The 57671-nt window shown below is 40.9% G+C and carries 53 protein-coding genes (1 of these 53 running past the window's edge); 18 read left to right on the plus strand and 35 right to left on the minus strand.

Features of this window, described 5'->3' with window-relative positions; all coding sequences use genetic code 11:
• Positions 1-412: 412 nt before the first annotated feature.
• From ACK4HU_RS16695 to ACK4HU_RS16705, 3 genes are all read right to left on the minus strand, one after another.
• Positions 413-853, minus strand: a complete 441-nt coding sequence (locus ACK4HU_RS16695) for a DUF1569 domain-containing protein (protein ID WP_409808670.1) — start codon at positions 851-853, stop codon at positions 413-415.
• Between the two features lie 78 nt (positions 854-931).
• Positions 932-3328: a ribonucleoside-diphosphate reductase subunit alpha gene (locus tag ACK4HU_RS16700; RefSeq protein WP_409808672.1), complete on the minus strand. Its 2397-nt coding sequence runs from the start codon at positions 3326-3328 to the stop codon at positions 932-934.
• A gap of 37 nt (positions 3329-3365) precedes the next feature.
• Positions 3366-4346, minus strand: a complete 981-nt coding sequence (locus ACK4HU_RS16705; protein WP_409808674.1) for a ribonucleotide-diphosphate reductase subunit beta — start codon at positions 4344-4346, stop codon at positions 3366-3368.
• Positions 4347-4933: 587 nt separating this feature from the next.
• Here ACK4HU_RS16705 and rplU point away from each other — a divergent pair.
• The 5 genes from rplU (at position 4934) to ACK4HU_RS16730 (ending at position 9793) form a co-directional block, all read left to right on the plus strand.
• Complete coding sequence (gene rplU / locus ACK4HU_RS16710) at positions 4934-5245, plus strand: 50S ribosomal protein L21 (protein WP_409808675.1); 312 nt, start codon at positions 4934-4936, stop codon at positions 5243-5245.
• A gap of 34 nt (positions 5246-5279) precedes the next feature.
• On the plus strand, positions 5280-5540 hold the full coding sequence (gene rpmA, locus ACK4HU_RS16715) for a 50S ribosomal protein L27 (RefSeq protein WP_409808677.1): 261 nt from the start codon (positions 5280-5282) through the stop codon (positions 5538-5540).
• 254 nt (positions 5541-5794) lie between these two features.
• Positions 5795-8857, plus strand: a complete 3063-nt coding sequence (locus tag ACK4HU_RS16720) for a VPS10 domain-containing protein (protein ID WP_409808678.1) — start codon at positions 5795-5797, stop codon at positions 8855-8857.
• A 410-nt stretch (positions 8858-9267) separates the two neighbouring features.
• Positions 9268-9474, plus strand: coding sequence for a hypothetical protein (locus tag ACK4HU_RS16725; protein ID WP_409808680.1), 207 nt, complete (start codon positions 9268-9270; stop codon positions 9472-9474).
• The gene (locus ACK4HU_RS16730) at positions 9464-9793 is read left to right on the plus strand and encodes a type II toxin-antitoxin system RelE family toxin (protein ID WP_409808681.1); all 330 of its coding nucleotides are present in this window, start codon (positions 9464-9466) and stop codon (positions 9791-9793) included. The genes ACK4HU_RS16725 and ACK4HU_RS16730 overlap by 11 nt, the downstream gene beginning before the upstream one ends.
• A gap of 557 nt (positions 9794-10350) precedes the next feature.
• Here the strand turns inward: ACK4HU_RS16730 and ACK4HU_RS16735 are convergent.
• From ACK4HU_RS16735 to ACK4HU_RS16775, 9 genes are all read right to left on the minus strand, one after another.
• The gene (locus ACK4HU_RS16735) at positions 10351-11565 is read right to left on the minus strand and encodes a hypothetical protein (protein WP_409808683.1); all 1215 of its coding nucleotides are present in this window, start codon (positions 11563-11565) and stop codon (positions 10351-10353) included.
• The gene (locus ACK4HU_RS16740) at positions 11562-11816 is read right to left on the minus strand and encodes a hypothetical protein (RefSeq protein ID WP_409808684.1); all 255 of its coding nucleotides are present in this window, start codon (positions 11814-11816) and stop codon (positions 11562-11564) included. The genes ACK4HU_RS16735 and ACK4HU_RS16740 overlap by 4 nt, the downstream gene beginning before the upstream one ends.
• A 121-nt stretch (positions 11817-11937) precedes the next feature.
• Positions 11938-13578 carry a DUF6734 family protein gene (locus ACK4HU_RS16745; RefSeq protein WP_409808685.1) on the minus strand — a complete coding sequence of 547 codons (1641 nt, stop codon included), beginning with the start codon at positions 13576-13578 and terminating at the stop codon, positions 11938-11940.
• Positions 13579-14208, minus strand: coding sequence for an HlyD family efflux transporter periplasmic adaptor subunit (locus ACK4HU_RS16750; protein WP_409808686.1), 630 nt, complete (start codon positions 14206-14208; stop codon positions 13579-13581).
• A 108-nt stretch (positions 14209-14316) separates the two neighbouring features.
• Complete coding sequence (locus ACK4HU_RS16755) at positions 14317-14883, minus strand: biotin/lipoyl-binding protein (protein ID WP_409808687.1); 567 nt, start codon at positions 14881-14883, stop codon at positions 14317-14319.
• Positions 14884-14885: 2 nt separating this feature from the next.
• On the minus strand, positions 14886-15095 hold the full coding sequence (locus ACK4HU_RS16760) for a hypothetical protein (protein ID WP_409808688.1): 210 nt from the start codon (positions 15093-15095) through the stop codon (positions 14886-14888).
• Positions 15096-15104: 9 nt separating this feature from the next.
• Positions 15105-17153, minus strand: a complete 2049-nt coding sequence (locus tag ACK4HU_RS16765) for a peptidase domain-containing ABC transporter (RefSeq protein ID WP_409808796.1) — start codon at positions 17151-17153, stop codon at positions 15105-15107.
• Entirely contained in the window at positions 17154-19922 is a 2769-nt protein-coding gene (locus ACK4HU_RS16770) for a carboxypeptidase-like regulatory domain-containing protein (RefSeq protein ID WP_409808689.1), read from the minus strand.
• A gap of 43 nt (positions 19923-19965) precedes the next feature.
• Positions 19966-20274 (minus strand): hypothetical protein, encoded by a 309-nt coding sequence (locus ACK4HU_RS16775; protein WP_409808691.1) that lies wholly within the window; start codon positions 20272-20274, stop codon positions 19966-19968.
• A 138-nt stretch (positions 20275-20412) separates the two neighbouring features.
• Between ACK4HU_RS16775 and ACK4HU_RS16780 the strand changes: the two genes are divergently transcribed.
• Positions 20413-20661 carry a helix-turn-helix domain-containing protein gene (locus ACK4HU_RS16780; protein WP_409808693.1) on the plus strand — a complete coding sequence of 83 codons (249 nt, stop codon included), beginning with the start codon at positions 20413-20415 and terminating at the stop codon, positions 20659-20661.
• Positions 20662-20827: 166 nt separating this feature from the next.
• On the opposite strand, the gene ACK4HU_RS16785 is transcribed toward ACK4HU_RS16780, so the two are convergent.
• On the minus strand, positions 20828-21958 hold the full coding sequence (locus ACK4HU_RS16785; RefSeq protein WP_409808695.1) for an ATP-binding protein: 1131 nt from the start codon (positions 21956-21958) through the stop codon (positions 20828-20830).
• Positions 21959-22427: 469 nt separating this feature from the next.
• On the opposite strand from ACK4HU_RS16785, the gene ACK4HU_RS16790 reads away from it, so the two are divergent.
• Complete coding sequence (locus tag ACK4HU_RS16790; RefSeq protein ID WP_409808697.1) at positions 22428-23561, plus strand: ATP-binding protein; 1134 nt, start codon at positions 22428-22430, stop codon at positions 23559-23561.
• A gap of 46 nt (positions 23562-23607) precedes the next feature.
• Here ACK4HU_RS16790 and ACK4HU_RS16795 read toward each other — a convergent pair whose 3' ends face one another.
• The 6 genes from ACK4HU_RS16795 to lipB all read right to left on the minus strand — a co-directional run bounded on the left by ACK4HU_RS16795 (position 23608) and on the right by lipB (position 29472).
• Entirely contained in the window at positions 23608-24237 is a 630-nt protein-coding gene (locus ACK4HU_RS16795; RefSeq protein ID WP_409808699.1) for a rhomboid family intramembrane serine protease, read from the minus strand.
• A 3-nt stretch (positions 24238-24240) separates the two neighbouring features.
• Positions 24241-25227, minus strand: a complete 987-nt coding sequence (locus ACK4HU_RS16800) for a polyprenyl synthetase family protein (protein ID WP_409808701.1) — start codon at positions 25225-25227, stop codon at positions 24241-24243.
• The gene (rnr, locus tag ACK4HU_RS16805) at positions 25190-27391 is read right to left on the minus strand and encodes a ribonuclease R (RefSeq protein WP_409808703.1); all 2202 of its coding nucleotides are present in this window, start codon (positions 27389-27391) and stop codon (positions 25190-25192) included. Before rnr ends, ACK4HU_RS16800 begins: the two co-directional genes overlap by 38 nt.
• Positions 27392-27440: 49 nt before the next feature.
• A complete protein-coding gene (locus ACK4HU_RS16810; protein ID WP_409808705.1) occupies positions 27441-28193 on the minus strand; it encodes a 3'-5' exonuclease in 753 nt (250 codons plus the stop codon).
• 11 nt (positions 28194-28204) lie between these two features.
• Positions 28205-28606, minus strand: a complete 402-nt coding sequence (locus ACK4HU_RS16815) for a hypothetical protein (protein ID WP_409808707.1) — start codon at positions 28604-28606, stop codon at positions 28205-28207.
• 149 nt (positions 28607-28755) lie between these two features.
• Positions 28756-29472, minus strand: coding sequence for a lipoyl(octanoyl) transferase LipB (gene lipB / locus ACK4HU_RS16820; protein ID WP_409808709.1), 717 nt, complete (start codon positions 29470-29472; stop codon positions 28756-28758).
• 81 nt (positions 29473-29553) lie between these two features.
• On the opposite strand from lipB, the gene ACK4HU_RS16825 reads away from it, so the two are divergent.
• Entirely contained in the window at positions 29554-29910 is a 357-nt protein-coding gene (locus ACK4HU_RS16825) for a YraN family protein (RefSeq protein WP_409808711.1), read from the plus strand.
• Here ACK4HU_RS16825 and ACK4HU_RS16830 read toward each other — a convergent pair.
• A complete protein-coding gene (locus tag ACK4HU_RS16830; RefSeq protein ID WP_409808713.1) occupies positions 29907-30815 on the minus strand; it encodes a toxin-antitoxin system YwqK family antitoxin in 909 nt (302 codons plus the stop codon). The two genes, ACK4HU_RS16825 and ACK4HU_RS16830, sit on opposite strands and share 4 nt — an antisense overlap.
• Before the next feature lie 191 nt (positions 30816-31006).
• On the opposite strand from ACK4HU_RS16830, the gene ACK4HU_RS16835 reads away from it, so the two are divergent.
• The 4 genes from ACK4HU_RS16835 (at position 31007) to ACK4HU_RS16850 (ending at position 36124) form a co-directional block, all read left to right on the plus strand.
• Positions 31007-32209, plus strand: coding sequence for a pyridoxal phosphate-dependent aminotransferase (locus tag ACK4HU_RS16835; RefSeq protein ID WP_409808715.1), 1203 nt, complete (start codon positions 31007-31009; stop codon positions 32207-32209).
• 225 nt (positions 32210-32434) lie between these two features.
• Positions 32435-33145: a glycosyltransferase family 2 protein gene (locus ACK4HU_RS16840; RefSeq protein ID WP_409808717.1), complete on the plus strand. Its 711-nt coding sequence runs from the start codon at positions 32435-32437 to the stop codon at positions 33143-33145.
• Between the two features lie 366 nt (positions 33146-33511).
• Positions 33512-34519 (plus strand): DUF4421 family protein, encoded by a 1008-nt coding sequence (locus ACK4HU_RS16845; protein WP_409808720.1) that lies wholly within the window; start codon positions 33512-33514, stop codon positions 34517-34519.
• Positions 34520-34579: 60 nt separating this feature from the next.
• Positions 34580-36124, plus strand: a complete 1545-nt coding sequence (locus ACK4HU_RS16850; RefSeq protein ID WP_409808721.1) for an aldehyde dehydrogenase family protein — start codon at positions 34580-34582, stop codon at positions 36122-36124.
• A gap of 145 nt (positions 36125-36269) precedes the next feature.
• Here ACK4HU_RS16850 and ACK4HU_RS16855 read toward each other — a convergent pair whose 3' ends face one another.
• Complete coding sequence (locus ACK4HU_RS16855; protein ID WP_409808723.1) at positions 36270-37220, minus strand: polyphosphate kinase 2 family protein; 951 nt, start codon at positions 37218-37220, stop codon at positions 36270-36272.
• Between the two features lie 204 nt (positions 37221-37424).
• Here ACK4HU_RS16855 and ACK4HU_RS16860 point away from each other — a divergent pair, with 204 nt between their 5' ends.
• Together ACK4HU_RS16860 and ACK4HU_RS16865 are read left to right on the plus strand one after the other, a co-directional pair.
• Positions 37425-38516, plus strand: coding sequence for a 6-phosphofructokinase (locus tag ACK4HU_RS16860; protein WP_409808725.1), 1092 nt, complete (start codon positions 37425-37427; stop codon positions 38514-38516).
• A 174-nt stretch (positions 38517-38690) separates the two neighbouring features.
• Positions 38691-40010 carry an acetylxylan esterase gene (locus ACK4HU_RS16865; RefSeq protein WP_409808727.1) on the plus strand — a complete coding sequence of 440 codons (1320 nt, stop codon included), beginning with the start codon at positions 38691-38693 and terminating at the stop codon, positions 40008-40010.
• Positions 40011-40024: 14 nt separating this feature from the next.
• Here the strand turns inward: ACK4HU_RS16865 and ACK4HU_RS16870 are convergent, their stop codons facing one another.
• From ACK4HU_RS16870 to ACK4HU_RS16880, 3 genes are all read right to left on the minus strand, one after another.
• Positions 40025-40432, minus strand: coding sequence for a hypothetical protein (locus ACK4HU_RS16870; protein WP_409808729.1), 408 nt, complete (start codon positions 40430-40432; stop codon positions 40025-40027).
• The gene (locus ACK4HU_RS16875) at positions 40429-40854 is read right to left on the minus strand and encodes a hypothetical protein (RefSeq protein WP_409808731.1); all 426 of its coding nucleotides are present in this window, start codon (positions 40852-40854) and stop codon (positions 40429-40431) included. Before ACK4HU_RS16875 ends, ACK4HU_RS16870 begins: the two co-directional genes overlap by 4 nt.
• 115 nt (positions 40855-40969) lie before the next feature.
• A complete protein-coding gene (locus ACK4HU_RS16880) occupies positions 40970-41410 on the minus strand; it encodes a DUF2214 family protein (RefSeq protein ID WP_409808733.1) in 441 nt (146 codons plus the stop codon).
• Positions 41411-41545: 135 nt separating this feature from the next.
• On the opposite strand from ACK4HU_RS16880, the gene ACK4HU_RS16885 reads away from it, so the two are divergent.
• Positions 41546-41941, plus strand: a complete 396-nt coding sequence (locus ACK4HU_RS16885) for a PAS domain-containing protein (protein WP_409808735.1) — start codon at positions 41546-41548, stop codon at positions 41939-41941.
• Complete coding sequence (locus ACK4HU_RS16890; protein WP_409808736.1) at positions 41938-42771, plus strand: MBL fold metallo-hydrolase; 834 nt, start codon at positions 41938-41940, stop codon at positions 42769-42771. Before ACK4HU_RS16885 ends, ACK4HU_RS16890 begins: the two co-directional genes overlap by 4 nt.
• Positions 42772-42794: 23 nt before the next feature.
• Here the strand turns inward: ACK4HU_RS16890 and ACK4HU_RS16895 are convergent, their stop codons facing one another.
• The 9 genes from ACK4HU_RS16895 to ACK4HU_RS16935 form a co-directional block, all read right to left on the minus strand.
• Positions 42795-44216 carry a PQQ-dependent sugar dehydrogenase gene (locus tag ACK4HU_RS16895; protein WP_409808738.1) on the minus strand — a complete coding sequence of 474 codons (1422 nt, stop codon included), beginning with the start codon at positions 44214-44216 and terminating at the stop codon, positions 42795-42797.
• Positions 44217-44412: 196 nt separating this feature from the next.
• On the minus strand, positions 44413-44616 hold the full coding sequence (locus ACK4HU_RS16900) for a hypothetical protein (protein WP_409808739.1): 204 nt from the start codon (positions 44614-44616) through the stop codon (positions 44413-44415).
• A gap of 227 nt (positions 44617-44843) precedes the next feature.
• A complete protein-coding gene (locus tag ACK4HU_RS16905; protein WP_409808798.1) occupies positions 44844-45341 on the minus strand; it encodes an ATP-binding protein in 498 nt (165 codons plus the stop codon).
• A gap of 39 nt (positions 45342-45380) precedes the next feature.
• Positions 45381-46289: an ORF6N domain-containing protein gene (locus ACK4HU_RS16910; RefSeq protein ID WP_409808741.1), complete on the minus strand. Its 909-nt coding sequence runs from the start codon at positions 46287-46289 to the stop codon at positions 45381-45383.
• A 29-nt stretch (positions 46290-46318) separates the two neighbouring features.
• A complete protein-coding gene (locus ACK4HU_RS16915; RefSeq protein WP_409808742.1) occupies positions 46319-47857 on the minus strand; it encodes a YifB family Mg chelatase-like AAA ATPase in 1539 nt (512 codons plus the stop codon).
• 63 nt (positions 47858-47920) lie between these two features.
• The gene (locus ACK4HU_RS16920) at positions 47921-48289 is read right to left on the minus strand and encodes a hypothetical protein (protein WP_409808744.1); all 369 of its coding nucleotides are present in this window, start codon (positions 48287-48289) and stop codon (positions 47921-47923) included.
• 257 nt (positions 48290-48546) lie between these two features.
• Positions 48547-50379 (minus strand): ABC transporter ATP-binding protein, encoded by a 1833-nt coding sequence (locus ACK4HU_RS16925; protein ID WP_409808745.1) that lies wholly within the window; start codon positions 50377-50379, stop codon positions 48547-48549.
• A gap of 59 nt (positions 50380-50438) precedes the next feature.
• A complete protein-coding gene (locus tag ACK4HU_RS16930; RefSeq protein ID WP_409808747.1) occupies positions 50439-52142 on the minus strand; it encodes a hypothetical protein in 1704 nt (567 codons plus the stop codon).
• Between the two features lie 108 nt (positions 52143-52250).
• On the minus strand, positions 52251-53852 hold the full coding sequence (locus ACK4HU_RS16935; protein ID WP_409808749.1) for an aminopeptidase P N-terminal domain-containing protein: 1602 nt from the start codon (positions 53850-53852) through the stop codon (positions 52251-52253).
• Between the two features lie 107 nt (positions 53853-53959).
• Here ACK4HU_RS16935 and pafA point away from each other — a divergent pair, with 107 nt between their 5' ends.
• On the plus strand, positions 53960-55597 hold the full coding sequence (gene pafA / locus ACK4HU_RS16940) for an alkaline phosphatase PafA (protein ID WP_409808751.1): 1638 nt from the start codon (positions 53960-53962) through the stop codon (positions 55595-55597).
• A 102-nt stretch (positions 55598-55699) separates the two neighbouring features.
• Here the strand turns inward: pafA and ACK4HU_RS16945 are convergent, their stop codons facing one another.
• Both ACK4HU_RS16945 and ACK4HU_RS16950 read right to left on the minus strand, forming a co-directional pair.
• A complete protein-coding gene (locus tag ACK4HU_RS16945; protein WP_409808753.1) occupies positions 55700-56863 on the minus strand; it encodes a homogentisate 1,2-dioxygenase in 1164 nt (387 codons plus the stop codon).
• 111 nt (positions 56864-56974) lie between these two features.
• Entirely contained in the window at positions 56975-57166 is a 192-nt protein-coding gene (locus tag ACK4HU_RS16950; RefSeq protein WP_409808755.1) for a CsbD family protein, read from the minus strand.
• An 83-nt stretch (positions 57167-57249) separates the two neighbouring features.
• Between ACK4HU_RS16950 and ACK4HU_RS16955 the strand changes: the two genes are divergently transcribed.
• Positions 57250-57671, plus strand: partial view of a family 16 glycosylhydrolase gene (locus ACK4HU_RS16955; protein ID WP_409808756.1) — the 5' portion only. It continues 376 nt past the right edge of the window; only the first 422 of its 798 coding nucleotides appear in the window; the start codon lies at positions 57250-57252; its stop codon lies off the right edge, out of view.

Below are 57671 nucleotides of genomic sequence, written 5' to 3' on the forward strand. Positions count from 1 at the left end.
CGTAAGTATCAAGACAGAAGCAAGAGGCTAGAAACAAGAAACAAGAGACAAAGATGATCGAAACCAACTTCCTAACCTCCTAACTTCCAGGCTTTTGATAGTATCAAGTATCAAGACGCTTGTATCAAGACCAAAGAAGCAAGAAGCTAGAAACAAGAGCAAAGAACCACTTACTTTCTAACACTTACTGCTCACAATCTTCCAGCCTACCTACTTCCTAACTTCTCTGCTTCCTCAAAGTGGCAAGTATCAAGACGTAAGTATCAAGAGGTGTGAAGCAAGAGCGATGAACTAGTTACCATTCAATGCTTCTCAACTCCCTTGCTTCCAAACGCATGCAAAGTGTCAAAACGATAGCATACTCTCAAAGACATGCAAGCATTTAGGGAACTAGAGCAGATTGTCGAACTTTCTATATGCCAAATTGTCCAAAGTGATGTTCAAAATGCTTCTGGTGGAAAAGCTCCCATTCCTGATGGGTTAATTTTCCAAATCTTGGATGGACAGTTTTGGCTTCTGGATTTGAAGTAAAATAAGTACTGTAATCATCCAGGCTTTTTAAAAGCTCTAATTTCGCAGTATCTAAATCAGAGAACCGAAGATCCAGCAATTGGTCTCCAATACCAGGAGCTCTTATTCCTCTTGGAAAGGAGATGTCCGAATAAATCAAGGCCTGTTTCTGCATCAGCTGCTTTTCGTTTGGCTCAAACTCAGGAATTTGAATTCGTCCATAGGAAAGTTTAACAGTCAGGATCAGATGTTCTACCATATGTTGAGGTGTCATAATTCCGAATTCCCTTGGGCTTTCTTCCGTCAGATTCTTTAATCTTGATACTATTGATTCTCTATCCATTTTAGTTTTTGTTTTGAGATAAAAAAAGCGTTTGATATGATCAACCGCCTTTCTATCCATTTTACGAACTCTTAATTATTAACTTCCGCACATTTCGCAACCCTCTGGATCATCCAAGGAGCAGGCTATGGCGTCTTGTTTCTGTGTTTTTGCAATTTCTGCTTCATTTACCTTTTCTACTTTCTGATCGAAGGAAGACTTGTCCAGTGTGAATTTAATCGCAGCAGTGGCAGCTTGAGATCTAAGGTAATACATACCAGTTTTCAATCCTTTCTTCCAAGCATAGAAGTGCATAGAAGTCAATTTTCCAAAATTTGGATCCTGCATGAAGATATTCATGCTCTGCGACTGACAGATATATGCACCTCGATCAGCAGCCATGTCAATGATCACTTTCTGAGAAATTTCCCAAACAGTTTTGTACAGGTCTTTGATGTTTTGAGGGATTCCAGGAACATTCAAAACAGATCCATTCGTTGAAATCAATCTATTTCTCATGTTATCATTCCATAATCCAAGATTGATCAAGTCTTTCATCAAGTGCTTATTGACCATGATGAATTCTCCTGAAAGTGTTCTTCTAGTGTAAAGATTCGAGGTATATGGCTCGAAGCATTCATTGTTCCCCAAAATCTGTGAAGTTGAAGCAGTTGGCATAGGCGCTACAAGAAGAGAGTTTCTCATGCCGTACTTCTTCACTTTCTCCTTCAATTCACTCCAATTCCATCTCCCTGACTTCGGCGTCACTCCCCACATGTCAAACTGTAGAATTCCTTTGGAAGCAGGGCTGCCTTCATAGGTTTCATAAGTACCTTGGGTTCTGGCCAACTCCATCGAAGTTTCCACAGCGGAAAAGTAAATCGTCTCGAAAATGTCCTCATTCAATCCTCTAGCTTCAGCTGAGTCGAAAGGCATCCTGAGCATGATAAAAGCATCTGCCAAACCCTGAATCCCCAAACCTATTGGACGATGTCTGAAGTTTGATCTTCTCGCCTCTTCTACAGGATAATAGTTGACATCAATTACCTTGTTGAGGTTCTTTGTTGCAACCTTGGTGATTTCATAAAGCTTCTCATGATCAAAGAACAGCTTTCCGTCTTTGCCAGCCTGGACAAACTTAGGAAGGGCCAAAGATGCCAGATTACAAACAGCCACTTCATCAGGTGCAGTGTATTCAATGATTTCTGTGCAAAGGTTTGAAGACTTGATTGTGCCGAGGTTCTTCTGGTTTGACTTTCCGTTTGCAGAATCTTTGTACAACATGTAAGGAGTACCAGTCTCTATCTGAGATTCGAGAACTTCAAACCATAGTTCTTGAGCCTTGATAGTCTCTCTTGCGCGACCTTCCCGCTCATATTTTTCATACAATCGCTCGAATTCCTCACCATGGCAATCTGAAAGTCCAGGAGCCTCATTTGGGCAGAAAAGTGACCAATCTTCATTTTGCTCCACTCGCTTCATGAAAAGATCCGGAATCCAAAGCGCATAGAATAAATCTCTAGCACGCATTTCTTCTTTACCGTGATTTCTTTTTAGCTCCAAGAAATCCTTGATGTCAGCGTGCCATGGTTCTAAGTAGATGGCAAAGCTTCCTTTTCTTTTTCCTCCGCCTTGATCCACATAACGAGCCGTCATATCAAAGTTTCGCAACATTGGGACAATTCCATTGGAAACTCCATTGGTACCTTTTATATAGCTTCCTTTAGCTCGTACATGGTGTATGGAAAGTCCAATGCCTCCAGCAGACTGGGAAATTTTAGCACACTGTTTCAAAGTGTCATAAATTCCATCAATACTGTCATCCTTCATGGTTAATAAGAAGCAGGAAGAAAGTTGTGGTTTTGGAGTACCTGCGTTGAAAAGGGTTGGTGTCGCATGCGTAAACCAGCGTTCGGAAAGGAGATTGTAAGTTTCGATTACAGAAGTAATATCTTCCTTGTGAATGCCCACAGCTACTCTCATTAGCATGTGCTGAGGTCTTTCAACTACTTTGCCATCTAATCTGATTAGATAGCTTTTTTCAAGGGTTTTGAATCCAAAGTAATCATAGCCAAAGTCTCGCTTATAATCAACGGCTTCATCTAGGAGGGCTGCGTTCTTTTTGATAATCCCATAAACTTCTGTATCGATCAACTGGGCATTCCCCCCAGTTTTAGGATTGAGATAAGTGTACAGTCTTTTCATGGTGTTAGAAAAAGACTGACTGGTAGTTTTGTGTAGGTTTGATATTGCGATTCGGGCGGCGAGAATGGCGTAATCCGGATGACGCACCGTGAGGGAAGCGCATACTTCAGCGGCTAGGTTGTCCAGTTCTGAAGTGGTCACTCCATCGTATAACCCATCAATTACTTTTTTCGCAACCTCAATAGGTTGGATAAATTTTGGGTCTAACTCATAACAAAGATTTTCGATCCTTGCTGTGATTTTATCGAATCTTACTGATTCTCTTCTTCCGTCGCGTTTTACTACAAGCATGCTGAGGTGGTTTTAGGATTGTTGGAAAAATAGGTGATTAGAAGTCTTCGCCCATGGAGAAGCGACTTGATGGTTCGCCAACCTCTGTGGATTTCATAACTCCAGCTTTTTGATAGTCTCCAACTCTCTTTTCGAAGAAGTTGGTTTTCCCTTGAAGGGAAATCATATCCATGAAATCGAATGGATTGGTACTGTTCCAGACTTTCTCACAGCCTAATTCCATCAAAAGACGGTCTGCCACGAATTCAATGTACTGACACATCAGATCGGAGTTCATTCCAATAAGACGGACCGGGAGTGCATCAGTCACAAATTCCTTTTCGATCGCAACAGCATCCATGATGATATCACGAACAGTCTCTTTCGGAAGGGGATTTATTACGTGTTTTGTGTATAAATGACAAGCGAAGTCGCAGTGTAGCCCTTCGTCTCTTGAGATCAATTCATTTGAGAAAGTCAAGCCTGGCATCAGACCTCGCTTTTTCATCCAGAAAATAGAACAAAACGAACCTGAGAAAAATATACCTTCAACGGCCGCAAAAGCGACGAGGCGTTCTTGGAAATTTCCATTATCGATCCAACGTAGCGCCCAATCTGCTTTTCTTTTCACGCAGTCTATGTGCTCGATCGCATTTAAAAGGCGATCTCTTTCAACGTTGTCTTTTATATAAGTATCGATTAGTAAAGAATATGTCTCAGAATGGATATTTTCCATTGCGATTTGAAAACCATAGAAGAATTTGGCCTCCGTATACTGAACTTCCGAAACAAAATGCTCGGCAAGATTTTCATTGACGATCCCGTCGCTTGCGGCAAAGAACGCCAAAACGTGAGAAATAAAATGGCGTTCTCCATCACTTAAATTCTTCCAATCACTTAGATCTTGACTCAAATCGATTTCTTCGGCCGTCCAAAAACTTGCTTCTGCTTTTTTGTAATACTGCCAAATGTCATTGTGCTGAATTGGGAATAGCACAAAGCGGTTGTTGTTTGACACTAAAATTGGTTCCTGCTGCATCTTGCTCTCTTTTGTTTTGTTATTCTAATTTGCCAAAAGGCACAAATTAACTTCCCTTTCTGGGCTGGGGAAAGGAAAGGCTGTCTTTTCAGAACAGCCTTTAAACAAATATGTGAAGCAAAAACTGAAAAAAAAATCGATAAAGTACTACTTTAAAGAGGTTTTTGACTATAAGTCAAATAATATATAAATACCATTAAATCAATGAAATATATATATAAATATAAAGTATAGAATTAATTAATTTGCCCATTTAGGGGGTTTAGAATTATTTTCAACATTTTAAAAAAAGTTTTCCACAAGTTATTTTGACTCATTTTTTGACCCGCAGTCAATAGATTCAATATTTTTGTAGAATAAAATTGAAATTGATAATCAATCACTTGACTTTTTTTGCTCTTGAAATCTGATCAAAGACTTATTCAATTTCGAAGATTAAAAGATGCTTTTTGGTTTCTTCAAACTTTTTGACTTCATGAGAACGAACACAGATACGAAATGTAAAATCGATTATCAAGGAATGTTTTTTTCTTCTAATTACCTTTCTTATATTTGCACTCCGATTTCGGCAAAAGAATCAAATACTCATGTACGCAATTGTAAACATCGCAGGAAAGCAGTTCAAAGTAACAAAAGATCAGTACGTCTATGCTCCCAAGCTAGAAGGCGACGCTGGCGCTTCCGTGGAATTTGACCAGGTCTTGTTAGCGGAAGCTGAAGGCGCAGTGTCAGTAGGAGCTCCTTTATTATCAGGAGCCAAGGTATTCGGGAAAATCCTGGATCATGTAAAAGGTGACAAAGTTATCGTCTTCAAAAAGAAGCGAAGAAAAGGTTACAAAAAGAAGAATGGTCACAGACAGGACTTCACCAAAGTTTTGATTGAAAATATTACTCTGTAAGAATCCCCAAAAGGAATCATAAACACATAAGAACATGGCACACAAGAAAGGTGTAGGTAGTTCCAGAAACGGTAGAGACTCTCAATCCAAAAGATTGGGTGTTAAGAAATTTGGTGGTGAGGCAGTAATTGCCGGTAATATCATCATCAGACAACGAGGCACTAAGCATCATGCTGGCCTTAATGTAGGTGTTGGGAAAGATCATACTTTATTTGCTTTGGCAGAGGGTGTGGTAACCTTCAAAACTAAAGCTGATGGCAGATCATACGTCAGCGTTTTGCCTTCTGAAGCATAACCGTATGAAAAAAATTAGAGCCTCTTCGCAAGAAGAGGCTTTTTTTTTGCCTTGAAATGCCCATTAAAAATCTTTTCACAAAGAGCAAAGATGAATTTGGGCATTCCACCTGCCTGGCCGGCAGGCAGGTCTGACCTTTAAAAATCAAATTATAGACAGATAAAATGAAGGAAATTACCTCTAATCATTTTTTTTAGGATAGTTAATTCCTTACTTCTAACTTTTAAATTGAATTAACACCAATCTTACCTTACATGAAGAAGTATTTACGAATCGGCTGGTTAGGGATTTTCCTGACTTTGCTTTTGACAGGCAACAACCTGCAAGCCCAAGAAATCCCTGATCCTAAAATTTATGATGCTGTTCAGTGGCGTTTAATCGGCCCCTTTCGAGGTGGTCGCGCTGATGGAGTGACCGGTGTCAAAGGAAGCGACCGTTCATATTATTTCGCCTCTACAGGAGGGGGAATTTGGAAAACTGTAGATTCCGGAAAAACCTGGAAAGCTGTTTCAGATGGATTTTTTGGTGGATCGATGGGAGCTGTGGCTGTGGCAGAAAGTGACACATCTGTAGTCTATGCCGGCGGTGGTGAAAAAACAGTCCGTGGCAATGTTTCCTTTGGTTATGGAGTTTGGAAAAGTAGTGATGCCGGTAAAACTTGGGCAAGAGCAGGTTTAGACAAAAGCCGATTCATCTCTCGATTGCGAATTCATCCCACAAATCCTGATGTGGTGTATGCTGCAGTACTTGGTGATATTTTCAAGCCTGATGCTACCCGTGGCGTATTCAAATCAATAGATGGTGGAAAGAACTGGGAGAAAGTGCTTTTTGTCAACGATGTTGCTGGTGCAGTGGATTTGATTTTGGATCCAAAAAATCCTGAAATTCTCTACACCACTACTTGGGAAGTCAAACGAACTCCTTACAGTCTTGAAAGTGGTGGTCCTGGTTCTAAAATGTTTAAATCTTCTGATGGAGGAAAAACATGGGATGAGCTTTCAGCAAAAGAAACTTTCCCGAAAGGTCTATTAGGAATTATGGGTGTGACAGTTTCCCCAGTGAATCCAAATCGACTTTTTGCAATCATTGAAAATGAAAACGGAGGAGTCTATACCTCCAAAGATGCCGGATCAACTTGGGAGAAAGTAAATGAGGACAGAAATCTTCGTCAGCGTGCTTGGTATTATTCTCGAATCTATGCGGATACACAAGATGAGGAAACGCTTTATGTCCTGAATGTAAGCTATCATAAGTCCACCGATGGAGGAAAGACTTTCAAAGGTGCAAATGCACCACATGGTGATCATCATGACCTCTGGATAGATCCACAAAACAGTAAACGCATGATAATTGCCGATGACGGTGGCGCTCAAGTTTCTGATGATGGTGGTGCTAATTGGTCTACTATGATGAATCAACCCACATCTCAATTTTACCGGGTGACTACGGATAACAGTTTTCCTTACCGAATTTATGGGGCACAACAGGATAATTCTACGGTAAGAATCCGACACAGAAATGATGGAGGTGCCATCACAGAAAGTGATTGGGAACCGACTGCTGGAGGTGAGTCAGGATGGATCGCTCCTGATCCTTTGGACAATGACATCGTATATGGTGGTTCGTATGGCGGCTATTTGACAAGAGAAAATCACAGAACTGGCACTTCCCGCTCGGTCAATGTCTATCCTAATAACCCGATGGGCCATGGTGCTGAGGATATGAAGTATCGCTTCCAGTGGAATTTTCCCATACTCTTTTCTCCACATGATCCAAAGATGCTTTATACTGCAAGTAATCAGATGCATCGATCCAATAATGGAGGCCAAAGCTGGGAAGTGTTTTCTCCGGATTTGACCAGAAATGATAAAAGTAAACTTGGACCCTCCGGTGGACCAATCACCAAGGACAATACCTCTGTAGAGTACTATGCTACCATCTTTACTGTAGCGGAATCATCGGTAAAAGCAGGAGTGATTTGGACTGGTTCGGATGATGGTATTGTCTATGTAACTCAGGACAATGGTGCCTCATGGCAGAATGTAACTCCGAAGGACATGCCTGAGTGGCTTCAGGTCAACAGTATCGAAGCAAGTCCATTTGCAGCCGGTGAAGCTTATTTTGCAGCTACAGGATATAAAAGTGGTAATTATGAACCATACCTGTACAAAACAAAGGACTATGGCAAGACTTGGACAAAGATCTCATCAGGAATCGATCCGGAACATTTCACCAGAGTGGTGAGAGCAGACCCGGCAAAAAAGGGGATGCTCTATGCAGGAACAGAAACGGCAATCTACTATAGCAAGGACGATGGCTCAAGCTGGCATTCCTTGCAGTTGAATCTTCCGATCACACCAATTACTGACTTAGCGATCAAAGAAAACAACTTAATTGCAGCGACTCAAGGTCGATCATTTTGGATCATTGATGATTTGACGGTTTTGCATCAGGCCGAACCGGGAATTGAGAATAAAGCATTTCACTTGTTCAAACCTCAGGATTCTTACAGAATAGATGGAGTAAAGCGAACAAGCGCAACCACCGGAACCAATCGACCGGGCGGTGTTTTGATGTATTATTTCCTGAAGGAAAAGCCAAAAGAAGAACTGAAAATTGAATTCTTTGATAGCGGCAATAAGCCGCTAAGAGCTTTTTCTACCAAAGGAATAAATGGAGATACACTGAAAGTGAAAGAGGGATCTAATGAATTTAACTGGAACCTAAGAGTTGAAAATGCTGTCGGGTTTGAAGGCTTGATCATGTGGTCAGGAAATCTTCGTGGACCAAAGGTTATTCCAGGTACTTACAAAGTTCGACTGACAATTGATGGCCAAACTCAGGAGGAAAGCTTCAAAGTACTAGCGGATCCTCGCTATGAATCGACTCAGGCTGAATTAGCTGAACAGTATGACTTCCTTTTGGGAGTAAGAGACAAACTCACGGAAACTCACGAAACGATCAAACTTATCAGAGCTTACCGTAGTGAACTGGATTCTTTGAAAAGAAAACCAAGAAATCTCAAAACCATACAGGCAGAAATGCAAGAAATCGAGGAGACGCTCTACCAGACTAAAAACCGAAGTGGTCAGGATCCACTCAACTTCCCAATCAGGCTGAACAATAAATTGGCTCACCTCAATTCGGTTGTTGGAAATGGGGATTACAAGCCAACTGACGGCGCGGTGGAAGTAAGGCAAGAGTTGACTGAAAAGATCGATGTGCAACTCGCCAGATTCCGAAAACTTGAGCGGGAGCAAATTTCCAGATTGCTCAATATCGAGGAAATGAAAACCAAACTGGAAATCAAAAAGTAATGTAAAAGGCCTCCGGTCCTGCCTGCCGGAGGTAGGAGAAATTCGGAGGCTTTTTTTTTCAGAACTGTCAGGTTTCAAAAACCTGACAGTTCTAGAATTGATGAAAATCTTATATAAACCCGATGAATACATCCGCCTATAAATGGGTAAAAGCGACCACACAAACATAAATTTACAGCATATCACTAATGTGTTGGATATATATTTGATTGAGTTTTTGAATCTAAAAATAAGGGAACTAAATTAAATGCAGTGAGCGAACCGCTTTTGCAAATGGAGCGTTAGTTTCAATAAGTGGACGGAGTTCCAAAAATTCCCGTTTGTAAACCATAGATAACACTTTTCTAAAAAAAATCTCAAAAGAAAGTGTTCTTCAAACTAATGAGTGTCACCTATTAAAGAATTTAAAAATGAAAGTATTATTGGACATAAAAGACAACAAAGCCACTCACTTACTGGAAGTATTAAAAGGTCTATCGTATGTGAAAGTGAAAACCATTTCTGAGGAAAAGGCTTTGCTGATAGAGGAGATTAAAGAAGCTGTTGAAAATCTCGCATTGGTCCGAGAAGGAAAGCTAAAAGCTCGTCCTGCAAAAGATTTGTTGAATGAGCTTTAATGTTCTTACCATTCCGCCGTTTGATAGGCAGCTTAAACGACTGGCAAAAAAATACCCTTCGCTTAAAAATGAGTTTGCAAAACTTTTAGAAAGTCTATCGCAAGAACCCGAACAAGGCACTAAGCTTGGCAATAACTGTTACAAAATACGCATCGCCATTTCTTCGAAAGGAAAAGGCAAATCGGGTGGGGCAAGGGTCATTACCAATTTTGTGATTGCCGATGAAACTGTTTTTCTGATTTCCATTTACGACAAATCCGAACAGGAAAATCTGACAGACAGAGAACTGGCCGAACTCCTAAAACATATCCCTCAATAGAACGACAAGAGGATATCCTTGTGCCTTGTTTTCTTTATCCCAGAGACTTTATTGATTGATAAGTTTTTTCCTCCCCTAGCATAATTTCAGTGTCTTTACAGGTCGATGGGAAGTCGGAAAAGCAGGGAGACCTTTTGACAATCAGACCTGTCAGGTTTTGAAAACCTGACAGGTCTATACTGATCAAAACTCTTGAATATTTCAATCGCTTAGAGAAGAATCAAAACCTTTAAAAAGGATTCCTGAAAATCAGGAAACCCGGCTCATCGTCAAAAGAAGCAGTAAGGTAAAAATTAGAATCTATTAGAAACATTTTTTTAGGTTTGATTTTTATTCAACTCAAAATATCTTCCTTTTTAGGTTCTACCCTTAAGTTAGTGGAATATATATATCTGGTTTTCTTAAATACATTATAGCCAATATTAAGAGGCTTGTTTTTTCCTGAAATTCAATGATTTATGAGATTCATCTAAAGGGTTGTCTCGCGAATTCGTTAGTTCTCCATTAAATTCGTGGTAGAACCCCTTTTTAAGATTTAAACCCAAATAGAAAATAACTTAGTAAATATCCACAAGTTTGTAAATTTCACCTATGTGAAAGTCCCTTTCGATCTCATTTTCTAGAACGAAAAGAAATTTACTTTCTCCGAGGTAGATTACCCTTTTATAAAAAGAGTCTGAGCCATTATGAGGCAGAGGAATCTGAGTTCCTTGACCGGTCACTAGATCAAAATAGAATCCAAAAAATTGGTTTTTAAAGGAATTTTTTGAGCTAATACTATCACCATTTTGGTTCTTAGTCTCATAGACAGAATATAATAAAAATAAATTCTTTTCGTTCAAATTAACAACGAAGCTTATAAAACTACTCTCTTCTGCCATCCGGTTAAACAATTTATAATTGTCTAGTGTAACTCTATCTTCCTCTAAACCACTTTGGAATTTAAAATTGGGAATATTTAACTTTATTTTTTCGATTTGATTGCTAAGTTTTAAATCATATTTGAATAAATCCTGCCCTATTATTGGTATTTGAATAATTGATCCTTCATTTAGTATAAAGTGTGATCTATAATTATTGAAAGTTATTCCCTCGAAAAAAGGTGAATTTTTATCAAATAATCCAACTTCAGCCCGTTCAAAGTACTGACTTTTCGAGGAAAAATTATATCTTATCCAAACAGGAATAGTATCTAAAATAGCAATTTTATCTGACCGCTTAGCTAGATCACCTATATGAACATTTGGAATAATAAATGAACTGTCATTTAGGAAAAACAACTCTGAATTAGGTATTCCTCCAAAGCTGCTTACTAAAGGATCATTATAAGGAGTAACGGATTGAAAATCTCCGCTTATGGAAAATAAATAAAGGTTTTGATGATCAAGAAAAAATACTTTTTTATCATGAATACCTGCAAAAGGAAGAATTCCTGAATATTCCTTAGGCCCTTCCCCTCTTCCCTTAAAGTTTGAAAGCACATGGCCTTCGGTGTTTAAAATATAAAATAAAGCATCCACATAACTGTATGCAAGCAAATACCCATCACTTTGAGATTTTGAAACGAAGCCAAATTCATAAGGGATTTCTATCTTAATAAAATTCACTAATTTTAATTGTTTAGATATTTTATTATCATTATTTTTATATTCGGTACATGAAAGAAATACAAAAGCCAGAAGGAAAAATTGCAATATTCTCATTTGATCAAGATTTATAGGAGGGGATAGACGAGAATCCGTCCCCTCCACAATTATTGTATTTTTATTCAACCACCAAAAGTTGGTCCACAATTGGATTGTTGTGAACTACTTTCATAACTTGCCGAGCAACACTTATTCCCACCTTGGTTTACTAGATCCTCGGTGCATGTAGCGTAAGTACTTCCTCCTGATGATGTTGTACAATCACACATTATCATCACTGGATCACCGTTCGATCCACCGAATATTTTACTCAATTGACTTCTTTCCAAGATCTCATTGGTGCTCAGTCGGAGCATTTCCAGACTTAACTTTTTCATGTTAAATATTTTTATGTTTAAGAATTTTGATCGGCACTTCCGATCATTAGGTCCTAAATTATTTGCTTATTTAGTTAATACCTATACCATATTTACTAATTTTCAGTAAATATTTACTGAATTAGGTATCCACTATTTCCCTTAAAATTATCACTCCGCTGTATGCTAAAAAACGAATCTCTTCATCCATCATTTCCAGAATTTGTTTTTCATCTACCAATTCAAAAAATGTAGAAACTTTATCCACCAACTCACTCATTGAGGTATAGTCATCTTCTTTGAGGATAGACAAAAGGTAGGATTCAATAGGCCCTAAGAGATATTCGATGACTTCCTGATGGTGCCTATCCCAAAGCAGTATCGTTTGAAAAAAATGAGGAGGAAGTAAGAGATTATTTTCAATGTTATTTATTTTGACTCGAGTAAACAAAACGGAATTTTGAGACCAATCCCATTCAGAAAGGATTGATTTACAATATGAAGCCAATTTAAGCTCGGCCATTTCTTGCCAGCATTTATTCTTCAACACTTGGTTGGCAGATTGGATAGGTGGAAACCCAGCCTCCATCTCAGAGTTTTTCTCATATAATGATCTGATTAATCTAAGCTTCTCCTGCTCAAACTCATAAACATCATCCAAAACCCTGAGGGTAAGTTCATCAGTCAATTTCCCACCTAAATAGCCTTTCAATTCAGAAATGGTGAATTTATCCCTATCCACGGAAATGCCTTCTTTTTCACAAATGGAAGATAGGACTTGATTGGTTCTATAAAATTGTTCGGTTTCAGGTTCTGATAAGTAGTTGGAAGTAAATCTTTGTATAGTAATTGGCAGACCCGCTGAAGCGTCTGGAACTGTTTTTTCATAAGACGCTATTCCATCTTTTTCAAATAGACCCATTACCCTAGCAAAGTATTCCGGATAATCCAGTCGTAATCGATGCGCTAGCTGGTCACAAACCCAACCGCTTTTCTTATAATCACCTAGGGTATGAATATAGGCGGATTTGGCTGGTAAGTGATGAAAATTACCAAATGCTTCCAAATAGGAGGGGTCGTAAACAGGACCCAAAAGGTAGCTCACTTTGAGGCCTTGACCATTACTTAAGCAATGGAACATATACTGCTCTACTAACTGATTAAAATTTCCAATCTGCATAGAGCTTAAAGAATTGATCTGCTCGTGATTTCTGTTTATAAACTCTTCTGCAACTTGATAATATCTTTTAAAAAATCCATATTCATTTCCTCCCAAGATTCCTGCATTACTGGCTTGAATTTCCTTTCTATTGTCGATCTGTTCTTTAATCGGCTTTGGGACAAATGGAAAAGAATCGCCGACGAGCTCGACCAACTCTTTGTAGTAATCAAAATCTTGCTCAATGTTTTGGGCTATCAGTTTGCCAGAAAGAAGTTCCTTGGGAAATGGGGCATAAACAAAAACATCCCCGTCCACATTGAGGAAAGCTTCTTCATGGCGGGTATAGGAATATATTTTTTTCATCACCCATAAGCCGGGAATTTGAACTAAGCCTACATCATCCAGTTCAATTCTTACCTTTTTATACGGTAATTGCAATTGATCAATCAGCAACACTTTTCCCTTCCTATCGGTAATCAATTCCAAGTCTTCGTAAAATTGATGTAGCTGTAGGCAACTAAGTGCCCAACTCATCAAATGATACGGAGCACTGCACCATCCAAAACTATCTTTCAAGGGGTTTTTCCCTTCGTCAATCCAAAATGTGTGAACAATCTTCATCTAGTACACCATGATTGACCTGAACTTGAAAAATAAGCGCTCTGCCACACTCAGTTCTTCGGTGATGATTTCGGCATTTCCCAATAGTTCTTGGGTAAATGGAATTTCCCTATTGAAAGAAGTCATGGTCCCGTCGGGTAGAGTGGCATATACCAAATAGTTGAACTCTTCATCCGGAGACACCGAAATGCTGGAAATCTTCCCGATCAAAGCTCCATATTCGAGAAAAGGATAATTATCCAATTTGATCAATACCTTTTGGTCAATGCTCACTTTTCCGGCATTTTGAGCCGTTATTTTCATGGCTCCCATTAGTTCCGTTTTGTTGTCAGGCAAGACCGTAAAGATTAATTCACCAGAATTGACTTGTTGGTTAGTTCCCCAAATCTTCTGGAAACTGACTACACCATTGATTGATGATTTCATTAGATACAAGTATTCCCAATCCCGTAAACTTCTTTTTATTCCTTGGTAAGATTGGATCAAGGCTTTCAAAGATCGGGCTTCCTCTTCCTCCCTATTGATATTGGTGTTTTTAATCGTCTGATTTGCCGTATTCAGTGTCTCCTGCAATTGAGAAATGGATATTGCCATTTGATTGACCTGTTCTTCCATCTGTAAATATTCCATTTCTCGGGATTCAAAATCCTTGTCTGCAATGACCCCTTGCTGATGGAGGTTTCTGTTACGCTCGTAGTCGATTTTGGCTAATGAAAGTCTTCTGCTAAGTGATTCTTTTTAAGATTGCTGACTGCTGATCCGTTTTTTGATTTCCTCTATGGATGCTTTTGTGCCTTCTAGTTGTCCGGCAAAGGGCTGGAGTTCTCTGATCAATCGATACTCCATATAGGTTCTTTCAAATTCCAATAACGTCAAACCCATCTCTCCAAGAACCAATTCAGAAAGCAATTCAACAGGAAATAAAAAGTCATTCTCCTTGACAAAGAGCTCTTCTTCTAATTTGGCTTTCAAATACAGCACATCATCCAGCTTAGCTGTACTCTTGATTCCTGCCAAAGGCTGCCCAACTTTTACCTTATCTCCATTTTTGACAAATAAGTGCTCAATTTGCCCTGAGAAACGAGCGGATATACGTTCTGTTGGGTCAGCGGTGGTCACCAAAACTTTGGCCTCCACAAAATCAGGATACCTGATCAGAAAGGACAATCCTATCAAAAGGGAAACCATAATAAAAACCAAGGTAATGCCCCACCGTATCAGCCATGCAGGAGGCCTGGAAATGATCTCCTGAACCTCCTCCGAGCGAAGATGTAGGTTATCGTTTTGGCTAGGAGTTACGGGCATGATCAGTTTACGTTTATCTTTTCAAGTTCGAGCTGGTTTTTTACCAGATCATAATAGATGCCTTTTGAATTAACCAATTCCACATGAGGTCCCTGTTCTACTATTTTTCCTTTATCAATAACAATAATCTGATCGGCATTTCGAACAGTGCTCAATCGGTGGGCAATGATAAAAACCGTTTTGCCCTGCATAAACTTGTTTAGATTTTCCATGACCTCACGTTAATTTTTGGCATCCAGAGCGGAGGTAGCTTCGTCAAAAAAGAGCATAGATGGATTTTTATAAATAGCTCGGGCGATAAACAAGCGTTGCTTCTGTCCTGTACTCATTCCTACTCCTTCATTTCCAATTTTTGTATTGAATCCCAGAGGAAGCGACTGTATATAGTCCAGAATATTTGCGATTTGAGCAGCTTCCAATAGCCTTTTCTGATCAATTCGATCCTGACCCACTGCTATATTGGCTGCAATGGTATCATTGAACACATAGCCTTCCTGCATCACCACCCCACATTCGTCCCGCCAACTTTTAGCACTGACTGTTTTGAGATCATGCTTCCCATAGCAGATTTCCCCTGAGCTCGGCTCATAAAATTTTAGCAGAAGTTTTATCAAAGTGGTCTTTCCGCTACCACTTGCACCCACTATTGCGGTGATTTTTTTAGGTTCAAAACTTAGGTTGATCCCTGTCAATACTGGGTCCTCAGCACCTACATACCGAAAGGACAGGTTCTTGACTTCCAGGGCTTCACCCGGTCTAACTGTCCTGACCAACTGCGCTTCAGAATTTTCTTCATCTTCCTTATCATGGATTTCATTGAGTCTTTCCAGACTGATTGTAGCGTCCTGATAAGATCGGACAAATCCTACCAACTCATTGATGGGGCTATTCAACTGTCCGATGATGTATTGTAGAGCCAACATCATCCCCAAGGTCAGGTTTCCTTCGATCACGAGAACAGCAGAAGTGAAGGTGATCAATATGTTTTTGAGCTCGTTGATCACGGATGAACCTACCTGCTGGGTCTGCTCTAGGGATAAAGACTGAATGGATACCTGAAACAGTCTGGCCTGTACAAATTCCCAGCTCCAACGCTTCTGCTTTTCTGCATTGTGCATTTTGATTTCCTGCATGCCATTGATCAGCTCGATCACGGTACTCTGTTCCTGGCTCATTTGCGCAAAGCGTTTGTAATCAAGCTCCCTACGGCGCTTCAAAAAAAACAGCACCCAAACAAGGTAAAGCACGCTTCCTCCAAGAAAGATCAAAAAAATCGTCAAACTGTAATAGACCAAAACCGCTCCAAAAACAATCAGATTGAAGAAAGAAAATAGAGTATTGAGCGTGGTGCCTGTCAAAAGGTTCTCAATCCTGCGATGATCGCCTATTCGCTGCATGATATCCCCTGTCATACGGGTATCAAAGTAAGAAATGGGAAGATTCATCAGCTTGATGAAAAAGTCAGAAACCAAAGAAATATTGATCCTAGTAGTCAGGTGCAGCAAAATCCAACTTCGAAGTATTTCCACACTCATTCTGCCCAAAAACAGCATGATCTGCGCAAATAGAACCAAGTAGATAAAGTTGACATCTTGATTTTGGATCCCCACATCTACAATGCTTTGGGTGAGGAAGGGAAAAATCAACTGCAACAGACTTCCCACCAGCAACCCGATGGCCAACTGAGCAATCAGGTTTTTATAGTTGAAGAGATATTTGAACAGGAAAGTGAGCGAACGTTTTTCGGTATCCTCCCATTTCATTTTTCTGAAGGCAAGGGTAGGTTCCAGTAGGAGTGTGACTCCTTCCTTGGTATGCTCATCGGTATTATTACCGATCCATCTGGTGATAAACTCTGCCTTTGAATACGAGATCAAACCATAAGCAGGATCAGAAATATAGACGGTATCTTTTCTGATTCGATACACGACCACAAAGTGCTGCTTGTCCCAATGGACGATCAATGGCAGAGGTGCTTGTTTTAGCTTATCAAAACTCAACTTGGCGCCGATGGTCTTAAACTCCATGTCTTCAGCCGCCTCACTAAGCTTCAGTAGGCTGCTTCCTTCCCGTGTCGTCTCCGATATTTCCCGGATTTCCTTCAGGGAAATTAGCTTGCCATAGTGTTTGGCAATAATCCGAAGACAGGTTGGACCACAGTCTTTGGAGTCGGGTTGTTTGTAATGGGGAAAGTTTTTATCAAAATTTGATTTGTCTATAAATAGAGAAAAGTAAAACTTGAAAAATACATTTTTTTGACCAAAAAATATCTATTTATTTATTTCAATTATTTCAAATATCACTTCTCCATCCAAACTTCTGCCCTCTACTTTGATTCGAAAGCGATCGATGCCATACGGAACCTTGATTTTCACCTCAAATACTCCATCGGTGGTTTCCGCAAGCGGATCCCAAAAGATGGTAGGTTTTTTTCGAAGGTATTGATCAGCGGGAGGATTTCGCGGAAATTCAGGAAATGCAGTGATACCGGGAATGGGAAAAAACTGAAAGCCTTCGGAATTGAATTTTGTTTTGATTTCAGGGTTTATTCTAAAACCCTTTTTAGTCTCAATCATAATTACCCCTGCATATCCAGCCATCCCAAAAACAGCTTTACTAATATTGTCTGAATAAACTTTGATGGATAAGAGTTGAGACGGCTCTATTGAATTAAGTAGAAAATCCAATAATTCTCCACTTTGCATATATGGCCTAGGTGATCCGTCGAAAATTAAAAGGGGAGCACCAACGGTTTCACCAAAATTATAGTTTCCAAATTTTGCTGTGTTTTTATTTAATCGAAGTAATCCTAAAATTTCTTCCATTGTTAGTTTTTCCAATTCTTTTGGACCAACTTCTTGGGTTGGTGCTCCATATCCATAATTTCGCTCGGCCATGGTTTCTCTCTCTCGAGTTTCCTCTTTTACAAACTCTTCCAAAAGAATGTAATCCCCTGAGGTATCTAAAAAATATTCCTCAGTTGGAATGGTAACTTTCCGGTAGAGAAGCTTTGGGAAAGTCAAATTAAAATTCGGCTTGTCTATGGGATTTAGCTTCACTGATCCAATGGGACGAAGTTTCTCATTCACAGCCGCAATTGCAATCTGGGCAGTGTCCTGAAAGTTTAATCCGGTGGCCCAAAAGTTTCCTGCCGAATCTGGAAGAACCTGACCAAAATCTTCCAAGTCTCCTTGGACTATTGTAATTGGGGTGATCAAGGGTTGCCGACGATTATCCGGCACATACTTACCTCGAATGGAGATTCCATACTCTACAGGATAGTTCAGACCACTCTCAAAACTTTCTGGCAGGGCTTTGTCCAACCAGTCCATCGCTTGCTCCAAGCTACTCCCTTCAGTCAATTCCGTCACCTGATCCACATCTGAGATTGAGAGCACAAATTCTGCGGCAATAGGGTTATCAAATTCATCCATAAAGGTCAACTGTAAATTCATCATACGATAGTTCAGCGAATCACTGAGCTCAGCATCTGATTTAACCTTTATGTTCCTTGGAAAGGATTCTTTTGCTGCTTCTGTCACTTCAGGTATAAAGCCAGCCTCCATCACAACAAAAGGAGCTATAAATTGATCACTTTCGGGAAAATTACGATTCCAATGGGTATAAGCTCTCAGTCCAAAGTCTCCTGGACCTAAATCCTGAGCCAACACCAGCGCACCTGAGATTTTACCCTGCAAAATCGGAAAAGTAGCCGACTGCACGATCTCATTATTCGCTTTGAGGATATCCACATAGAGTACCCGACTCAGCGAATCCGCCAAAAATTGATCTTGGTAAAGTACTCTCCCTCCAATCCAGGCTGTCTCTCCGGGATAGAAATAGGGCTTACTTGTGGTCAGCCAGACTTTTTCCCGGAGTTTATTGATTTGAAATTCAGCCTTTGAATTTGAAACTTGTGATTTTTCATTACTTAATGCCAAAGTAGATTTGACTTCAAAGTCAAGTGGAAGTGCTCTTGCCACCCGCTCTCGTGCCAAATAACCTGACAACATTAACTTAGTTGGGTCGATAAGTACTCCATTTCGATCAATATCGTAATAACCATCAGGAGCTTCTATCCAGCTAATTGGGGTGAGGATATCTTTATAGTAATCATTCCCCCATTTTTTTTCCAAATGATGAATTTCAATTTTGTCAGGAAGAAAAATTCTAAAAGTCTTGTCTCCTAGTGGTCTTCTCAAGATAGAACTGTTTTCCAAGGGGATAATAGTCTCGTTTAATTCTAAGTTAAACACATTAGTCCTTCTACGATCTAATTGCCCAGATACCACTCTAAACATTTCAAAATAAACCGAATCTGTTATGTTCAATAAAATAGATTGGTTTAGATGCCTAAGCGAACTAATATAGCTTGATTGCCGAGCTTGTTCCCACTTAATTTGTTCTCGTGAATCAGATGAATTAAGTGACCTAAAAAATACCTGACCTGAAAATCTAGATCCAGTTCGTAACATTCTGAAATCTTCCAAATGATATTCAATCTCATATCCGAGTACTTCGTTTTTTATTAGGAGTGGTTCCTTTGCATATGCTCTGATGTAATTCGCCTCCTTTTCAGGATTTATTTTTTCATATTCTATTACCCAAGGGTTTAAAATTTCTATCTGGGATTTATAAGGGTCATCAGGCAATGCCAAAAAAACATTTTCAAATTTTCGAAAATTCCGCTCCCAAGATTTATCGCGTTTGGCCTTCAGTTCGACTTCCGAAAGATTGGACTCATTAAAAGCCAGCTCAAAAAACACCTCAACTTCTTTATTCTCAACAAAGGATATTGTTTTTACTTGAGTCACAAAGCCCATGAAAGAAGCCACCAATTCGATCTCTAATGGGAAATTTCCCGATAGAGTAAATCTGCCCTCCTCGTCTGTGGCGATCCCCTGTGTGGTATTGTTGACAAAGACATTAGCAAAAGGGAGCGGGAGGCCAGAGCCTTTTTCCCGCACTACTCCGCTGACTGTCTGAGCGGTTATGCTTCCAAATGAAAAAAGCAAGAAGATAAAAAATAGATGTTTCAAAGGGAGCCAGTCAAGATAAATTGTCTGAATTTTGCAAGTTTTTTCAGAATGAAAGATTTGATGAAAATTTCCTCAATTGATTAATTTCAATTAACTCTACGGCCTTGAGCTGTTTGTGCAATGTTTTCATCAAAGGAATAACTAATAACAAAGGCAAATGATCCAATTTGTCTTCTCCGATTTGAAGCTCAAGGCTTTCCACCTTGTATTTGGTCAGGATATCCGAGATAGATAGTAAACTCTCAGGCTCCGGATGCGTGAGCAATTTTTCTTTCAGAAAATATTGAATAAAAGGGACTTCCAGCGATCTGAGTAAGTTCTTGCAAACCATCAAATAATTATCCATTGACATGAAATAAAAAGTGGACTACTATTTTGTAAACTAAAACGATTGGATAAAATTGGACAATACTATCTGAAAAGACTATACCGTTTTTACTAAAATTCAGTAAATTTTTACTAAGCCAATTAATCTTTTAACCCGTGGAACTTGGCCATCATCTCAAAAAAAGCAAGAGAATTCAAAAGAATGAGTCAGCATGAAGTAGCGGAGTTTTTGGGCGTTTCGCAAAAGATCTTGTCCAATATGGAAAGTGGAAAAACCCAGCCTTCCGTGGTTCAACTAGCTATGTTGGGGGATATATACGGGGTGGATATGCTAAAATTGCTTTCCGACAATGGGATACATTTGTCCACCCCCGAAACCTATCTGAAGCAAAAAAAGAACTACAACAGCTGAAAGAAATGCTCGGGAAGATGATTAAAAAATGATAGTTCAGACCTTCCAGGTTTCAAAAACCTGGAAGGTCTTTTTTTTTCAAATCATGTAGCCAAATCTGCAAATCAATCCGAACTGTTAGAAGAATCCTGTGCTACCAAACCGGAATCCTAGGCTTTCACTGTATTCATCTGACAAATCCCTCAAATGTACCCCGACTTACCACATCGGTCAGATGATTGGGATAGGACTCCAGGAAGGAGGCTGGAAATCTGACCTTTTGTTCTTTCCATTTCAATTCAAATGCATGGAGAATTCCATCATTTTCCTCAAGGTAGTCAATCTCAGCCTGATCATGTGTCCGCCAAAAGTAGCTGTTGACAAACCTTCCAGCATAGGAATTAGCTTTCAACCGCTCTGAGATCAGGAAATTTTCCCACAGGGCACCTTTATCCATCCTCATCTCCGGAAAGATGAAATTATTGATCAGCACGTTACGAATGCCATTGTCGTAGAAGTAATATTTCTTCCCTTTTTTGATTTCATTTCTCAAATTCCGGTTGAAGGCAGGAAGTTTGAAAATGACGAAGGCCTTCTCTAATAAATCCAGATACTTCTCCACGGTTGCGGTATCAATGTTTCCGATGATTTGGGCTAATTCATTATAGCTTACCTCACTGCCCACTTGAAATGCCAGAGCTTTTAATAGTTTTTCCAGATGGCTTGGTTTGCGGATGCCGTCCAACCTCAGTACATCTTTGTAGAGATAGCTTTGGGCTATTTCGATCAGAAGTTCTTTTTCGTTTCCTGGGTTATTGATTACATCAGGATAAAATCCAAAAATGAGACGAGTTTGCAACAATCGTTTGGCCTCCAAAGCAGAAGTGAGATTCTCTGTTTCCAAATAACTAATTGGATAGAGATGAAAGGTTCTCTTCCTGCCAGTAAGTGGCTCTGAAGTTTGATCTTGAAGATCAAATGCAGAGGAACCTGTCACAATAAGCTGAATGTCAGGTCGATTATCATAAATCAGCTTTAGTTTCTTCCCGATATCAGGAATTTGTTGGGCTTCATCAATGATCACTAATCTCGAATCTGTACCAATCAGGTATATCAATTGGGTACTTGTCACCGCAGAAGTAAAAGCTTCCAAAATATCTGCTTCATCTGCGTTGAACCAGGTATAAGGTGAATTGATCTCTTTTACTAATTCTTTCAATAAGGTGGTCTTGCCGACCTGCCGAGCTCCCAAAAGGATGATTACTTTACCTTTGAAACAGCTTTGGATTAGCTTTTCTGATAGTTTGCGTTTGATCATTTCTGTAAATTGGAATTCAAAAATGCTTAATTTTTCGATTACAATCCAATAAAAAGGCCTAAAATTTTGATTACAATCTAAATATTCGGCTTTCACGGGGATTCCAGCAGTCTAAACCACCGCAGACTAGCCAAACGAGCAGTCGTTTGACCCTTTCCAAAAAAAAACTAGTTGAGGTCGAAATAGAAGCAAAGCACCTGAAAGAAATGCTCGGGAAGATGATCAAAAAATGACTCAGTAAACCTGTCAGGTCTTTCTTTTTCAAAACAACCTAAAATCCTTAATCTGCTCCACAAACATCCCTGCATTCGATGGAGAAAGAATCAGATTAAACACAATCCCAAAAATTGCTCCGCATAAGTGGGTGCCTAGATTCATATCGATTCACCTTAGGTTCTATGACAGTTTAACTCACCAAAAAGTATAACTTTTGGTGAATTGATTCACCAAAAAGAATTATTTTTGGTGAATGAATGAAAATAGGATCCAAAGAATACTTAAAGAAAAGGTTTCTGCAAAACTATTTAAAGGAAAGACCATCGTACTGATTGGAGCAAGACAAGTTGGGAAGACTACCATGGTACAGGAGATCTTGAAGGAGAGGGAGTTTTTGTTTCTGGATGGAGATGATCCTTTGGTTAGGCAGCAATTGACCAATCCCAATACCAAGCAAATCGAAACCTTGATCGGAGGTGCCAAAATTGTTTTTATCGACGAAGCCCAACGGATTGAGAATATTGGGATCACGGCTAAGATTATCCATGATCAATTCAAAGAGGTGCAATTAATTCTCAGTGGTTCTTCTGCATTTGAACTCAGAAATACTACTCATGAGCCACTTACGGGAAGAAAGTTTGAGTTTTTTCTTTATCCTATTTCCTATGAAGAATATGAGCAGTCGGTCGGGTATCTGGATGCTTTGCGGGATTTGGAGAATCGCCTAATTTATGGCTTTTATCCGGATGTCATCAATCATCGTGGAGAAGAGCGGGGTATTCTGAATGAAATCACGCAGAGTTTTCTGTTTAAGGATATTCTCTCTTTTGCATCTGTTAAAAAGCCTGAGGTCTTGGAAAAAATTCTGCAAGCTTTGGCTTTCCAACTCGGCTCTGAGGTCAGCTACAATGAATTGGCTCAGCTGACCGGAGTGGACAAAAACACCGTTTCGAGCTATATCCGGCTACTGGAGCTATCCTGCATCATTTATCCACTATATTCCTTTAGCCGCAATCTTCGGAATGAAATAAAGACAAACCGGAAAATCTATTTTTACGATAATGGAATCCGAAACGCGTTGATTCAGAACTTCAACCCCTTCGAATTTCGAAATGATATCGGCGCGTTGTGGGAAAATTTTTTGATCACGGAGCGATTAAAGCGAAATCATTACCATTCGGCTTATGCCAATACCTTCTTTTGGCGAACCAAGCAGCAGCAGGAAATTGATTATTTGGAGGAGGCAGATGGACGGATTTCTGCATTTGAATTCAAATGGAATCCTAATGCCAAAGTCAAGAAGCCAACTGTTTTTTTGGAAATTTATCCAGCTGATTTTAAGGTGATTTCCAAAGATAATTTCAGAGACTTTGTAGGATTATTTTAGAAATCAAATAGGGTCAGGAAATACGAAATTGATTAATCGTATTTTTCTAAAAAAGCCTGAACCCCTTAATCTGCTCCACAAACATCATAGCACTTGAAGGGGAAAGAATCAAAATGAAAATAATCCCGAAAATAGCCCCGTAGAGGTGGGCATCGTGATTGATGTTGTCCGAACCTTGCTTTCCTTTGACATAGGAATAAATCAGGAAAAGAACGCCAAGGATGAACCCCGGCAGACAAATAATTCCAAAAAAGCAAATGTCTGAAAGCGGCATTATTATAATACTTGCAAAAACAGTAGCGGCCGTTCCCCCGGATGCACCTAAAGCTCGATAGTAGCTGTCATCCTGATGCTTTTTGTAGGTGGGTAAATCCGAAATTATTATACCCAAAATGTAAAAAGCCACAAACAATACTCCTCCCAGGACAACTCCAAACTTATATCTCAGGAACATTTCAACCACGCCACCAAAGAAGTAAAAGGTAAACATATTGAAAAGCAAGTGCATGTAATCCTTGTGGATGAAACCCGAAAGGACAAAGCGGTCCCATTGGTTACGATTCTTAATCCGATAGGGCATAAACATCCATCGATCCATCATTTCCGGCCGATTAAATGCAAGGATGCTCGTGATCGCAGTGATTGCGATAATTATTACTGTCAGCGATAATTCCATGGCTTATTTCTCCCTGTGTATCAGATCTTGAGTGATGGAATAGAGTGCTTGGTAGTATTCAGGATTAGTGGAATGAATGGATTCCAGCTGCGCAAATCCCGCATCGAAATAGGACTTCATTTTGGCCTCTGTGAGGGATTTGATTCCCAATTTTTCATAAAGTGCACTAACAGCAGCTACTTTTTCTCCTTTGTCAAATTCCTTGAGCGAAAGCCAATGATTCAATTCCTCAGCATCTTTTCCTTTCGCGAGTTCCAAAGCTTTGATCAAGAGGAATGTCTTTTTATTTGATATGATATCTCCACCAATTTGCTTTCCGAATTTTGCCTGATCGGCAAATACATCCAGCAAATCATCCTTGAGCTGAAAACCGACTCCAATATCTACTCCGAATTCATAAAGTTTATCCGAATCACCTTTTTCTGCTCCCGCTAGAATAGCTCCGAGTTGCAATGCAAAACCTAACAGAACGGCCGTTTTGAGACGAATCATATTGAGGTACTCGTCTTCATGTACTGTGTCATAGGCTTCGAAATTCATATCAAACTGCTGTCCTTCGCAAACTTCAGCAGCAGTTTTGTTGAAAAGTCGAATTACTTCAGGGAGAAGCTTTGGGTCTGTTCCCAAAAGCAAATCATACGCCCGTACCAGCATCACGTCACCTGAAAGAATCGCTATGTTAGCATTCCATTTTTCATGAACAGTTGCCTTTCCCCGCCGAAGTGGAGCTTGATCCATGATGTCATCATGCATCAGGGTGAAATTGTGAAACACTTCGACTGCGGCTGCCTGACTTAGAATTTCCTCAGGATTTTTGCCATAAAGACCATAAGCCAAAAGCGAGAGAAGCGGTCTGATCCGCTTCCCTCCAAGGCTCATGATGTAGGTGATGGGTTCGTAAAGTTCCCGGGGTGATTCTCCGTAACTGTGGGAGGTAATATGATCCTCAAGCTTAGTTAAAAGGGCGTGAGCGAGGCTTTTTTCTGTCATTATCTGCAAATTCCAAATCTATTGTTCTACGGTCAATGTCGGTCTTAACTACACGAACCATTACTTTGTCTCCCAAAGTGATCATTTTTTTATTTTTGCTCCCAACCAGTCGCATATTTCTCTGGTCAAATTCATAGTAATCGTCATCCATATCCTGGACACGGATCATTCCCTCGCATTTGGTTTCTGTGATTTCCACGAAAACACCCCACTCAGTCACGCCGGCGACAATACCATCGTAATCCTTTTGCTCCGCAAGAGACATGAATTCCACCTGCTTGTATTTGATGGAGGCACGTTCGGCATCGGCAGCTCGTTTCTCACGCTCTGACGAATGAAGGCACTTTTGCTCCCAAGACTCAGCTTCAGGAGATTTGCCACCCTCAAGGTAATGTTCCAAAAGTCGGTGAACCATCATATCAGGATAGCGACGAATCGGTGAGGTGAAGTGGGTATAATGTGCAAATGCCAACCCAAAGTGACCTTTCGGTTCGGTGGTGTATTTGGCTTTGGCCATACTTCGGATTGCCAATTGTTCCAAGACGTTTTGCTCAGGTTTACCCTGAATTTCGTCCATCAGTTTATTGAGTGCAGTGGAGATCTTTTGCACGTTTGTCACGTCCATCATGTGACCAAAGCGCTTTGCAAAACCGGAGAAGGTCTCCAATCGATCTATATCCGGACTATCGTGGGTTCGGTACACAAAGGTATCCATCCCATTATTTTTCTTGAAAATAAACTCAGCCACATACTTATTTGCCAAGAGCATAAACTCTTCGATCATCTTGTGGATGTCCTTTCGTTCTTTTACAAAAAGTCCAAGTGGTTTACCGGCTTCGTCCAATTTGAACTTAACTTCTACGGTTTCAAAATTTACCGCTCCCTGATCAAATCGCTTCTTTCTGACCTTTTTCGCTAAGTCATTCAGCAGAGTTATTTCTTTATAGAAGTCTCCTGATTGTGTATCAATGCACTCTTGGGCATCTTCATAGGCAAATCTTCGATCTGAATTGATGACAGTTCTCCCGATCCAATGTTTTAAGACATTGGCATTTCGATCTAATTCAAACACACAGGCAAAAGTCAATTTGTCCTCATTTGGTCGAAGTGAACAAAGACCATTGCTGAGTCGCTCAGGTAACATAGGAATTGTCCGATCTACGAGGTAAACCGACGTGGCGCGATTGTAGGCTTCTTTTTCCAAGGCAGTCTTCGGCTTGACATAATGTGCCACATCCGCGATGTGTACACCAACTTCCAAGTTTCCATTTTCTAATTCCCGATAAGAAATCGCATCGTCAAAATCCTTAGCATCCGCAGGATCAATGGTGAATGTGGTGACACCTCTGAAGTCCTTACGAGCTTTGATCTCCTTCTCAGTGATCTTGTCGGATATTTCATTTGCTTCGGCTTCCGGCTCCTGAGGGTATTCAAATGGAAGTCCGAATTCTGCCATGATGGAGTGAATTTCCACTTCGTGCAGTCCTGCTTTTCCCAAAACCCGGATAACTTTTCCGGTAGGATTTTTATCATCTTCCCGCCATTCGGTCAGTTTGACGATGACCTTTTCGTTGTGTTCTGCGTCCATCAGGTCGTTCCGATGCACGAAGATGTCTTTGTGCATTTTTTTGAAATCGGGGACCACGAAGGCAAAGCGAGGAGAAATTTCCACTCGGCCTACGAATTCATCTCGGCTTCGTTCCACGATTTCGAGGACACGGCCTTCGGTTCTGCCTGTTTTTCCCTTCAAAGGAAAAAGCATGACTCGGACTTTGTCTCCGTCAAGCGCTTGCTTGAGGTCGGCTTCTTTCACCAAAATATCTCCCTCCGCAACTTCTGGGTTGTCGGGAATGATAAAGGCAAATCGAGGATTTACGAAGTCAACCCTTCCTGTTATGAAGGAAGGATCTTTGGTGGAGCTGAAATAATTTCGTGAATTTCTGGATACTGCTCCTGATTCTACCAATTGCTGAAGAATCGGGTCTACACCCCCTTTTTGGAGGGAGTCCCGAACCTCAAGTTTCTTGGTGATCTGTTTGGAGTTGAATTCTTCTCCATAGTTGGAGTCTAAAAACTGGAGAATTCGACGAGCTAAGTTTGCTGCATCGTCAGATGGTCTTCTAGTTTTATTAGTTGTGTTTTTTCTATCTGGTTTTCTTCCCATGATTTGGGTTGTTTTTAATAAGGTAAAAAAGATTTTGATGCCTTAGACATTAATCTTTGTGATCTTTTTTTGATTCTTCTGAATGAACAATTTCAATGTTCAATTCATCGAGTTGTGGATGCATTGCCATATAGATGCGGGCAGTTACTTCTACGTCGCGCAAGCAGTATTTTTTGATTTTTTCGAGGTCATTTTCATGATAAAATGCGCTGTTGACCTGACTTCCATCGATTCCGTCTTTCGATGTCGGTATTCCAAAAACTGCCGCTAAAAGCTCCAGGCGGGTGTAATGCTTGTAGTCACCGAATTTCCATAGTTCCATGGTATCCAAGTGACGGACCTCCCAAGGTTTTCTTCCAGCAATCTGCAGCGGTTCGGGAAGAGGTATACCTTGGATTAGCATTCGCCTGCATAAGTAAGGGAAATCAAATTCCTTTCCGTTGTGCGCACAGAGCACCCACTTTTTCTTGTTTAGTAAATCATTCAGGGATAAAAGAAGTTCCCGCTCATCGGAATCACCAAATATCTTGGATCGGAAGATTAGCTTTTTATCTTTCTTTTTGGTCTGGAAAAAGCCAACTCCCACGCAAATGACTTGACCAAATTCAGCATGAATTCCTGCCCGATCAAAATACAAAGATCCCGGTGCGACTTCAGCAGGATTCTCTAGCCGGATCAGACGTTCTTTTTTTATCCATTCCTCCTGAAGTCTTGAATCCAACTCATCAAATTTTTCAGTTTGAGAGGCTGTTTCAATATCCAAAAACAAAATATCGCTGAGATGATCAAAAAAGTCCGCCATTCGGTTAAAATTTAGGAGTGAAGTATTCCCTCCAATCCGAGTTCAGAGATTTTCCGGAGGTGCGCAGGATCAAAACTGCCTGGAGTAAAGATAAACTTTTTGTCAAAAATCTGATCCAGAATATAATAACTCACCCAAAATTCATTAGTCAGATTAAAGACAGCGGGATCAATGGATTCTACTTTAGCAATTGATTCTGGCCCAAGTTCCTCGATCATGTGACGGAGCGTGGAAGTCTGTCTTTTTTCGCCATCGAGGATTCCATAACCTTTGGAAGTGATCATGATAGTCGTCAATTCGATTAAATTGAGATTAATAATGTAGACGTTCCACTCGATGCCTGTGGATGATTCACTTTTTGCAATGGCTAGCTTCACTCCAGTCACCGGAGAAAAATCAATGTCTTGTTTCATTCTTATATTTTTAAAAGAGACCTTCTTATTCTATCTCTGACTGTCTCCTGTCTCCGGTAGGCAGGCGCGCAGCATATCTCTATTTATTTCCTACCTCCAGCAGGCTAGCGAAAAGTATGTCTCAATTTATTTTGCAAATCATATTGCTTTTAAATTATCTCCATTTCGAATAAATCGGCAAGATGCCTCTTCACTCTTTCTTTTGCTTCAGTTTCATCCACTGGTCTTCCCAATTCCAAATGTAGCGAAGTGACTGCTTTATCGTCGATTCCGCAGGGGATGATATGACCGAAGTAGCTGAGATCGACATTTAGGTTAAAAGCAAAACCATGCATCGTCACCCATCGACTGGACTTTACACCCATAGCGCAGATCTTCCGTGGATTTTCCTTTGTGATATGATCGAGCCAAACGCCAGTTAATCCATCTATTCTCCCTGCTACCACTGCGTAATCCGCCAAAGTCAAAATAATAGCTTCCTCTAGCAATCTGAGATACTTGTGGATGTCAGTGAAGAAATTGTCGAGATCCAAAATCGGATAACCTACCAATTGCCCCGGACCGTGATAGGTGATGTCACCACCCCGATTTATTTTGTAATAGGTAGCTTGATGCTTTTCCAATCCTGATTCGTCTAAAAGGAGATTTTCAGGTTTGCCACTTTTTCCCAAAGTATATACATGCGGATGCTCCACAAAAAACAGATAATTAGGTGTGGGAATCTGTTCGGAGGAAAGCAGACTCCGGTTTTTTATCTTGAGCGCTACCGTTTCTGCAAATATTGACTCTTGAAAATCCCAAGCCTCTTGGTAATCCATGTGGCCGAGATCTCGGAATTTTACGGTTTTATTGATATTTTCGTTCATCTGATTTCCTTTCGGAACTCACTTTTAACAGCCGGAAAGGCTGGAGCGTTCTTCGATTTTTCAAAATTAATCAAATATATCATGGCTGAACACAATGATACAGGTAGACTGGCCGAACAACTCGCCGCAGACTGGTTGGTTAGCAAAGGCTACGAGCTACTCGATACCAATTACAGACATAAGCACGCCGAAATTGATCTGATCATGAAATTCAATGGGTTGCTGATTTTTATCGAGGTCAAATTCCGATCGGGAACAGGTTTTGGCTATGCGGAAGAATTTGTGGATTCTACCAAAAAGAAGCTGTTGGTAAAGGCTGCGGACAATTACATCTATGAAAAAGATTGGCACAAAGACATCCGTTTTGACATTGTTGGCGTTTACAGGGATCGAAGTGGGAATGTAAATTTCAGACACTTCGAAGACGCATTTTACTAAATATCTTTTCGGTAAATGAGATTTCCGTCCTTATCCCATTCGGCACGAATGAAGGGACGGAAATTTTTTGTGTAAGGCTGTTCCTGATATTGAATCTCTCGTTTTCGGATTGCTTTCTTATTATTTGTGTCCCAATATTCAGTCCATAAGCCTACTTTTTCACCGTACTTGTATTCCCCAGTTACAGCGATTTGTTGATCTTCATGAAAGTAAAAATAGTTTCCTTCTGCTGAACTGTACTGGATAGGAATGATCTCCTCAATCGATTTTGAAGCTTGATTATAGTAGGAGATTCGCGATTCCCTGGGCCAACCTTCAGAATAATGATTTTTGTCTTGCAAGACGTTTTTGTCATCAAAAAGCATCCAAGTTTTGTGCTTGGTGCCATAGTAGAACATCCCGCTTTCCACGACCGTCTCGTTTACTATTCGCTCATATGGACCATGCAGCAGATATCCGGTTCCACGTGTGTATCCTGAGGTTTTGATAGCTCTTTCTTTGGAATCATACCAATAGACATCCCGAATATATGGATCGGGATTTCGATCTGCATCAGTGTAGTGGAAGTATTCATAGTAGGATTGTCCCCGCAATTCTCGGCGGGTAAAACCTCGCTGTGTTTTGATACCAAACCAGATATTTTTTCGCGCTTTCTTCTTTTTTTCTTTTTTAGCTTCTTTTTCTTTCTCTTCATTAAAAAGCAGTAAGGGTGCCATAGTCGGAAGGAGGGCAGAATTGACTACGCCGGTAGAATCTGGATCGGACTTTTTCTCAGAATCTTTCTTTTGACCGAAAGCAAACTTGCCTGAAATGAAGAATAAAATTAGAAAAACAGATAATCTCCTGCTCATAGCGATAAAAACGACAGAATTGGTCGAGTATTTTATCCAAAAATAACAATTCATGTGATTATAATTGTTTTTTATCTGTCACACCTGCCGGCCGGCCGGCAGGTGGAATCTTCGCATTGGCAAGAATCATTTTTATTGTGTGTCACTCACTTCCTGCTCGATTTCATGATCAATTCCTGAGTATTGTTTAGATTTTATAATCTTCTGTCTATTTTTGAGGAATTTGTAAAAAAATCACACAAAAAATGAATTCTATTCTATCAGATCGAGTCTTGAATATGGAAGAGTCAGCCACCCTGGCCATGGCGAAAAAAGCCCGGGAACTGAAATCTCAAGGTATTGACATCATCAGCCTGAGCTTGGGCGAGCCGGATTTTAAGACTCCTCAGCATATTCAGGATGCCGCCAAAGCAGCAATTGATGAAGGAAAATACTTTTCCTATTCGCCCGTGGCAGGTTACCAAGATCTGAGAGAAGCAATCGCTAAGAAGCTTCGCGAGGAAAATGAAATCATTTCTGCAAAAGCTGAAAATATTGTAGTGTCCACCGGTGCGAAGCATTCGATTGCCAACGTGTTCATGTGCCTGATCAACGAAGGCGATGAAGTCGTGATTTTTTCTCCGTATTGGGTGAGTTATGCAGAGATCATCAAGCTAGCTGGAGGAGTCCCGATTCTTATCGAAGGTACTTTGGAGAATAATTTCAAAGCTACAGCGGCTCAACTTGAAGCAGCTGTGACTTCGAAAACCAAAGCTGTTATTTATTCCTCACCATGCAATCCTACCGGTTCAGTTTTTTCCAAGGAGGAATTGGAAGCCATAGCTGAAGTGGTGAAAAAGCATCCGACCATGATGGTCATTGCAGATGAGATTTATGAATTGATCAATTTTGTTGGGAGAAATTACAGCATTGCTTCATTCCCGGGGATGTTCGAAAGAACGATTACTGTCAATGGATTTTCCAAAGGCTATGCAATGACGGGTTGGAGAGTAGGATATATTTGCGCTCCCTTAGAAATCGCAAAAGCCTGCGAAAAAATCCAAGGTCAATTCACCTCAGGTGGAACAGGTATTGCTCAACGTGCAGCATTGGCGGGAATTTCTGGGGATCAAGCTCCTTCGAAAGCAATGGCAGAAGCCTATTTGAGAAGGAGAAATTTGGTTTTGGGCTTGATTCAGGATATTCCTGGAGTCAAAACGCATATCCCTGAAGGCGCATTTTATTTTTTCCCGGATGTAAGTTCATTCTTCGGAAAGTCAGCACATGGATATGAAGTGAAAACTGCAGATGACCTTTGTCTTTACCTTTTAGCAATCGCAAATGTTTCCTTGGTGACAGGTGAGGCATTTGGAGCACCGAATTGTATCAGATTGTCCTATGCAGCCTCTGATGAAGAGTTGGTGGAGGCGATGAAAAGAATCAAAAAGGCATTGGGCGAACTTGTTTAATTCTTTCTATTAGATTAGAATTTAGGCTGTCTAATTTATGTCGTTTGTCACATTGAGCAGCTTGCCCGCCGTGGCGGGAAGTCGAAATGTTGTAAAATCAATTTACATTGCCTTCGTGCTACCCAACTCTCGTTGGTCAGGTGCTCAGGCTGACAACTGTACATCTTCTAGACAGCCTTTTCTTGCCTTGGCAGAAAGGATTAATTTTGGCGAAAATCATAAATCATGGCTGAAGTACTTGTAATCACTCCGGTGAAAAATTCGATTGAAACTACACTGGATACTGCAAAAGCTATTTCTGCCTCTGATATTTCAGTGCGACATATGATTTTCAATGATTTCAGCTCGGTTGAAACGAAAACCAGTCTGGAGGAAAATAAATCCAAAATCGGCTACGAATTGATTCACATCGAAGACCTTACGGATCACCCTTCGCCTAACTATAAGCTGGTCTTGCAGATTGCCCAGAAGATGGCGTTGGAAGTAGGGGTGCCGCTTTTGGTAGTCGAATCAGATGTAGTCGTGAAGCCTGACACGATTTCAAGTTTGCTTAGTGAACAAGGGAAAAATGCAAAATACGGTCTAGTTGGATCAGTGACTGTGGATGAAGCTGGCGTGGTGAATTTCCCTTATTTGAAATTCAAAGGCGTAAAAGAATCCGTGATTCAAACTCAACGAAGCCTGAGTTTTTGCTGTACATTATTCACTTTGGATTTTTTGAAAAGCTATGATTTCACAGGGCTAGACGAGGCAAAAGATTGGTACGACACTTTTATTTCAAAAAAGTCTATCGAGCTGGGATTTGAAAATACCGTTTTGATGAATGCGCCAGTTTGGCATCGACCGCATGCGAGTCGGCCTTGGAAGCAGTTGAAATACTCCAATCCGCTGAAATATTATTTCTTGAAATTCTGGAAGGGACTGGATAAGATCTGAGTACACCTTGCCCCAATTGAGAAAGGTGTTGGATGGCTCAGACCAACTTCGAGAAGATTTTTAGAGAGCCTTTGCAGAGGTTGATTCCTTTCTTTCGAAAGGCAAAATAAAATCTCATTTTGAGGCAGAAATTCCATTGTTCTGATTGCGGCGAAAACTGAATTTCTGATCTATTACCAGAAGGAGCTCATTTTATGGACTTAATTTTTCTGAAAAAATGGGAAACTGACATTAGAGCCATCTATCAATATTATACCTTTAAATGAAGTGGAATTTTAAGTGAGTTGTGGTACCACCGTTTTTTTTCAAATACTTGGCTTGATTGTAGCGGAGAAGCAGAATAAAAATTAGTTATTTATTGATTCAATGAATTTTACAAAATATTTTTTTCTGTTATTAGCCTCAATTGTCCCTCTATTTTCCCTAGCTCAAAGTAGGGGAGTGGATACATCATACATTGATGAGAAAGCAGACGTTCTGGTGTTACGTGCTTATTCATCAAGGAAGTTTACAGAATATCAAGTTACTAATCCGGCACTCACCTTTACACCAAATACGGGTCTCAATACTGGATTTGGCTTTACATTTCAGAAGTTCACGCTCAACCTAGCTGGTCCTTTAGGTTTTCTTAACCCAAATCGGGAAAAAGATTTTCCTAGGACAACTGATCTTCAAGCACATATTTATCCTACTTTTTGGATGATCGATCTTTTCGCCCAGTTTTACAATGGGTATAAGTTTCCTGGCTCGGAAGGAATTGGTGTGCCCAGAGAGGACTTAAGTCTTCAAAAGATCGGAGTAAACGCCAATTATGTATTTCGAGGCGATAGAGTGTCTATAGCTGCTGCTTTTCTACAATCTGCAATTCAAAAAAAATCTGCATTTTCCCCCTTTATCGGTGCTGAGGCTTATTTCTTAAAAATATCAGGAGATTCTCTCATTCTTCCTGAGGCTAATTTCAATAGGGAAAGAAATTATGATCGCGCGGATTTTTTTCATATTGGTCCGAATGCGGGAATGATCGGGACCTTGGTCTTTGGAAAGGGCTTTTTTCTAACAGGCTCGGCAGCAGCCAATCTTGGACTTTCTATTTCCACTCCTGACAGCAAAAAACAAGAACGAAACACCCAATTTGTTCCAGGGTACTTTCTCAGAGGATTTGCCGGATACAATGGCGAGCGATTTTCCTTAAATTTCAATTACGTCTATAAAAATCTAAACTTATCGGAAGTCAGAGAGGTCGGCCAAACCATCAATACAGGGAATTACCGATTTATCTTTGCTTATAAAATCAACGCAGGACCTAAATTGACAGAAAATTTCCCGAAATATAATCCGATGAAAATCGTCCAACGGCTTTTTAAAAAGGACTAGATTCGTCCGGCATGGATTTCTTTTTTAGCTTTGGGAAGACAATTTCAACACCTTTTTACAATGCAAGATCCTTTCGGAATTTCAGAACCATTAAAAAATTTGGGAATTAAACCCGAAAACCTCGGTTCGTCAACTGGGGTAAACTGGCTCAATTCCAGTGAATCAGATTTGGCGTCGGTATCACCTGCAGACGGGCAATTGATCGGTAAAGTCCAACTATCGGATGCAGATACTTACGAATCTATAATTAGTCAAGCACAGATTGCTTTTGAAAAGTGGCGGCTTGTACCTTCCCCCCAGCGTGGGGAGATAGTCCGAGAGATCGGAAATGCGCTTCGGGAAGTGAAAGCCGATCTAGGTAAACTCGTTTCCTACGAAATGGGCAAATCCTATCAGGAAGGCCTAGGAGAGGTGCAGGAGATGATTGATATCTGCGATTTTGCAGTAGGTCTTTCCCGACAGTTGTATGGATTAACCATGCACTCGGAGCGTCCCGGCCATCGGATGTATGAGCAATGGCATCCGATTGGAATCGTCGGAATTATCTCTGCTTTCAATTTTCCAGTGGCAGTTTGGTCTTGGAATGCGGCCTTAGCTTGGGTATGTGGGGATGTTTGCGTTTGGAAACCTTCGGAAAAAGCTCCTTTATCAGGTGTGGCTTGCCAATTGATTGTTGGGAAAATTTTCGCAAAGCATGGCATGCCTGAAGGGATTTCTAATTTGATCATAGGAGATTATAAGATAGGAGAATTGATGTCTCATGATCCTCGGGTTCCTTTGGTTTCAGCGACTGGATCCACTCGAATGGGGAAATTGGTTGGCAAAGCTGTTGGAGAGCGATTGGGAAGATCTCTACTCGAGCTCGGCGGAAATAATGCCATCATCATTACCGAAAATGCTGATTTGGATATTGCAATTCGAGGGGCACTTTTTGGCGCAGTGGGTACAGCAGGTCAGCGATGTACGACTACTCGGCGCTTGATCGTTCAGGAAAATGTGTACGATGAAGTGAAGGCAAGACTTGCTTCAGCGTTTTCGAAGTTAGTCATTGGAAATCCGCTCGATGAAAAAAATCACGTTGGACCATTGATCGATCAGGAAGCCGTAAATGGTTATTTAAAAGCTATTGAAAAAGTAAAAGCTGAAGGAGGAAAAGCGGTAGTGGAAGGTGGAATACTTTCCGGTGTTGGATATGAGTCGGGATGTTATGTTAAGCCTGCAATTTATGAGGCGGAAAATCATTTTGAAATTGTGCAGCATGAGACTTTTGCACCGATACTTTATCTGATCAAATACAGGACTGTCCTCGAAGCTATTGCTTTGCAAAATGGAGTTCCTCAAGGGCTTTCGTCTGCAATTATGACGACCAACATGCGTGAAGCAGAGGCATTTTTGTCCGCAGCTGGTTCGGATTGCGGAATCGCAAATGTGAATATTGGGACCTCCGGAGCTGAGATTGGTGGAGCTTTTGGAGGTGAAAAGGAAACAGGGGGAGGAAGAGAATCCGGGTCTGATTCCTGGAAGGCCTATATGCGCCGGCAGACGAATACGATCAATTACTCGACTTCGCTGCCATTGGCACAAGGGATTAAGTTTGACATTTAAATTTTCTCAAGTACCTAGACATAACTATTAAGACTCAAGACACCTAGAACTGGCGGTTTTCAGGCAGCTAAAAAGTTGCCTGAAAACTGCGACTGAGTGATCTCTAACTCCTTCCTAACATCCAAACTTCCCTACCTCCCTACTTTCATTCTTTTTCCTCCAATAGCGCTTTTTTAACTTCCTGTAGTTCAGCAACTTTCTCTGGACTTACCTGAGGATATTCCAGGTCCATTTGGTCCAAAGCGCTTATAATTGCCGATGCAACGCCAATTCTAGCATAAGCCTTATTATCCGCCGGAATTACATACCAAGGAGAGTCTTTTGTAGAGGTATTTTTGATCATGTCTTCATAGGCGTCCTGATATTCATCCCAATGCCCTCTCTCTTTGATGTCACCTGTGCTGAATTTCCAGTTTTTTGACGAATCATCTATTCGGTCAATGAATCGCAGTTTCTGTTCTTCTTTGGAAACATGGAGAAATATCTTGATAACCACTGTACCGTTTCGGTGGAGATATTGCTCATAATTCCGAATGTCCTCGAATCGTTCTTTCCAGATTTTTTTAGTGATTAGTTTCTTTGGGAGCTTTTGATTTTGAAGAATCGCCTCATGAACACGGACAATCAACACTTCCTCATAATAAGATCGATTGAAAATTCCTATCCGACCCCGCTCAGGCACTCGCTTTTGGCATCTCCATAAATAATCATGATCTAATTCCTCGGCACTTGGAACTTTGAACGAAGTGACTTGACATCCTTGAGGATTGATTCCAGACATCACATGCTTGACAGCCCCGTCTTTTCCTGCGGCATCCATAGCCTGAAAAATCACGAGTAAAGACCAGCGATCCTGAGCATACAGAATATCCTGAAGTGCTGCCAAAGCTTCAACACCTTGCGCTAAGGCCTCTTTTGCCATAGGCTTGTCTTCGGGCCCTAGTTCCATTTTCGGTACTGTTGAAAAATTTTTTAATTTGAATTTTTCACCATTTCCGACATAATATTTTTTTGCAAATTTTTTAGCTCGTTTGATCAGGTCTTTTTTGCTCAGGCTTTTGATATCATTTGGTACTTCTTCTCCATTTTTAAGCATAATTGGCTTTTTTTAAATTTTAATTCGTTGAGTCCTTATTTCCACAAAATCAGGGTTTCCAGATTTGTAGCCCAGAATAGAGTTTAATTAAGGGCTTTGATTTAATTACTAGAATTAATGTAAGGAATTAAGAAATAGAAATCTATGTTCCAAGTCCAAATGAATAAAAGCTTAGCTTTAGTTTTTTGAATTAATGAAATAACAATGAAAAAATTACTTGTAACCACAGGTGGAGGGGATTGCCCAGGATTAAATGCAGTGATCAGGGGAATCGTAAAGCGTGCCTCCCGAGAAGATGACTGGGAAGTTTGGGGTAGTTATGAAGCACTCAACGGATTGATGGAAGAACCCACCCGGCTGATCAAATTAGAGGAAAAAGTCGTCTCCGGAATCCACGTTTTGGGTGGAACTATCATCGGAACGACAAACAAAGGAAATCCGATGAGTTTATCTGAAAAACAGCCCGATGGCTCGATTAAGAAAATTAGTAGAATCCCTTGGATAGTTGACAGGATGAAATCTCTAGGATTTAGTGCAGTCATTAATATCGGTGGTGATGGGTCTCAAGCGATTTCTCAAGCAATGTTTGAAGCTGGTATGCCTGTGGTCGGCGTACCGAAAACGATCGATAACGACTTGAACTCTACAGATTTTACTTTCGGGTTTCAAACTGCCGTTCAGACTGCTACGGATTCATTTGATCGATTGGTGACTACAGCAAGCAGTCATCACCGTGTGATGATCATGGAAGTGATGGGACGAAATGCGGGTTGGATTGCATTGTACACGGCAATTGCGGGAGGAGCGGAAATTTGTCTGATTCCGGAGATTCCCTATGATCTGGAAAAAGTGGTCGAGCGAATCAAGAGCCGATATAATAATGGACGGGGATTCGTGAATATAGTCATCGCAGAGGGAGCCTATGCCAAAGAAGGCTCAATCACCTCCTCGGTAGGAGAGGAAGGACGTCACGGAATCCGATTAGGAGGTGTTTGCTTTACCTTAAGTCAGCAGTTGAAAGATGCCGGGATCGAAGCAGATATTCGAGAGACCGTCTTGGGACATACTCAGCGAGGAGGAACTCCGGTCGCTTTTGACAGGGTGATAGCCTCAGTATTTGGAGTCAAAGCTATGGAACTGGTACTTGAAGAGAAGTTTGGTCAATTGGTAGTTTTGCAAAATAATGACTACACATCCGTGCCAATTAAGGATGCGATTAGTGCTTACCATGTGGTCAATCCAAGCGATACCCTAGTCCAAGCAGCAAAAGGACTTGGAATTTCCTTCGGGGATTAAGGTTTTCATTTATTTATAATTGATCTAGAATTGCCACACATGCCTGGCTTCTGGCAGGTGGAATCTCGCAAGGATTATGAACTTCCCTCTGTGTGACACCAAGAGGGCCATGCTTGATTTCATTAGCATTTGAAATAAATCAAAGGAGTCCTCACTTCCATACCCAAAACCTTTATGTCCACTTATTCTCCCCAATCCGTAAAAAAGCTCAATTTTCTAGGCTTGTTGGCCCTTTTGATTGGCTTTTCACAACTTTCTCTTGCCCAGATCCCGAAGCAATACCTGGAAATATCCGTTTCTCCGGATAAATCGGATTGGGTCTACCAAATCGGTGAAGAGGTGGAATTCATAGTTTCGGTCACCCAGTCCGGTCGACCTATTGCTGTTGAAAATGTTCGCTATTTTGTGAAAGAAGAAAAGATGCAGTCTCTCCAAGAAGGACCTTTATCACTTAAAGAGGGAAAAGCTACTATCTCAGCTGCCGGGATGAAGGCTCCTGGGTTTCTTCGCTGTGAGGTGTTTGCAACAATCGATGGTAAGGAATATCGAGGGATGGGAACAGCAGCTTTTGAGCCCGAAAAAATTCAGCCCACGGTGAAAATGCCAGAGGACTTTGAGGCTTTTTGGAATGCAGGAAAGGCGGATTTAGCTAAAATCCCTATGGAAGCAAAAATAATCCATGTCCCAGAGAGAAGTACGGATGCAGTGGATGTGTATCATGTCAATTTTAGAAATATCGGAAACAGCCGGGTCTATGGTGTTTTGACAGTGCCGAAGGGCGGTGAAAAATATCCTGCCATTCTGCAAGTTCCGGGGGCTGGCATTAGACCATATCTTGGAGATCTAGCTAAAGCTGGGAGGGGAGCAATAGTCCTTCAAATAGGAATCCATGGCATTCCCATTGACTTGCCTCAAAATACATACACCAATTTAGCTTCCGGAGCATTGAGTGGCTACCCCATGTTTAATATTCAGGATAAAGATCTTTATTATTACAAACGGGTGTATTTAGGATGTATTCGCGCTGTTGACTTTTTGGTCTCGTTACCCGAATATGACGGTCAAAATTTAGCCGTCCAAGGTGGTAGTCAAGGTGGGGCTTTATCAATTGTTACTGCTGCCTTGGATTCTAGGATTAAGTATTTATCAGCCTTTTATCCTGCCTTAAGCGATATGACGGGCTACTTAAATGATAGGGCAGGGGGCTGGCCTCATATTTTTACGGGAAACAATCTGAAGTATCACAATTTCCCCAAAGCAATCGAAACTCTTGGGTACTATGATGTAGTGAATTTTGCAAGAATCTTAAAGACACCAGGCTTTTATTCCTGGGGATTTAATGACGATACCTGCCCTCCAACTTCATTATATTCAGTGTATAATCAGATCAAGGCTCCTAAAGAAGTCTTTGTAATTCCTGAAACTGGTCATTGGACTTACCCAGAGCAAGGCGCTAGATCTGACAACTGGCTTTTTGAAAAATTGAAAAAATAAAATACTGGGAATACTTAAAGGGGAATTTTCAGGCTTAAAGAAGGAATGTTCCTGGTCTGACTTGGAAACGGAATTGGTTGGTATATCGCTTGGTTTTCAAGAGAAAGTCGTGCTGCCATTCTTGCATTTTGACCAGCACTCAGAAAAAGGGGAATGCTGGTGCTAATAGATAAAAAACCGGTCCACCCCAAAAATGATATAACTCTGGTGTTGTTAGTACCCCTGTCGAAATCGAAATTTCTTGGAATTATAAGTGCAGTTAAAGTCAGAGCCGTCCCACCTCCAAGAAAAAACAAGCCTGCTTTGTATTGAGTGTCACTTTTTTGGATTAGGTCCAATTGCAGTGGTGATGGTTCCGCATTTTGCCCGAGTACGTTAAAGCTGAGAATCGACAACATCAAGGCTAAAAATAAATACTTCATAATTTCTGAGAATTTAGCGGAATGGAAATAATCCAAGATGGATAAGTTATTGGGCCAATACCCCTGGAACTTGGAGCTGCTATCTGGGTCGAGCCAAGACCAAGTTTCGCTGCTTTTCTACCGTTCGATGCAGAACTGACCAAGACCGGAATGCTGACAAGTGTCGAAATACTTCCGGAAGCCAATAGAAGAGCTCCGGTGCCTCCGGCAAAAGTGCTTCCACTATTCCATCCGGCTCCAAATAGGACAGTGCCTAAAATAACTGATCCGGCACCTGCACCTAACATGATTAATCCTGTCTTTTTCTGTTTCTCACTTTGACGGAGGTACTCCTCAATCAGGAATTTACTTTCTGCATTTTGAGCTTTAAGGTTTTGAGAAAAAATCAGAAATAATGCCAGTAAGGTTAAGGATTTCCACATGAGATTTAATATAAGAGAAGACAGGGATTTGACAATTTACCTTTCAACTAAGTTGTCCAAATATGGTAAACTAGCTTCTAATTAACTACAAAAATTATTTTTCCTGCTATAAGAATTACAGTCCAATTCCTTTAGCCATTAAGCCAGCTAGAATTGGAATCAAGAAAACAATAAGAAGTTCTAAGCGAATCATCCAAAAAATTGATTTTGGAATCGCAACGATATCTTTTGGATTTCCTTTTCGGTTCTTGATAAAAAATACAGTTGGGTAAATAGATAGCAATCCTATTACAACAAATAAACCAAGCTTGATATGGAAAATAGGGTTTTCGGAATAGAACTCAGTAGGTTTTCCATGTCCTCCAAACCATAAGGTCAATCCTGCAGCGAGGAGCGAAAGTACTGAAAGGCCATAGATGCCATCGATTTTGGAAAGACGGTCAATCTTCTTTCTACTTAAATTGGACTCCAAAAGGAGATGTTCTGAAATTAAGGTGGCAACGATCACGAAAATGCTAACAAAGTGAAAGTACCGGAGAAGAAGTTCAAGTGCCATTTTTTGAATTAAATTTAGTTTGGGGATTAATTAGATGTTTTATCAGGCTATTTCACAAATAAATTATAGAAAGTTCTGTCGTTCATGAAAATTACTTAACTTCTGGGGATTTTTAACCAAGTTCTTTTAGACTATATGCCAGCACAACCTTTAGAATTAATTTTGGCAAGGCAATTTGGAGATAGCCTTGGAATGCCCTGTTTTTTAGTTGATCCTGATGGGAATTTGCTGTTTTACAATGAAGCAGCCGAGACCATTTTTGGATTACGCTTTGGGGAGACCGGGGGAATGAGGGTAGAGGAGTGGGCCACAGTTTTCACTCCAACCGATGGTGATGGTAATCCAATAGTCCCAGAGGATTTGCCTTTAGTTAAGACCATTACCACCAAAAGTCCTGCTTTTGGATCGTTTTATATTGACAGCCTTAAGGGTGATCGGATTCACATCACCGTTTCATCCTTTCCGATTATGGGTAGGCCGAATCGATTTTTGGGATCAATGGCAATGTTTTGGAAAACGGACGCACTATGAAGGTGAAAGTTTGGGGATGTAGGGGGTCCCTCCCGGCACCGGGACCAGAAAACACCATATATGGAGGAAATACATCCTGTATCCAAGTCACACACGGAGACACTTGCATTGTACTTGATGGGGGCTCGGGAATTCTTAGACTCGGAAAATATCTCAGTCCTGATATTCGGGAAATACACTTGCTCTTATCTCATCTTCATATGGATCATACGATGGGACTGGGCTTCTTCACTCCTTTATATAATCCTGGTATTAAAGTTCATATCTATGGTCCTTCCACCAGTAATGAACCTCTAGTCAATCGGCTAAGACGATATTTTTCCCCTCCATTATTTCCTGTTCGCTTGAGTGAATTACCAAGTCACCCAATCATTCATGAATTAAATAATTCTCAATTTTCAATCGGTCAAGTAGAAATCAAATCAGACTACATTTGTCATCCGGGGCCTACTTTGGGCTTTAGGCTTAAAGCAGATAATACGGTAATTGCTTATTTGCCAGACCATGAACTCCAGATGGGTTCTGCGAATTTCCCAAGTGATCCCGAGTGGACAAGTGGATTTGAAATTGCAAACGGAGCGGATTTACTTTTTCATGATGCCGCATATACAGCTAAAGAATACGTGAGCAAAATTGGCTGGGGCCATAGTTCTGTGCGAGACGCTATTGCATTCGGGAAAATGTGCCGAGTAAAAAAATTAGCACTTTTCCATCATGAACCTGTCCGATCTGATGAGCAATTGGTTCAAATGCTAAAAGAATCTACTCAGAACCTCAAATTGAATTTCGAGGTGGAGCTCTGTGCTGAGGGGAATGTTTATGAGTTTTGATTTTGAAGAAAATTGGGTTTCGCTCAGAGACTTGAAATGTAATCCAGAAGGTTTTTAATTTCTTGCTCAGAAAGTCCAACGAGTAGATTTGCATACATCAAGGAAGTCAAAACTTCTTCAGAAGATTTTATCTCTGATTTGGGAATTTGCACTACGTGGTTTCCAACCAGCATTAATGAGGTATTGTTTTGGTCGGTGTAAACGACCCTTCCCAAGAGTACCTTTCCGTCCTTTTTGGTGATTCGAGTGGCAATCATACTCGGTTTTATTCGATCGGAAGGTTTATTGATTTCTTCCAAAATTTCTTCTTGGGAAAATTCCTTGCCTATTCCTTTCAGGTTTGGTCCGATCAAATCTGTGACTCCATCTACTGCGTGGCAGCCTGCACAGGCACGGATTCCGAATAAAGCTTTCCCATTTTCGAGAGAAGCCGAAGAAAAGTTTTCCTCCTTGACTTGTTTCACTGTTGGATTTTTACCCTCCAAGCTAGGGTCGTAGATGATTTTGTAAAATCCTCCAGTTTTTTCTTCCATTGCATTATACCAATAGTCGGAAATGCCATGATGCGCGACGTAGAGCGATCCATCTTTCCCAAATGCCAGATCCGATAATTTCGGTATGTCCGCAACCGGGAACTCTTCAAACAAGAATCCAGATGCTGTTTTTTGCATTTTCACGCGACCTACTGCGCCACGGTTCCAAAACTCACCTGGACCATAGAAAGCCACAAAGAGATCTCCGGCAGTTCCACCAAAGTCATTAGATACGGAATTAAATTCGATTCCTCCCGGTGCGATTTCATTTTCCAGAGAAAAAACCGGTGCGGTGATGGTATCAAACTTACCTTCATATTTTTTGGGGTTATGACCATAGAATTTGCCGGGAATAAGTTGGTTTAGCTCCTCGGTTGGATTGCCACCGCCTTTATTGTCTGCGAAAAATAAATCACCGGAAGAGTTGAAAGTCATACCATGAATGGATCGAATTCCCGTGGCAACTTGCTCAAATTGGCTACCATCGGGAGAAACTTTCATTATCGAACCGCGAAGTCCTAATGGATCCGGAGAAGCACTAGGATTCCAGGAATCCGTTGTCAAGACAAAATAAATCCAACCATCCGGGCCCACGCTTAAGGCACTTGTCCATTCATAAGGATGATCGCTGATCGGGAATTTGTTGAAAAACGTCCATGAAGTGTCAGCTTTTCCATCTTGGTTGGTATCGAGAAATGCCCTGATTTCACTGCGAGTGCCGATGAAAATCGTGTCTCCTTTATGAGTAAATCCAGCAGGTGAATGCAATCCTATTTCATTAAGATCTGCAAAAAGCAAGGCCTCATCTTCCAGTCCATCCCCGTCTGAATCCCGAAGGCTGTAGATTTCTCCGCTTTGGTTTGCAGCGAAAAGCACTCCATTTGGACCCAGTGAGATTTGAATAGGGTTCACAATTGGTACGCCTTTGTCGATTGCAAATCGGCGAAGTCAATAATCTTTTCCCAATCGTAGCTGTTCAAATCATGCTTTCCTTCCCGGAGATGATATCCTACTGACTTTTGGTGGAGCGAATGGAGGGAATAGTTGTATTGGTCAGGGAGTGATATCGGGATCTGGTAGATTTCAGAGTACACGCTTGCACCCAGTTTCAGTGACAAATATTCCCCTGAAAGTCAACAAACAAGTCCGGAAGAATAAGATTAGGAACTTGAGCTTCCTCGTAATTAACATCCTGCTGGGCGAATGCTGAAAAGACTAAGGCAAAAAAAAGGAGAGCAAGGCTGAGATTTTTCATTAGGCTAGGAAGAATTTTTTGGACAATCAACATTTTGACATTGATGCTCGATTTCATATGATTATAATTTTTTCTTTAAGGCCACACCTGCCTGCCGGCAGGCAGGTGGAATCTTCGCATGGATTATATTAATCCCTCTGTGTGTTCCCGTACGTACGGGATCATGCTTGATTTCAATTAATCAAAAAGGTGAGTTTATGGCGACTGAAAGAATACGACGTGATTTTATGTTAGGCCAATATTAATAGAAAGGCGGCCAAATAGATTATTCGTTCAGCTCTTATTCAATCAATTATTTTTCCATCTTTTTTGAATTCACGGCGTAGGCCTTCAACTACATCATTTAGCATTATCTCATTACGCCCTTTTTTTAAGGCCATCAGCGAACAATACCGTGTAATGTTGTTAATAGCACCCGCGTTAAGCTCGTATTTCTGAGCGATATCTTCGAGTTTGATATCATCAGAGAGTACCGTTTTATCGGAAAATGCATTTTGCCATAACCTCAGACGCTGAGAGGAGCTGGGTATTGGAAAATGGATTATCGACTGAAACCTGCGGGTGAAAGCAGCATCAAGATTAGCTTTTAAATTGGAGGCCATAATCACCACCCCCGGATAGTCCTCGATCCTTTGTGACAGGTAGGAGATTTCCTGATTGGCGTAACGATCATTCGAGCTGCTCATTTCTGTACGCTTCCCAAAAAGAGCATCTGCCTCATCAAAAAATAAAATCCAGTTTTTATTTTCAGCTTGATCAAAAAAAGTTTTGTAAATATAAATTAGTTGATTTTCATTTGAATCGTATTTTAGATAGGATGTTTATTCAAGTTGCAACTGCTTAATAACTACTTCCACGAAGCTATCCATCTTGGAAAAAGCAAACCATTTTTTCCCCAAGTCTTTTAAAGATGCGCCGAAATGGTAAAGGTGTCTTCTGTCGATCAATAAAAAACGATCATGGCTCTGTGAGAATTGAAGTATTTGGATTTCGGAATATTGAGCATTGTGCTTTTCCACGTCTAGTTGGAAGGCTTTGCTGATGTTTTTCGAAAAAATAGAAGCCTTTACCTTATTGCTCCGTTTGGTTAGTAACGTGAGAACAGATTCGTCCACATAGTTGTCAATCAGAATGATTTCTGATTTAGCATTTTTAATTAAACTTGAAATGAATTCATAAGAATCAAATATTTGCCCATCAAAGAAAATTCCTTTTTCAAGTTTAGGTTGTCCAGCCTCAAGTGCTTTGAAAATCTGCTCAATTTTTTCTTCTGAATGAAATTGTTTCATCTCCAACAGGTCAAGGCGTTGAAAAACGGAAGCATTTTGCATAAGGAACTTGCGCATTCTAATGAAAGCTTGCATGATTTGAATGCTAACCTGCACTGCTGTATTGCTATTGAGTAAAGCAGAAAGCATGGCTATTCCCTGTTCTGTGAAAACAAAGGGTATATACTTTCTATGTTTACCCCGTCCATTCTTTAAGGTCACAATTTGTGACCTTAAAGAATGAGTGAGGTTTTCTTTTTTTATTCTCAAAACTTGATACTCAAATTCTTCAAGTTGGAATCTGAAATCATTGGGGAATCGCTCTAAGTTCCTCTTTACAGCTTGGTTTAAAACTTTGGTTTCTACCTCATACATTTCTGCCAAGTCACTATCAAGCATGACTTGCATACCGCGGATAGTAAAAATCCTACTTTCAATTTCCTGTGGCAACATATTTTTCATGTTCAAAAAATTCTCACTTATCTATTCTTTTACCCCGCCCATCCTTCTCGATCCAAGCTTCTGTATTGAATGGCTTCTGCCAGATGCTCGACTTTGATTGTCTCGCTGCCGGAGATATCAGCGATGGTTCGAGCGACTTTCAGAATTCGATCGTAGGCTCGGGCAGATAGTCCCAGCCGTTCCATGGCTGTTTTGAGTAGGGCTCGGCCAGCTTCGTTGATTTGGCAGATTTCCTTCACCATGTGAGAGGGCATCATGGCGTTGCAGTAGACTTCGGGATTGTTTTCAAAGCGTGCACGCTGCCGTTCTCTTCCTTGGATGACCCGCTCGCGGATGGATTTGCTTGATTCTGCCTTGCGAGTGGAGGTCATCTCGTCAAATTTAACCGGTGTTACTTCCACATGAAGATCGATACGGTCTAGTAAGGGGCCGCTGACCTTGTTGAGATAGCGCTGCACAATGCCCGGTCCGCAGACACATTCCTTCTCGGGATGGTTATAATAGCCGCAAGGACAGGGATTCATACTGGCGATCAGCATAAAATTAGCCGGGTAGTCCACGGAGACTTTAGCTCGAGAGATCGTCACCTTCCGGTCTTCAAGAGGCTGACGCATCACTTCCAGTACCGTTCGTTTGAATTCCGGGAGTTCGTCTAAAAATAGGACACCGTTGTGTGCCAAAGAAATTTCTCCGGGTTGAGGATTTCCTCCTCCTCCAACCAAGGCAACATCACTGATCGTATGATGAGGTGATCGAAATGGACGTTGGGCTAAAAGAGAACCATTCCTTCCTAATTTCCCAGCTACAGAATGGATCTTTGTAGTTTCCAAAGCTTCCTGAAGGGAAAGTGGAGGGAGAATCGAGGGCAGGCGCTTGGCAAGCATGGTTTTACCTGCACCGGGAGGACCGATCATGATCACATTGTGACCTCCGGCAGCTGCGATTTCCATGGCACGCTTGATATTTTCTTGGCCTTGCACATCTGCAAAGTCAAATTCATTGTCATCGAGAGAATGGTAGAATATTTCTCGGGTATCGGTGACTAGCGGTTCGATTTGTAGATTTCCCTGTAGGAATTCCACCGCTTGATCGAGAGTTTCAACTCCAATGATGTCGATGTTATTGACGATTGAGGCTTCTTTTGCATTTTCCAAAGGAAGAATAAAGCCTTTAAAACCTTTTTTTCTTGCCTCGATCGCAATGGGAAGCACGCCTTTGATCGGGCGAAGATTCCCGTCTAATGAAAGCTCACCCATGATCACGTAACGGTCTAATTCGGGAAATTCTACTTGCTCAGAGGCTTGAAGAATCCCCATCGCAATGGATAAGTCATAGGCCGAGCCTTCCTTTCTGATGTCAGCTGGAGCGAGATTGATTACTACTTTTTGCCGAGGCATTCGGTAGTTGAAGTATTTCAGTGCAGACTCTACCCGCTGCTGAGATTCTTTGACAGCAGAGTCAGGCAAACCTACCATGAAGAAGCTTGTGCCTTGTCCGACATTGACTTCAATGGTGATCAGGTTGGCATCTACGCCTGAGACTGCACTTCCAAAAGTTTTTGCGACCATAGTAGAAATGAAAAAAGGAGACGATTGGTCTCCTCAATATACTGGATTCTGAAAATTAAACCTTTATTGATCGGTGAAATTTTGTCTTGGACGGAGGATTCCACTGGTATCATCCTGATTTTTCTGGGGAATTGGCCTTTTGGGCTCAACTACTTTTGGATGCTCGATGTCATAAATTTTGGCTTTGAGCCCATTCATTTCATCCTGCATTTTTTTCATTACATCATTTTGGTTTTTATTCTGCATGAGAACTGCGCCCCAAGCGGCTAGAGACAAAATGAATCCTATAAGAAATACCTTGACCATCGAACTGGAAGTCAGGGGATCCATACCGAAGGTTTTTCCAATTGTATCAAACGCAAGAAAAAAGATCAGATAAAGAATGAAGTAGGCTATCACTACGATTTGAAGGTATTTTGCTATGTTTTTCATGTGATTATAATTTGATTTTTAAAGGCCACACCTGCCTGCCGGCAGGCAGGTGGAATTTCGCATGCATTCCCCCCCCGATAGCTATCGGGGCTATCGGGGCATCCCTCTGTGTGTCGCTTTGGGTCATGCTCGTTTTCATAAGCTATATTTTTTTTAAGCCCACTTAAAATCTCGCTTGGTTGGCAATTCTCCGGGTGTATTTTGCCAGGTGCACAATCGATTTTTTTAGGGCAATTATTTAAAGTTTTCTAATTTAATCAAACTGTCTGAATACTGGAAAGCTTTTGATAAAGTCCTGCTTTTGTCATCAAATCAGAATGAGTTCCTCGCTGTACAATTTGGCCATTTTCAATGACTAATATCTCATCTGCATGCTGGATGGTACTAAGACGGTGAGCAATTACCAAGGTTGTTCGATTGGTCATCAGTTTGGTCAATGCTTCTTGAACCAAAAGCTCCGATTCTGAATCCAATGCTGAAGTGGCTTCATCCAAAATCAGGATTGGGGGGTTTTTCAGCACTGCCCGAGCAATGCTCAATCGTTGCCGTTGGCCTCCGGAAAGTTTGGATCCTCGTTCACCGATGGAGGTCTGATAGCCATTTTCCAGATTAGAGACAAATTCATGTGCATTAGCGATTTTGGCTGCGGCTATCACTTGATCTTCAGTAGTATTTTCAATTCCGAAGGCGATGTTGTTATATACGGAATCGTTAAAAAGAATAGATTCCTGAGTTACGATGCCCATTAGACTTCTGAGATCGGAGGGTGAAAATTCTCTAAGGTCAGTTCCATCAAGTAGAATTCCACCCGAAGTAGGATCATAGAATCTCGGAACCAAATCTGCCAACGTTGACTTCCCTCCTCCAGATGGACCAACCAGGGCAATGGTTTTGCCTTTTTCTAATTTAAAATTGATGTTTTTCAGCACGAGTTTATCCTCATATGCAAAAGATACTTGTCTGAATTCGATAGCTGAATTGAAATCGGAAATTTGCTTTGGAATAGTTGGTGCCTTGATTTGACTTTCGGTGTCCACCACTTCAAAAATCCGTTCAGCCGAAGCGATTCCGCGCTGAATGTTGGATACAGCTCGGGAGATTTCCTTGGCGGGATTCAATACTTGGGTGAAAATTATGATGTAAGTAATGAAATTCGACGCACTCAAATCCGACTCCCCGCTGAGTACCAAACTCCCTCCGTAAACCAAAATCCCCGCTACTACACTGACTCCGAGAAATTGTGAAATTGGGGAGGCAAGTTCATTTTTTCGTGCCATACTCACATTTACCTGGGAGTAGTATTCAGTTTCCTGTTCGAATTTCTGCCCGATGAATCGCTCAGCATTGAAGGCTTTGATTACACGCATTCCTCCCAATGTCTCTTCCAGAATATTGACAATCCTTCCCAAGGACTGTTGACTTTGGATTGCTTTCTTTTTGAGTCTTCGAGTGATTCCTCCGATGATTGCTCCCGAAATCGGGATGATTAGAATGGTGAAAAGTGTCAATTTCACCGACATGAAAAACAGGACCACGAAATAGAGAATAATCGTCGCGGGCTCGCGAAACACAACCCGAAGCGACTGAACAATAGTGTTTTCGACCTCCTGAACATCATTGGTCATTTTGGACATCAGATCACCTTTTCGCTCATTGGAAAAGTACCCGATGTGCAATGCTCCTACTCTTTCAAATATGTCTATCCGCATGCCTTTGATGACGGTGGCCCGAACTTTTGCCAAAACTATACCAGATAGATAGGTGAATAGGTTGGATAGAAAGACCGAAAAAACGATGATGATGCAGACAAAGAACAAGGTTCCCATTTTCCCATAATCATCCTGAACAGATAGGAAGTAGTGGTTGAAAAGCCCTGTGAAATAATCAATGGAAAATGAAAAGGGTGGAAGGGATCTGAATTTCTCCAAAGATTCCGGATCCACTTGCTCGAATATTACATCAAACAGCGGCTTTAGCAGCGTAAAGTTGATCAGTCCAAAAATGATGGAAAAAAGCGTGTAAAAGATGTATGTCGGGACGAATTTGCCAAATGGGCGAGCATATGACAGGATCCGAAGGTAGGTTTTCATCCAATAGCAAGGGGTAATACGGCCTGCAAGTTACAGAAAATTGAATGCAGAGGTTTATTTCAATAGTTGAAGTCCGGTCTGACAAAATTCCATCGGAATGCCAACTGTAAGTAGTGGCTACTTGCAGGGGTGTTCAAATCCTGTGCGGTTCTTCTTCGCATTGTGTGCGAGGCATCCACAAAGAAATTGTGCTTGACCATGTAGGATGCAGTAAGATTGGTCTGAACGACTCTGTTTTCGATTCCCTGACCAATAAAGTTGCCAAACAAACCAGTTGGACTACCCTCTAGGCGATTTTTCAGTACATTTCCTCCCCAATTGACTGCCGCATTTTCATCAGTACCAAAATATTGGTAAAACCCGGTAAAATTCAAGTCCAATCGTGGAAGCGGTTGATACCTTACAATTCCGACAAATTCTCGAAAATTGGCACCTCTAGGGTGGGTGAGGGGAGTATTCCAATTGGAATAAGATTGGTAGTCCACTTTTTCCTGGAAAGTATAGGGTCTGGCCTGATTCCATTCCAACTGTAAATCCAGATTTTTCAAGCCTAAGGCATTGATGTATTTGTAGCCTAGCTGTGCACCATATTTGTTTCGTTTGGAACCCTCACCATCGATCCCAAAGAACTCAGAAAAAACAAATTCATCCAATGCAAACTGTCCATAAAGCTCCATGCCTGGAGTAAAAATCCATTTGGCATCCAAGCCAAGCATGACTTTATCCGGTGTGCCCTGTTGTTGTTCTGCCCACCGGAGGAAAATGATCGGGTTGAAGTAATTGAAATTGATCTTATCGGTCATGATCGATGAGTAAAAGCCCAAATTCAGATTTTTTCCCACATTGAATCCCAGTCGGTTGTAAGCAAAATATTTCTGAGGATATCGCCCATCTGTCGGCCTGCCGCGGTTGTAAAAAACGTCTGCTGTCATTTGGGTCCAGAGATTGGTCAGCTGAAACTTCCAGACCTTGGTATTAAACTTGACAAACATGTAGGGATTCGAGAAGTCAGAGATTTGGAAAGAACGGTATCCCTCACCTGCAAAATTTCGGTCGTGACCCACTTGGATTTCGATGTGCTTGGTTATTTGAAAGGATACATGGCCGAGCGCTGAAAAATAACTGTATCCGTCTCCCTCATATTGCTTCCAAAACCCTTCTCCAGGAACTGCACCGTTATTTTGAGCGTAGCTTTTCACCCAACTTGGAAAGAAAACCTCTGAAGTAGTCAAATAGGTATAAAAGCCTACTTTTTTATCTACAGAACCTCTCATTACCAGTCCTCTTGCAAGTCGTGCCGGATTTCTGACATTGTCTGTTTCTGTTCCTCCGCTGAGATAGATGACAGGACTAAGATGAATTCCAAAATCTTCACCTTCATAGTGTGCGAAATCTCCAGGTCTTCTATAGAGTGATTTAAGGAAGGGTTTTTTCGATTCGGGAGTTTTTCGTTCAGAAAATTCCCAACTGTCCTGACTCAGATAGTCCAGATTAAATTGATCGGCTTTGGATAGAATTACTTTCGGATTTTCTGCGAGGCTGTCAAGAAATTGCGCTACAATATCCCGACGGTAAGGTTTAAATCCACTGTTGAAGAAAGGGTTATTTCTCCCCTGCAATATTTCGTATCGGTCAATTTTGTGGTAGTAATCCCGATCATATGGGATATAAGCGCCTTGGCCGAAACTAATTTGAACTGTGAAAAAAAGACCAAAAGAAAGTACAAGAAGGCCGAAAAGTTGAGTGCTCGTGAATTTTTGCATTACATCAAGTCTAGAAAAGAAATGGGAAATGGATCTAATGTAGAAAGAATTTAACCTGAGCAATGTACCTCTTTTTGAAACAAAGAGGCGGAAAATATAGCTTCCAAATCAATCGATCTCAGGTAATGCCCAGTTTTGCAAGATGCTGGGAATCCGCATCATTTGCTCAATGGCTTCAACTGTTCTTGGAGCATCCTCGGAAAGGTTTACTGGACCATTGGAAGTTACGAGAATATCGTCCTCAATTCTCACGGCAATTCCCCACCATTTTTCGTCACAGTTGCTACCCTCAGGAATGTAGATTCCGGGCTCCACAGTCAAGACAACACCTTCTTTAAGTGATCCATATCCACCTCTATCATGAACATCTAAGCCTAAATGGTGAGAAGTGCCATGTGGAAAGTAATTATGGCGTTCACCTCTTTTTATAATGCCCAGATCTGCGAGTCCTTCATTGATAATTTGACGTGTCACTTGTCCAATTTCTGAAAAATCAGTTCCCACCTTGCAAAGTGCTATCCCTGCTTCTTGGGCCTTATAAACCAATTCATAGATGGCTTTTTCTTCTTCGTTGAATTTGCCGCTGATAGGAATGGTCCGTGTTACATCTGCGGTATACCCTCTCCATTCTGCACCTAAATCCATCAATAAAAGCCGCTGATCGACATTTGTTAGATCATTTTCGATGTAATGAAGAATGCATCCATTATTTCCAGCTCCGACTATGGATGGATAACCCAAACCCTCTGCGCCGTATCGTTTATAGATGAATTCATGGATTCCTTGAATTTCTCGTTCGGACATGCCCACTTTTGCAGCTTTCATCACTTCAATCTGTCCAACGGCAGAAATTTTTACTGCTTTTTTCAGCAAAGCGATTTCTTCCGCTGTTTTGACTTCACGGAGTTGGTCCATCATTTTTGGCAGGGAAGTGATGTCGAGTTTTGAGTCAGGGATGTTTTGCTTTATTGCCATCCTTTTCTCAGGAGAATCAGCTTTTACAAAGTCTGAGAGAATGGGATCTTTTTCCACCTCAGGATAAGTGCGCTGATACCTTCCTATTACCTGTGCGACATTTGCGGAGTTTCCCACTTCAGTGGCACGGATTAGCTCATACATTTCCATGGTTACTTCAGATAGCTCCTTTGGATATTGGGTCTCTGTTTTGAACTTACCAATCATGGAAATCAATGGTGCATTGGCACTACTTTCTTCCTGAGTTTTCCCCAGATTGAACGAAAGGATTTTCTCTGATTCCTGAATATTCAATACGGGAGTTTTTCCAAATTCCTCATTCAAAAACACTTGTTCAAATCCCAGTTTTTCTTTGACTCCATCAACTCCAAGGCGTTTCCCGTTCCATTGTTCAGCTCGAGGATCTCTTGGCTGAACATAGAGGATTTCATTGCTCGAAAAACTATCGAAATTTCGTACCTCACTGAAAATGACTAAAACTGAATTGGGTTCTCTAAAACCAGTCAGGTAAAAAAAGTCTGTATTGGGATGAAAGATGAAATCAACGTCATTGGATCTGTTTTTTGTGGGGTTGGTGAAAATTACCGCAATGCTATTTTTGGGCATTAATTCTCGGAGAGCTTGTCTTCTTTCTTTATGAAAATTAGCGGAAAGTCCATCCTCGAAGTAGGATTGAGAAAAACCGGAAACCACGAAAATCAAAGCCAATACGGCCGAAAGTAAGGATCTAATCATAATTATAAAATTTCAAGCGTTGAAACTGCGTCCTTTTGTCCATTTAACAAAGTGATAATCTATCAAATGTGGGATATCTTTATATTTAGCAAAAAAATATATAAATCATGCGAAAACTATTGGCCTTGGTTATACTGCTTCTTGCAGTCCAATCAGTTTCTTTGGCACAAAGTCAAACAGAAAGACCCAAACTGGTGGTTGGGATAATTGTTGATCAGATAAGGCAAGAATACCTCTATAGATTTGGTGAGCGTTTTGGTGAAGGTGGATTCAAGCGATTTACTGATCAGGGTTTTATGATGACCAATGGTCATTATAATTACATTCCTACTTTCACAGGCCCGGGCCACGCCTCAGTCTACACGGGCACCACTCCAGCCACTCACGGAGTTATTGCCAATAATTGGTTTGTGAAGCAGCTGGGCCGGGCGATTTACTGCGCCGAAGACAGTACTGTGACCAATGTCGCCGGAACTCCGGGAAATGGTCAGATCAGTCCAAGAAACATGCTCACTACCACGATTACTGATGAGTTACGATTTGCCACTGGCAAGAGATCAAAAGTGGTAGGAATAGCAATCAAGGATCGAGGAGCCAGTCTTCCAGCCGGACATACTGGTGATGCGTATTGGTACGATGATGTAAATGGAGATTTTATGACATCTACCTATTACTATGATTCTTTGACTTTGCCTAAGTGGGTTTCGGGATTTAATGCAAAAAAACTTCCGGATAGCTATTTGAAGCAAACTTGGAAAACGCTGTATCCAATCAACACTTATAAAAACAGCATTGCCGACAACAACGACTTCGAAGGCCCATTTTTCGGAAAAGCGACACCAACTTTCCCTTACAATCTCGATTCATTGAAAGCAGATAACGGAGGATATGGATTACTTTCATCTACGCCTTACGGAAATACCCTAACACTCGATTTTGCTTATGCCGCTATTGAAGGGGAAAAGTTAGGACAACGTGGCGAAACAGATTTCTTGGCTGTGAGTTTTTCCAGTCCAGATTATATTGGCCACCGTTTTGGACCTCCATCAGTTGAAGTGGAAGATACCTACCTCAGATTAGATCAAGATCTTGCTAAATTCTTTGATTACTTGGATAAGACTATTGGCAAAGATCAATATCTCGTCTTTTTTACATCTGACCATGGAGTAGCAGAAGTTCCTGCTTACATGATAAGCGAACGCGTACCAGCAGGAAATTTCAACACAGGAATGATACTGAATCAGCTCAGAGGTTTTGCCTTGGCTATGTATGGAGAGGGCAATTGGGTGCTTAATTTTTCCAATGAACAGATTTTTTTGAACAAAGATCTTGCAAGAGAAAAGAAGATTGATTTTGTGCAAATGCAGCGAGATTTTGCTGATTTTTCACTTCGATTCAAAGGAGTAAAAGAAGCGTATACTTCATTCGATTTACGAAATCAGGAATTCACGAAAAACCTTCCCAATCTTCTCCAAATGGGTTATAATCATAAAGCATCAGGTGATGTCTTATTGATTTTGGAACCCGCTTGGTTGGCAGGAGGTCAGCGTGGTACCACCCATGGATCGGGCTATTCCTACGACACACATGTTCCGATTGCTTTCTACGGATGGGGGATAAAGCCTGGCAAAAGCTCGACTTATACCTCCATCACTGATATTGCTCCGACCTTGTCAATTCTACTTAAAACAAGAATGCCAAACGGAACCACAGGTCAGCCTATCAAGGAAATCTTGGATAAATAGTTTTTGACATCAAAAATTAAAAACCCCATTCTAGCAATTTTAGAATGGGGTTTTGTTTTAAGAGCTTGATACATTGTGCGACTCTTTGTTCTTGTCGGTGAATTATTCAGTCCAGCTCATCGGGTAGTTTTTGTCCACGAACTCTAAGGCATCCGTAGTGATGAATAGAGGTCGGTGCGTATCAAGCATCACAGCGTATTCGTGCGTTTCTTTTGCACCAATAGACTTCTCCACTGTTCCCGGATGAGGTCCATGAGGCAATCCACCCATGTGAATGGTGAATGAACCTCTATCGATTCCTTTTCTGCTCATAAATTCTCCCTCTGCATAGTAGAGTACTTCATCCGAATCAATATTGGAATGGTTGTAAGGTGCTGGAATAGCCAATGGATGATAATCAAATAACCTGGGCACAAATGAACAGATCACAAATCCCCAAGCCTGGAAAGTCTGATGAACAGGTGGTGGCTGATGAATTCTTCCTGTGATCGGTTCAAAATCGTGAATCGAAAGTGCATATGGATAAAGAAATCCATCCCAACCAACGATATCCAGTGGGCTATGCCCATAGGAATATTGGTGAAGAAATCCCTGTTTTTTGATCTGAACGAGGTAGTCGCCTTTTTCTTTTTCTATATGCAATTCATGAGGAGGACGGATGTCGCGCTCGCAGTATGGGGAGTGTTCCAATAGTTGCCCCACTTCATTTCTATAGCGTTTGACAGTTTCCACTGGACCTTGAGATTCAATTACCAAAAGCCTCAATGGACCTTCTTCCTTGAACTCAAATCTGTAAATCGTTGTCCGAGGAATCACTACGTAATCCCCTTTTTTGACAACTAATTTTCCAAATTGAGAATAGAGAATACCCTCACCATCGTGAATATAGATGATTTCATCCCCATCCGCGTTTTTGAAGTAGTAATCCATCTTTCGTTTCCGAGGTGTGCAAATACCCATCATGACATCATTGTTCATCATGAGCATGTGACGTGCACTCAGGTAATCTTCCCCGGTTATTTCAACCCCTGAAGTTTTCAGATGCGTTTGGTTAAGACCATGTGCTTTAGCAGGTTCCCAGCTGAATGGTTTTGGAGTCCCGATGGATTTGACTTCGTTGGGATTATAGATGTGGTAAAGATTGGAATAGATACCAGAAAATCCCTTGGAACTGACGAGTTCCTCCTTGTATAAGCTTCCGTCCGGTTGACGAAACTGAGTATGTCTTTTGGGAGGTATTTGTCCCAATCTGAAATAATAAGCCATATTTTTGGGTTTATGTCAGCAAGTTACGATTCTCTTTGAATCATCGAAAATTGAAAAGCAAAAATGGCCGCTTATTCAGACGGCCATTTTTGTTTCAAAAACGAATTAAATTTATTTTTCTTCCTCTTGAAAGATCAACTTTCTGAGGCTTTCCACACTTTCTCCGGTTTTTTCCTGAAGTCTTCCGAGTACTTTATCTTCTTGACCTTCCTGATATAAGAGATCATCGTCGGTGAGTTTAGCATACTTCTCCTTCAATTCTCCTTTAATTTGATTCCAGTTACCTTTAAGTTGTAATGACATAGTTTAAAATTTTTAGATTTATGAATAAAACAATTTACCCTATTACACGGAAAAATTAGAAAATAGTTTAAAAACTAATAAAAATGACATCAAGACTAACATATATACTGATTGTAAGTTTCTGTTTTATAGTGTTTTGTAGACAGGAAGCTTTTTCTCAAAAATTAATCTGGTCTGATGAATTCAGTGATGACGGACTTCCTGATCCAAAAAGCTGGAGTTATGATGTAGGCGACCATGGTTGGGGAAATAAGGAGCTTCAATATTATTCCAAAGAAGATCTGAAAAATGCTCGGGTTGAAAATGGAATTTTGATCATTGAAGCTCATGCGGATCAATCGCACCCAAAGGGCTATACTTCAGCCCGATTAGTTTCCAAAGGAAAAGCTGCATGGCACTATGGCTATATAGAGGTCAAAGCAAAACTTCCCAAAGGAGTAGGAACGTGGCCGGCAATCTGGATGCTTCCTGAGGAAAATAAATTTGGAGGGTGGCCTAAAAATGG

Source organism: Algoriphagus sp., assembly GCF_046296635.1.
Lineage (GTDB): Bacteria > Bacteroidota > Bacteroidia > Cytophagales > Cyclobacteriaceae > Algoriphagus.

Bases quoted from the DNA above. Each gene is read 5' to 3' on its own strand.
- ACK4HU_RS16755 (WP_409808687.1), bottom strand. From the start codon at position 14,883: ATGCCCGTAACTCCTAGCCAAAACGATAACCTACATCTTCGCTCGGAG.
- ACK4HU_RS16720 (WP_409808678.1), top strand. From the start codon at position 5,795: ATGAAGAAGTATTTACGAATCGGCTGGTTAGGGATTTTCCTGACTTTG.
- ACK4HU_RS16845 (WP_409808720.1), top strand. From the start codon at position 33,512: ATGAATTTTACAAAATATTTTTTTCTGTTATTAGCCTCAATTGTCCCT.
- pafA (WP_409808751.1), top strand. From the start codon at position 53,960: ATGCGAAAACTATTGGCCTTGGTTATACTGCTTCTTGCAGTCCAATCA.
- ACK4HU_RS16930 (WP_409808747.1), bottom strand. From the start codon at position 52,142: ATGCAAAAATTCACGAGCACTCAACTTTTCGGCCTTCTTGTACTTTCT.
- ACK4HU_RS16840 (WP_409808717.1), top strand. From the start codon at position 32,435: ATGGCTGAAGTACTTGTAATCACTCCGGTGAAAAATTCGATTGAAACT.
- ACK4HU_RS16810 (WP_409808705.1), bottom strand. From the start codon at position 28,193: ATGGCGGACTTTTTTGATCATCTCAGCGATATTTTGTTTTTGGATATT.
- ACK4HU_RS16725 (WP_409808680.1), top strand. From the start codon at position 9,268: ATGAAAGTATTATTGGACATAAAAGACAACAAAGCCACTCACTTACTG.
- ACK4HU_RS16925 (WP_409808745.1), bottom strand. From the start codon at position 50,379: ATGAAAACCTACCTTCGGATCCTGTCATATGCTCGCCCATTTGGCAAA.
- ACK4HU_RS16705 (WP_409808674.1), bottom strand. From the start codon at position 4,346: ATGCAGCAGGAACCAATTTTAGTGTCAAACAACAACCGCTTTGTGCTA.
- ACK4HU_RS16740 (WP_409808684.1), bottom strand. From the start codon at position 11,816: ATGAAAAAGTTAAGTCTGGAAATGCTCCGACTGAGCACCAATGAGATC.
- ACK4HU_RS16950 (WP_409808755.1), bottom strand. From the start codon at position 57,166: ATGTCATTACAACTTAAAGGTAACTGGAATCAAATTAAAGGAGAATTG.
- ACK4HU_RS16785 (WP_409808695.1), bottom strand. From the start codon at position 21,958: ATGATCAAACGCAAACTATCAGAAAAGCTAATCCAAAGCTGTTTCAAA.
- ACK4HU_RS16695 (WP_409808670.1), bottom strand. From the start codon at position 853: ATGGATAGAGAATCAATAGTATCAAGATTAAAGAATCTGACGGAAGAA.
- ACK4HU_RS16745 (WP_409808685.1), bottom strand. From the start codon at position 13,578: ATGAAGATTGTTCACACATTTTGGATTGACGAAGGGAAAAACCCCTTG.
- ACK4HU_RS16860 (WP_409808725.1), top strand. From the start codon at position 37,425: ATGAAAAAATTACTTGTAACCACAGGTGGAGGGGATTGCCCAGGATTA.
- ACK4HU_RS16910 (WP_409808741.1), bottom strand. From the start codon at position 46,289: ATGAAAAATATGTTGCCACAGGAAATTGAAAGTAGGATTTTTACTATC.
- ACK4HU_RS16915 (WP_409808742.1), bottom strand. From the start codon at position 47,857: ATGGTCGCAAAAACTTTTGGAAGTGCAGTCTCAGGCGTAGATGCCAAC.
- ACK4HU_RS16700 (WP_409808672.1), bottom strand. From the start codon at position 3,328: ATGCTTGTAGTAAAACGCGACGGAAGAAGAGAATCAGTAAGATTCGAT.
- ACK4HU_RS16875 (WP_409808731.1), bottom strand. From the start codon at position 40,854: ATGTGGAAATCCTTAACCTTACTGGCATTATTTCTGATTTTTTCTCAA.
- ACK4HU_RS16890 (WP_409808736.1), top strand. From the start codon at position 41,938: ATGAAGGTGAAAGTTTGGGGATGTAGGGGGTCCCTCCCGGCACCGGGA.
- ACK4HU_RS16775 (WP_409808691.1), bottom strand. From the start codon at position 20,274: ATGTCAATGGATAATTATTTGATGGTTTGCAAGAACTTACTCAGATCG.
- ACK4HU_RS16795 (WP_409808699.1), bottom strand. From the start codon at position 24,237: ATGGAATTATCGCTGACAGTAATAATTATCGCAATCACTGCGATCACG.
- ACK4HU_RS16855 (WP_409808723.1), bottom strand. From the start codon at position 37,220: ATGCTTAAAAATGGAGAAGAAGTACCAAATGATATCAAAAGCCTGAGC.
- ACK4HU_RS16900 (WP_409808739.1), bottom strand. From the start codon at position 44,616: ATGAAATCGAGCATCAATGTCAAAATGTTGATTGTCCAAAAAATTCTT.
- ACK4HU_RS16870 (WP_409808729.1), bottom strand. From the start codon at position 40,432: ATGAAGTATTTATTTTTAGCCTTGATGTTGTCGATTCTCAGCTTTAAC.
- ACK4HU_RS16880 (WP_409808733.1), bottom strand. From the start codon at position 41,410: ATGGCACTTGAACTTCTTCTCCGGTACTTTCACTTTGTTAGCATTTTC.
- ACK4HU_RS16800 (WP_409808701.1), bottom strand. From the start codon at position 25,227: ATGACAGAAAAAAGCCTCGCTCACGCCCTTTTAACTAAGCTTGAGGAT.
- ACK4HU_RS16760 (WP_409808688.1), bottom strand. From the start codon at position 15,095: ATGGAAAATCTAAACAAGTTTATGCAGGGCAAAACGGTTTTTATCATT.
- ACK4HU_RS16920 (WP_409808744.1), bottom strand. From the start codon at position 48,289: ATGAAAAACATAGCAAAATACCTTCAAATCGTAGTGATAGCCTACTTC.
- ACK4HU_RS16730 (WP_409808681.1), top strand. From the start codon at position 9,464: ATGAGCTTTAATGTTCTTACCATTCCGCCGTTTGATAGGCAGCTTAAA.
- ACK4HU_RS16825 (WP_409808711.1), top strand. From the start codon at position 29,554: ATGGCTGAACACAATGATACAGGTAGACTGGCCGAACAACTCGCCGCA.
- lipB (WP_409808709.1), bottom strand. From the start codon at position 29,472: ATGAACGAAAATATCAATAAAACCGTAAAATTCCGAGATCTCGGCCAC.
- ACK4HU_RS16935 (WP_409808749.1), bottom strand. From the start codon at position 53,852: ATGATTAGATCCTTACTTTCGGCCGTATTGGCTTTGATTTTCGTGGTT.
- rnr (WP_409808703.1), bottom strand. From the start codon at position 27,391: ATGGGAAGAAAACCAGATAGAAAAAACACAACTAATAAAACTAGAAGA.
- ACK4HU_RS16815 (WP_409808707.1), bottom strand. From the start codon at position 28,606: ATGAAACAAGACATTGATTTTTCTCCGGTGACTGGAGTGAAGCTAGCC.
- ACK4HU_RS16945 (WP_409808753.1), bottom strand. From the start codon at position 56,863: ATGGCTTATTATTTCAGATTGGGACAAATACCTCCCAAAAGACATACT.
- rpmA (WP_409808677.1), top strand. From the start codon at position 5,280: ATGGCACACAAGAAAGGTGTAGGTAGTTCCAGAAACGGTAGAGACTCT.
- ACK4HU_RS16790 (WP_409808697.1), top strand. From the start codon at position 22,428: ATGAATGAAAATAGGATCCAAAGAATACTTAAAGAAAAGGTTTCTGCA.
- ACK4HU_RS16835 (WP_409808715.1), top strand. From the start codon at position 31,007: ATGAATTCTATTCTATCAGATCGAGTCTTGAATATGGAAGAGTCAGCC.
- ACK4HU_RS16865 (WP_409808727.1), top strand. From the start codon at position 38,691: ATGTCCACTTATTCTCCCCAATCCGTAAAAAAGCTCAATTTTCTAGGC.
- ACK4HU_RS16750 (WP_409808686.1), bottom strand. From the start codon at position 14,208: ATGGAATATTTACAGATGGAAGAACAGGTCAATCAAATGGCAATATCC.
- ACK4HU_RS16830 (WP_409808713.1), bottom strand. From the start codon at position 30,815: ATGAATTGTTATTTTTGGATAAAATACTCGACCAATTCTGTCGTTTTT.
- ACK4HU_RS16850 (WP_409808721.1), top strand. From the start codon at position 34,580: ATGCAAGATCCTTTCGGAATTTCAGAACCATTAAAAAATTTGGGAATT.
- ACK4HU_RS16885 (WP_409808735.1), top strand. From the start codon at position 41,546: ATGCCAGCACAACCTTTAGAATTAATTTTGGCAAGGCAATTTGGAGAT.
- rplU (WP_409808675.1), top strand. From the start codon at position 4,934: ATGTACGCAATTGTAAACATCGCAGGAAAGCAGTTCAAAGTAACAAAA.